This window comes from Enterobacter sp. 01-M-03-SI-ECC, assembly GCF_047530215.1.
Taxonomy (GTDB): domain Bacteria; phylum Pseudomonadota; class Gammaproteobacteria; order Enterobacterales; family Enterobacteriaceae; genus Enterobacter; species Enterobacter chengduensis.
This window is the reverse complement of sequence record NZ_JBLKDA010000018.1, coordinates 1-56660: the sequence shown is the minus strand read 5'-3', so window position 1 is coordinate 56660 and position 56660 is coordinate 1. Positions and strand designations below refer to the sequence as shown.

At 57.2% G+C, this 56660-nt stretch carries 55 protein-coding genes, 2 rRNA genes and 1 pseudogene (1 of these 58 running past the window's edge); 16 read left to right on the top strand and 42 right to left on the bottom strand.

Going from position 1 to position 56660, the window contains the following annotated elements; translation table 11 throughout:
- A protein-coding gene (locus ACMWKK_RS16620; RefSeq protein ID WP_045326051.1) for a MurR/RpiR family transcriptional regulator crosses the window boundary here: on the top strand, positions 1-620 show its 3' portion. It extends 151 nt beyond the left edge of the window; 620 of the gene's 771 nt are visible here — the last part of the coding sequence; its start codon lies off the left edge, out of view; it ends in the stop codon at positions 618-620.
- Positions 621-637: 17 nt separating this feature from the next.
- On the opposite strand, the gene sseB is transcribed toward ACMWKK_RS16620, so the two are convergent.
- The 11 genes from sseB to trmJ all read right to left on the bottom strand — a co-directional run bounded on the left by sseB (position 638) and on the right by trmJ (position 9385).
- Positions 638-1414 carry an enhanced serine sensitivity protein SseB gene (gene sseB, locus ACMWKK_RS16615; protein ID WP_045326053.1) on the bottom strand — a complete coding sequence of 259 codons (777 nt, stop codon included), beginning with the start codon at positions 1412-1414 and terminating at the stop codon, positions 638-640.
- A 95-nt stretch (positions 1415-1509) separates the two neighbouring features.
- Positions 1510-2796: an aminopeptidase PepB gene (gene pepB, locus ACMWKK_RS16610; RefSeq protein ID WP_045326056.1), complete on the bottom strand. Its 1287-nt coding sequence runs from the start codon at positions 2794-2796 to the stop codon at positions 1510-1512.
- 60 nt (positions 2797-2856) lie between these two features.
- Positions 2857-3057, bottom strand: coding sequence for a Fe-S cluster assembly protein IscX (iscX, locus tag ACMWKK_RS16605; protein ID WP_003860650.1), 201 nt, complete (start codon positions 3055-3057; stop codon positions 2857-2859).
- A gap of 1 nt (position 3058) precedes the next feature.
- The gene (fdx, locus tag ACMWKK_RS16600) at positions 3059-3394 is read right to left on the bottom strand and encodes an ISC system 2Fe-2S type ferredoxin (RefSeq protein WP_003860652.1); all 336 of its coding nucleotides are present in this window, start codon (positions 3392-3394) and stop codon (positions 3059-3061) included.
- A gap of 1 nt (position 3395) precedes the next feature.
- Positions 3396-5246 carry a Fe-S protein assembly chaperone HscA gene (gene hscA, locus ACMWKK_RS16595; protein ID WP_112779912.1) on the bottom strand — a complete coding sequence of 617 codons (1851 nt, stop codon included), beginning with the start codon at positions 5244-5246 and terminating at the stop codon, positions 3396-3398.
- 14 nt (positions 5247-5260) lie between these two features.
- Positions 5261-5776: a co-chaperone HscB gene (hscB, locus tag ACMWKK_RS16590; RefSeq protein WP_406542868.1), complete on the bottom strand. Its 516-nt coding sequence runs from the start codon at positions 5774-5776 to the stop codon at positions 5261-5263.
- 79 nt (positions 5777-5855) lie between these two features.
- On the bottom strand, positions 5856-6179 hold the full coding sequence (gene iscA, locus ACMWKK_RS16585) for an iron-sulfur cluster assembly protein IscA (protein WP_003860659.1): 324 nt from the start codon (positions 6177-6179) through the stop codon (positions 5856-5858).
- A gap of 13 nt (positions 6180-6192) precedes the next feature.
- On the bottom strand, positions 6193-6579 hold the full coding sequence (gene iscU / locus ACMWKK_RS16580; RefSeq protein WP_003860661.1) for a Fe-S cluster assembly scaffold IscU: 387 nt from the start codon (positions 6577-6579) through the stop codon (positions 6193-6195).
- A 24-nt stretch (positions 6580-6603) separates the two neighbouring features.
- Positions 6604-7818 carry a cysteine desulfurase gene (iscS, locus tag ACMWKK_RS16575; RefSeq protein ID WP_008502157.1) on the bottom strand — a complete coding sequence of 405 codons (1215 nt, stop codon included), beginning with the start codon at positions 7816-7818 and terminating at the stop codon, positions 6604-6606.
- Between the two features lie 117 nt (positions 7819-7935).
- Positions 7936-8427, bottom strand: coding sequence for a Fe-S cluster assembly transcriptional regulator IscR (gene iscR, locus ACMWKK_RS16570; protein WP_008502158.1), 492 nt, complete (start codon positions 8425-8427; stop codon positions 7936-7938).
- A 232-nt stretch (positions 8428-8659) separates the two neighbouring features.
- Entirely contained in the window at positions 8660-9385 is a 726-nt protein-coding gene (gene trmJ / locus ACMWKK_RS16565) for a tRNA (cytosine(32)/uridine(32)-2'-O)-methyltransferase TrmJ (protein ID WP_008502159.1), read from the bottom strand.
- Between the two features lie 132 nt (positions 9386-9517).
- Between trmJ and suhB the strand changes: the two genes are divergently transcribed.
- Positions 9518-10321, top strand: coding sequence for an inositol-1-monophosphatase (gene suhB / locus ACMWKK_RS16560; RefSeq protein WP_024908639.1), 804 nt, complete (start codon positions 9518-9520; stop codon positions 10319-10321).
- Positions 10322-10380: 59 nt separating this feature from the next.
- Here suhB and ACMWKK_RS16555 read toward each other — a convergent pair whose 3' ends face one another.
- Complete coding sequence (locus ACMWKK_RS16555) at positions 10381-11361, bottom strand: nickel/cobalt transporter (RefSeq protein WP_112779913.1); 981 nt, start codon at positions 11359-11361, stop codon at positions 10381-10383.
- Positions 11352-11990 (bottom strand): annotated as a pseudogene (locus ACMWKK_RS16550) (DUF1007 family protein). The gene ACMWKK_RS16555 and the pseudogene ACMWKK_RS16550 overlap by 10 nt, the downstream one beginning before the upstream one ends.
- A gap of 125 nt (positions 11991-12115) precedes the next feature.
- Here ACMWKK_RS16550 and csiE point away from each other — a divergent pair.
- Positions 12116-13393 (top strand): stationary phase inducible protein CsiE, encoded by a 1278-nt coding sequence (csiE, locus tag ACMWKK_RS16545; RefSeq protein WP_112779914.1) that lies wholly within the window; start codon positions 12116-12118, stop codon positions 13391-13393.
- Here csiE and ACMWKK_RS16540 read toward each other — a convergent pair.
- The gene (locus tag ACMWKK_RS16540; protein WP_112779915.1) at positions 13388-14533 is read right to left on the bottom strand and encodes a 3-phenylpropionate MFS transporter; all 1146 of its coding nucleotides are present in this window, start codon (positions 14531-14533) and stop codon (positions 13388-13390) included. The two genes, csiE and ACMWKK_RS16540, sit on opposite strands and share 6 nt — an antisense overlap.
- Positions 14534-14706: 173 nt before the next feature.
- On the opposite strand from ACMWKK_RS16540, the gene ACMWKK_RS16535 reads away from it, so the two are divergent.
- The gene (locus tag ACMWKK_RS16535; protein ID WP_045326074.1) at positions 14707-15129 is read left to right on the top strand and encodes a DoxX family protein; all 423 of its coding nucleotides are present in this window, start codon (positions 14707-14709) and stop codon (positions 15127-15129) included.
- 53 nt (positions 15130-15182) lie between these two features.
- Here ACMWKK_RS16535 and glyA read toward each other — a convergent pair whose 3' ends face one another.
- Positions 15183-16436 (bottom strand): serine hydroxymethyltransferase, encoded by a 1254-nt coding sequence (glyA, locus tag ACMWKK_RS16530; protein WP_006811549.1) that lies wholly within the window; start codon positions 16434-16436, stop codon positions 15183-15185.
- 304 nt (positions 16437-16740) lie between these two features.
- Between glyA and hmpA the strand changes: the two genes are divergently transcribed.
- The gene (gene hmpA / locus ACMWKK_RS16525; protein ID WP_112779916.1) at positions 16741-17931 is read left to right on the top strand and encodes an NO-inducible flavohemoprotein; all 1191 of its coding nucleotides are present in this window, start codon (positions 16741-16743) and stop codon (positions 17929-17931) included.
- Positions 17932-18012: 81 nt separating this feature from the next.
- Here the strand turns inward: hmpA and glnB are convergent, their stop codons facing one another.
- From glnB to purL, 5 genes are all read right to left on the bottom strand, one after another.
- Positions 18013-18351: a nitrogen regulatory protein P-II gene (gene glnB, locus ACMWKK_RS16520; protein ID WP_003860685.1), complete on the bottom strand. Its 339-nt coding sequence runs from the start codon at positions 18349-18351 to the stop codon at positions 18013-18015.
- A 65-nt stretch (positions 18352-18416) separates the two neighbouring features.
- Entirely contained in the window at positions 18417-19754 is a 1338-nt protein-coding gene (gene glrR / locus ACMWKK_RS16515) for a two-component system response regulator GlrR (RefSeq protein ID WP_112779917.1), read from the bottom strand.
- Positions 19741-20478 (bottom strand): two-component system QseEF-associated lipoprotein QseG, encoded by a 738-nt coding sequence (gene qseG / locus ACMWKK_RS16510; RefSeq protein ID WP_045326082.1) that lies wholly within the window; start codon positions 20476-20478, stop codon positions 19741-19743. Before qseG ends, glrR begins: the two co-directional genes overlap by 14 nt.
- 1 nt (position 20479) lies before the next feature.
- On the bottom strand, positions 20480-21907 hold the full coding sequence (gene qseE, locus ACMWKK_RS16505; protein WP_112779918.1) for a two component system sensor histidine kinase QseE/GlrK: 1428 nt from the start codon (positions 21905-21907) through the stop codon (positions 20480-20482).
- A gap of 535 nt (positions 21908-22442) precedes the next feature.
- Positions 22443-26330 (bottom strand): phosphoribosylformylglycinamidine synthase, encoded by a 3888-nt coding sequence (gene purL, locus ACMWKK_RS16500; protein WP_112779919.1) that lies wholly within the window; start codon positions 26328-26330, stop codon positions 22443-22445.
- A 267-nt stretch (positions 26331-26597) separates the two neighbouring features.
- On the opposite strand from purL, the gene mltF reads away from it, so the two are divergent.
- On the top strand, positions 26598-28148 hold the full coding sequence (gene mltF, locus ACMWKK_RS16495) for a membrane-bound lytic murein transglycosylase MltF (protein ID WP_045326088.1): 1551 nt from the start codon (positions 26598-26600) through the stop codon (positions 28146-28148).
- Here the strand turns inward: mltF and tadA are convergent.
- The 4 genes from tadA to murQ are packed head-to-tail and all read right to left on the bottom strand — an operon-like array spanning position 28036 to position 31505.
- Positions 28036-28542, bottom strand: a complete 507-nt coding sequence (gene tadA / locus ACMWKK_RS16490) for a tRNA adenosine(34) deaminase TadA (RefSeq protein ID WP_045326090.1) — start codon at positions 28540-28542, stop codon at positions 28036-28038. The genes mltF and tadA overlap by 113 nt on opposite strands.
- A 57-nt stretch (positions 28543-28599) precedes the next feature.
- Positions 28600-29235 carry a phosphatidylglycerophosphatase C gene (gene yfhb / locus ACMWKK_RS16485; protein ID WP_045326093.1) on the bottom strand — a complete coding sequence of 212 codons (636 nt, stop codon included), beginning with the start codon at positions 29233-29235 and terminating at the stop codon, positions 28600-28602.
- A 3-nt stretch (positions 29236-29238) separates the two neighbouring features.
- Entirely contained in the window at positions 29239-30600 is a 1362-nt protein-coding gene (locus tag ACMWKK_RS16480; protein WP_112779922.1) for a PTS transporter subunit EIIC, read from the bottom strand.
- Between the two features lie 11 nt (positions 30601-30611).
- Complete coding sequence (gene murQ, locus ACMWKK_RS16475; protein ID WP_112779923.1) at positions 30612-31505, bottom strand: N-acetylmuramic acid 6-phosphate etherase; 894 nt, start codon at positions 31503-31505, stop codon at positions 30612-30614.
- Between the two features lie 117 nt (positions 31506-31622).
- Between murQ and ACMWKK_RS16470 the strand changes: the two genes are divergently transcribed.
- Positions 31623-32471, top strand: a complete 849-nt coding sequence (locus ACMWKK_RS16470; RefSeq protein WP_045326101.1) for a MurR/RpiR family transcriptional regulator — start codon at positions 31623-31625, stop codon at positions 32469-32471.
- Between the two features lie 46 nt (positions 32472-32517).
- Positions 32518-32778, top strand: a complete 261-nt coding sequence (locus ACMWKK_RS16465; RefSeq protein ID WP_008502177.1) for a YfhL family 4Fe-4S dicluster ferredoxin — start codon at positions 32518-32520, stop codon at positions 32776-32778.
- Here the strand turns inward: ACMWKK_RS16465 and acpS are convergent.
- The 12 genes from acpS to rseD all read right to left on the bottom strand — a co-directional run bounded on the left by acpS (position 32775) and on the right by rseD (position 42188).
- Positions 32775-33155 carry a holo-ACP synthase gene (gene acpS / locus ACMWKK_RS16460; protein WP_028014094.1) on the bottom strand — a complete coding sequence of 127 codons (381 nt, stop codon included), beginning with the start codon at positions 33153-33155 and terminating at the stop codon, positions 32775-32777. The two genes, ACMWKK_RS16465 and acpS, sit on opposite strands and share 4 nt — an antisense overlap.
- A complete protein-coding gene (pdxJ, locus tag ACMWKK_RS16455) occupies positions 33155-33886 on the bottom strand; it encodes a pyridoxine 5'-phosphate synthase (protein WP_112779924.1) in 732 nt (243 codons plus the stop codon). Before pdxJ ends, acpS begins: the two co-directional genes overlap by 1 nt.
- A 33-nt stretch (positions 33887-33919) precedes the next feature.
- Positions 33920-34627 carry a DNA repair protein RecO gene (gene recO / locus ACMWKK_RS16450; protein WP_112779925.1) on the bottom strand — a complete coding sequence of 236 codons (708 nt, stop codon included), beginning with the start codon at positions 34625-34627 and terminating at the stop codon, positions 33920-33922.
- A 17-nt stretch (positions 34628-34644) separates the two neighbouring features.
- A complete protein-coding gene (gene era / locus ACMWKK_RS16445) occupies positions 34645-35550 on the bottom strand; it encodes a GTPase Era (protein ID WP_047652703.1) in 906 nt (301 codons plus the stop codon).
- Positions 35547-36227 carry a ribonuclease III gene (gene rnc, locus ACMWKK_RS16440; protein ID WP_003860711.1) on the bottom strand — a complete coding sequence of 227 codons (681 nt, stop codon included), beginning with the start codon at positions 36225-36227 and terminating at the stop codon, positions 35547-35549. The genes era and rnc overlap by 4 nt, the downstream gene beginning before the upstream one ends.
- A 222-nt stretch (positions 36228-36449) precedes the next feature.
- Positions 36450-37424: a signal peptidase I gene (gene lepB, locus ACMWKK_RS16435; RefSeq protein WP_045326108.1), complete on the bottom strand. Its 975-nt coding sequence runs from the start codon at positions 37422-37424 to the stop codon at positions 36450-36452.
- A 15-nt stretch (positions 37425-37439) separates the two neighbouring features.
- Positions 37440-39239 (bottom strand): translation elongation factor 4, encoded by a 1800-nt coding sequence (lepA, locus tag ACMWKK_RS16430; RefSeq protein WP_023308849.1) that lies wholly within the window; start codon positions 39237-39239, stop codon positions 37440-37442.
- Positions 39240-39424: 185 nt separating this feature from the next.
- Entirely contained in the window at positions 39425-39901 is a 477-nt protein-coding gene (gene rseC, locus ACMWKK_RS16425; protein WP_112779926.1) for a SoxR-reducing system protein RseC, read from the bottom strand.
- The gene (gene rseB, locus ACMWKK_RS16420) at positions 39898-40851 is read right to left on the bottom strand and encodes a sigma-E factor regulatory protein RseB (RefSeq protein WP_023308851.1); all 954 of its coding nucleotides are present in this window, start codon (positions 40849-40851) and stop codon (positions 39898-39900) included. The genes rseC and rseB overlap by 4 nt, the downstream gene beginning before the upstream one ends.
- Positions 40851-41501, bottom strand: coding sequence for an anti-sigma-E factor RseA (gene rseA / locus ACMWKK_RS16415; protein WP_406542867.1), 651 nt, complete (start codon positions 41499-41501; stop codon positions 40851-40853). Before rseA ends, rseB begins: the two co-directional genes overlap by 1 nt.
- 31 nt (positions 41502-41532) lie before the next feature.
- Positions 41533-42108, bottom strand: a complete 576-nt coding sequence (gene rpoE, locus ACMWKK_RS16410; protein ID WP_045326113.1) for an RNA polymerase sigma factor RpoE — start codon at positions 42106-42108, stop codon at positions 41533-41535.
- Positions 42105-42188 carry a rpoE leader peptide RseD gene (rseD, locus tag ACMWKK_RS16405; RefSeq protein WP_223605340.1) on the bottom strand — a complete coding sequence of 28 codons (84 nt, stop codon included), beginning with the start codon at positions 42186-42188 and terminating at the stop codon, positions 42105-42107. Before rseD ends, rpoE begins: the two co-directional genes overlap by 4 nt.
- Positions 42189-42532: 344 nt before the next feature.
- Here rseD and nadB point away from each other — a divergent pair, with 344 nt between their 5' ends.
- Entirely contained in the window at positions 42533-44152 is a 1620-nt protein-coding gene (nadB, locus tag ACMWKK_RS16400; protein WP_112779927.1) for an L-aspartate oxidase, read from the top strand.
- Here the strand turns inward: nadB and trmN are convergent.
- Positions 44137-44874, bottom strand: coding sequence for a tRNA(1)(Val) (adenine(37)-N(6))-methyltransferase TrmN (gene trmN, locus ACMWKK_RS16395; RefSeq protein ID WP_112779928.1), 738 nt, complete (start codon positions 44872-44874; stop codon positions 44137-44139). The genes nadB and trmN overlap by 16 nt on opposite strands.
- 132 nt (positions 44875-45006) lie before the next feature.
- On the opposite strand from trmN, the gene srmB reads away from it, so the two are divergent.
- The gene (gene srmB, locus ACMWKK_RS16390; RefSeq protein ID WP_112779929.1) at positions 45007-46335 is read left to right on the top strand and encodes an ATP-dependent RNA helicase SrmB; all 1329 of its coding nucleotides are present in this window, start codon (positions 45007-45009) and stop codon (positions 46333-46335) included.
- 51 nt (positions 46336-46386) lie between these two features.
- Here the strand turns inward: srmB and grcA are convergent, their stop codons facing one another.
- Entirely contained in the window at positions 46387-46770 is a 384-nt protein-coding gene (grcA, locus tag ACMWKK_RS16385) for an autonomous glycyl radical cofactor GrcA (protein WP_112779930.1), read from the bottom strand.
- 313 nt (positions 46771-47083) lie between these two features.
- On the opposite strand from grcA, the gene ung reads away from it, so the two are divergent.
- Positions 47084-47773: a uracil-DNA glycosylase gene (gene ung, locus ACMWKK_RS16380; protein ID WP_045326118.1), complete on the top strand. Its 690-nt coding sequence runs from the start codon at positions 47084-47086 to the stop codon at positions 47771-47773.
- Positions 47774-47812: 39 nt separating this feature from the next.
- Here the strand turns inward: ung and ACMWKK_RS16375 are convergent, their stop codons facing one another.
- The gene (locus tag ACMWKK_RS16375; RefSeq protein WP_014884855.1) at positions 47813-48943 is read right to left on the bottom strand and encodes a tRNA/rRNA methyltransferase; all 1131 of its coding nucleotides are present in this window, start codon (positions 48941-48943) and stop codon (positions 47813-47815) included.
- A gap of 204 nt (positions 48944-49147) precedes the next feature.
- Between ACMWKK_RS16375 and trxC the strand changes: the two genes are divergently transcribed.
- The 5 genes from trxC to ACMWKK_RS16350 all read left to right on the top strand — a co-directional run bounded on the left by trxC (position 49148) and on the right by ACMWKK_RS16350 (position 54869).
- Positions 49148-49567: a thioredoxin TrxC gene (gene trxC, locus ACMWKK_RS16370; RefSeq protein WP_045326121.1), complete on the top strand. Its 420-nt coding sequence runs from the start codon at positions 49148-49150 to the stop codon at positions 49565-49567.
- Positions 49568-49636: 69 nt separating this feature from the next.
- On the top strand, positions 49637-50335 hold the full coding sequence (gene tapT, locus ACMWKK_RS16365; protein WP_045326122.1) for a tRNA-uridine aminocarboxypropyltransferase: 699 nt from the start codon (positions 49637-49639) through the stop codon (positions 50333-50335).
- Between the two features lie 35 nt (positions 50336-50370).
- Complete coding sequence (locus ACMWKK_RS16360) at positions 50371-53034, top strand: bifunctional acetate--CoA ligase family protein/GNAT family N-acetyltransferase (protein WP_112779931.1); 2664 nt, start codon at positions 50371-50373, stop codon at positions 53032-53034.
- Positions 53035-53144: 110 nt separating this feature from the next.
- Positions 53145-54500, top strand: a complete 1356-nt coding sequence (gene pssA / locus ACMWKK_RS16355) for a CDP-diacylglycerol--serine O-phosphatidyltransferase (protein WP_112779932.1) — start codon at positions 53145-53147, stop codon at positions 54498-54500.
- A 45-nt stretch (positions 54501-54545) separates the two neighbouring features.
- Positions 54546-54869: a YfiM family lipoprotein gene (locus tag ACMWKK_RS16350; protein WP_112779941.1), complete on the top strand. Its 324-nt coding sequence runs from the start codon at positions 54546-54548 to the stop codon at positions 54867-54869.
- Here ACMWKK_RS16350 and ACMWKK_RS16345 read toward each other — a convergent pair.
- The 3 genes from ACMWKK_RS16345 to ACMWKK_RS16335 all read right to left on the bottom strand — a co-directional run.
- Positions 54866-56161, bottom strand: a complete 1296-nt coding sequence (locus ACMWKK_RS16345; protein ID WP_112779933.1) for an MFS transporter — start codon at positions 56159-56161, stop codon at positions 54866-54868. The two genes, ACMWKK_RS16350 and ACMWKK_RS16345, sit on opposite strands and share 4 nt — an antisense overlap.
- A 209-nt stretch (positions 56162-56370) precedes the next feature.
- Positions 56371-56486 (bottom strand): 5S ribosomal RNA (gene rrf, locus ACMWKK_RS16340).
- A 65-nt stretch (positions 56487-56551) separates the two neighbouring features.
- Positions 56552-56660, bottom strand: a 23S ribosomal RNA gene (locus ACMWKK_RS16335); the annotation flags it as partial.

Sequence of the window (56660 nt, the reverse complement as noted above, 5' to 3'; positions counted from 1 at the left end):
CCATTATGCGGCTGTGTCAGAAGCTGGGGTTCAGCGGCTTTAGCGAACTCATCTGGCACTGCAAGCAGCTGCTCTCGGACACTCCGCACATTTCCGCGCAGCCTGAGCAGCAGGCTGAATTGCCCGCGCTGTTTAATCAGTTTATCGCCAACTATCAGCACACTTTCCAGTGGGTGACGCAGGACAAACGCCAGCAGTTTGCTAACCTGCTGCGCCAGAAAGAGAGTTTCTTTCTCTACGGAGCCGGTTTTTCCTATCTGTTTGCCGAGTACCTGACCAAGAAGCTGCAGGTACTGGGCAAAACGGCGTTTATCTCCGGGCCGGGGGACAGCCGGAACATTTTTCTCAGCAACGCCGCCCGTTACCAGGTGTTTATTGCCGTCTCGCGCAGCGGCGAAACGGAACAGGTGCTGGATAAAGCGCGGATAGCCAAAAACGTTGGTATGACGATCGTCGCGTTTACCCGCGCCTCGGCCAATACGCTGGCGGGAATGGCGGACGTGCACTTTGCGCTCTATGACGAAGCGGTACACTTTGCCGCCGAAGCCGCAGGGGTGACGTCGTTTGAGTCGAATCTGGTGCTGCTGATGGATTTACTGCTGCTGGAAGCAACGGGGTGATATTCACCCCGCCATAATCAGATGATGCGGTTGGTTTTGAGATCGCGCAGGAAGCCGCCCCAGCGACGCTCGTAGAACGGCGTGATGTGCTCGGTAATAAAGTGGCTGATGCCCTTCTCTCCGTTTTTCACCTGGCAGATATCAATCGGCTCATCGCCCGGCAGCGTGTCGGTCGCCACGCTGCCCGCGGCCTGGATGATGTCGTCGATATCGCCGTCGGCTTCAATACCGATCAGCAGCACGGGCTGTTCATCCGCCTGCTCTTTAATAGAGCAGAGGAACGCGCGCCTGACGGGCTTGAGCGTTTTGAACAGCGTCGTCAGGGAATCAATCATCTGCGCGGGCGGCTCGGCCACTTCAGACAGCAGCAGCGTTTCGCCCCCTTCCAGCACTTCCTGGGTGCTAAGTGGGTTACCCTCTTCACCAATCAGATGGCTGATTTCACGCGGCGTGAACTCTTTTCCGGTCGGCAACTTCGCGTTGAGGAACAGCGTCTGCCCGAGCGTCATTTCAAACAGGGTGCGCACCGGCATCACCACGAACGCCTGTTCGTCTTCAACCGCTTCCTGCAGCGCTTCCAGCGAGGTGAAGAACGGGATCACCGACGTGCCGTCGTCTTTCTCCCAGTGCAGCAGATCCAGCGCGCTGTCTTCTACAACCTGCTCACCTTCTGCCGCGGTGCCCGGCACCCAGACGGTGGATTCCAGCAGGGTGCGGAAAAAGGCCGGACGGTGAGCGGGCTCGGTCGCCGCCTGCTCCAGCAGGGTTTCTAATTCGTTTTTGGTATCTGACATAGTTTGGCTACTTAAAAAAAAGCCGGGTGGCGCTTCGCTTACCCGGCCTACAAAACCGTAGGCCCGTGCAAGCGCAGCGCCGCCGGGCAATGTGGTTACTCAGCCGTCAGCAGGTTCGCCACGGTACGCACGCCCAGACCGGTCGCGCCCGCGGACCACTGCTCAACCGCCGCTTTACGGTAGGTTGCGGAGCAGTCGATGTGCAGCCAGCCTTCGTGATAGTTCTCAACGAAGTGAGACAGGAAGCCCGCTGCGGTGCTTGCGCCCGCCGGGTAAGCCGCGCTGGCGGTGTTGTTCAGCTCGGCAAAGTTGGACGGCAGCTGGCTGCGGTGGAACTCGGCCAGAGGCAGACGCCAGAACGGCTCGTTTTCCGCCGCGGCGCTGGCCAGCAGGCGAGCGGCCAGCTTGTCGTCGAAGCTGAACAGCGCGTGGTAGTCGTTGCCCAGGGCGGTTTTCGCCGCGCCGGTCAGGGTCGCCATGTCGATGATCAGCTCCGGCTTCTGGGCAGAGGCGTCGATCAGGCCATCGGCCAGCACCAGACGGCCTTCGGCGTCGGTGTTCATCACTTCGACGTTTTTACCGTTGCGGTAGCGAATGATGTCGCCCAGCTTGAAGGCGTTACCGCTCACCATGTTGTCCGCACAGCACAGGTACAGCTTCACGCGCTTGTTCAGACCGCGGGTGATGGCAAATGCCAGCGCGCCGGTGATGGTGGCCGCGCCGCCCATGTCGGACTTCATGGAGTCCATGAACGCGCTCTGCTTCAGGCTATAGCCACCGGTGTCGAAGGTGATGCCTTTACCCACCAGGCAGGCAAAGACCGGGGCTGCTTTATCGCCGGTTGGGTTATAGTCCAGCGCCAGCAGCACCGGTGGACGCTCAGAGCCGCGGCCCACGGTGTGGATGCCCATGTAATTCTGCTCGCGCAGGTCTTCACCCTTGGTGATGCGGTAGGACATTTTGTCGCCCGCCACGCCGCACAGCAGGTCAACGGCGCGCTGCGCCAGCTGCTCAGGGCCTAACTCTTCCGCCGGGGCGTTGATGGTGTCGCGCACCCAGTCGATGATTTGCAGGCGGCTTTCCAGCTCTTTCTGACCGGCTGCATCAAGGTTAGCCCACTCAATTTTGCGGGTGCCTTTCGGCCCCTTGTAGCCCGCCCAGAACGCCCAGCTGCGGTCGGTGTCCCACCCTTCGCCAGCCAGAGAGACATGCTTAATGCCCAGACCGTCAATTTTACGCGCGGCGCGCTGGATCAGGCCCAAATCATCGTTGCCCGTCAGGTGCAGGGTAATACCGTCGTTGTTGATGCTGTAGCTGGCTTTCTCGCCCCAGCGCGCGTCGGCGGGCTGCGTAGAGAGCGTAATCTTCATCGCTTCGGTCATTTTATTTTTCCTTATTAGCAACTAGCAAACGGGCCGCCTGAAGGCAGCCCGTTTTGTTATTTATTCTGCTTCATCTAACCAGACTAACAGAATCGCCTCCAGAATTTTTTCATTGGATGCGTTTGGATCGTCGTCGAAATCCTCTAAATCGCAGATCCACTGATGCATGTCGGTGAATCGTACGGTTTTCGGATCGAGATCCGGGTTCGCGTCGTAGAGCGCTTCGCCGATTTCACGGCTGTCTGTCCACTTCAGTCCCATATTAATGCTCGCGTGCGTGGTTGATGGTGTAGCGTGGGAATTCCACGACCAGATCTTCATCGGTCACCGCGGCCTGGCAGCTCAGGCGGCTGTCCGGCTCCAGACCCCATGCTTTATCCAGCATGTCGTCTTCGTCTTCGGTGCTCTCGGCGAGAGAGTCGAAACCTTCACGCACGATGCAGTGGCAGGTGGTGCAGGCACAGGATTTTTCACAGGCGTGTTCCACTTCGATACCTGCGCGCAGGGCAACATCGAGAATGGTTTCACCGGTCTTCGCTTCCAGAACAGCGCCATCCGGACAGAGGTCCGCATGAGGCAAAATAACAATCTTTGGCATATTAAACCTCGTCCACGGACTGGCCCTTCAGCGCCACGCGGACAGATTTGTCCATGCGGCGAGCGGCGAAGTCCTGGGTTTGTTTATCAACGTTTTTAATGGCTTCTTCTATTGCGTCAGCATCATTGCCCATGGCGACGACGCTTAGGTGCGCGGCGGCCTCGTCAATCACCTGACGCTCAGCGGCGCTTAACAGCGCGGCATCGGCATTGAGCGCGCCGGTCAGGCTTTCCAGCACGCGCGCGGCTTCCACTTTCTGTTCCGCCAGCATACGCGCCTTCACATCCTGCTCGGCGTAGCTCATTGAGTCCTGAATCATGGAGGCAATTTCGCCATCGGTCAGGCCGTAGGACGGCTTCACCTGGATGGACGATTCCACGCCGGTGGATTTTTCCATCGCCGTGACGCTCAGCAGGCCGTCGGCATCCACCTGGAAGGTGACGCGAATATGCGCCCCGCCCGCTGGCAGCGCCGGAATACCGCGCAGCGCAAAACGCGCCAGAGAGCGGCAGTCCTGCACCAGCTCGCGCTCGCCCTGCATCACGTGGATGGACATCGCGGTCTGGCCGTCTTTAAAGGTGGTGAACTCCTGGGCACGCGCCACCGGAATGGTGGTGTTGCGCGGGATCACTTTCTCCACCAGGCCGCCCATGGTTTCTAACCCCAGCGACAGCGGAATGACGTCCAGCAGCAGCATTTCGCTGTCCGGCTTGTTGCCGACCAGAATATCGGCCTGGATAGCGGCGCCTACGGCCACCACCTTGTCCGGGTCGATGGAGGTCAGCGGCGTACGGCCAAAGAATTCGCCCACGCGCTCGCGCACCAGCGGCACGCGGGTCGAACCGCCCACCATCACCACTTCCAGCACCTCGTTCGCCTCAACGCCCGCATCCTTCAATGCGCGACGGCAGGCCAGCAGGGTGCGTTTCACCAGCGGTGCAATCAGGTCGTTAAACTGGTCGCGGGTAATCTCACCCTGCCAGCCCGCAACGTTGACGGTAACCGTCTGCGCGTCGCTCAGGGCGATTTTGGCGTCGATGGCCGCGTCCAGCAGCTCGCGCTGCACGCGGTTGTCGCTGCGATCGGCAACGCCCGCCTGCTCGCGAATGTAGTCCGCCAGCAGGTGGTCGAAGTCATCGCCGCCCAGCGCGGAATCCCCGCCGGTCGCCAGCACTTCAAACACCCCGCGGCTTAAGCGCAGAATCGAGATATCAAACGTCCCGCCGCCGAGGTCGTATACCGCGATCACCCCTTCCTGACCGGAGTCGAGGCCGTAGGCAATCGCCGCCGCCGTCGGTTCGTTCAGCAGACGCAGCACGTGCAGGCCCGCCAGACGCGCGGCGTCTTTGGTGCCCTGACGCTGTGCATCGTCAAAATAGGCCGGAACGGTAATGACTACGCCGTCCAGATCGCCGCCGAGCGTCGCCGTCGCGCGCGCCGCCAGCGCTTTGAGGATGTCGGAGGAAACACGAATCGGGTTCAGCAGACCGGCCGCGGTCGCGATCATCGGCAGGCCGTTTTCACTGGCCTGAAGCTGATACGGCAGATGCGGGTAGCGGGTCTGAATATCGGCCAGCGATCGGCCCATCATGCGCTTGACGGAGCTGATGGTGTTGGCCGGATCGCGCGCGGCGTTGGCGCGCGCGTCATAGCCGACCGCGTGACCCTGCTGCTGGTAGTGGACCACGGAAGGCAGCAGATGGCGGCCCTGCTCGTCAGCCAGCGTTTCCGCCTGGCCGCTGCGCACGGTCGCCACGAGGGAATTGGTGGTGCCCAGATCAATACCCACCGCCAGACGACGCTGGTGCGGTGCGGCACTTAAGCCAGGCTCACTAATTTGTAATAAGGCCATAATTGCTTCCGAAATTAAAAATCGAGCAGCTTTTCTTCGAGTTGTTCAGCACTGCTTCGCAGTTTATCGAGAAAACGGAGTTTGCGCACAGTATCTGCCGCCACGTCCCAGGTCTCGTTGTTCAGTTGCTCCACCACCTGCTGATGGCGGGTATCGAACATGCCCTTCACGCGCGTGATGAAGCTTTCCAGACGCGCTTCGTCTTTGGCCTGTTCAATCTCGTCGAGCTCTTCGCGCAGCTCCAGCTGTTCCATCAGAAACGCCGTGTCGCGCACGGTGTGCTGTTCGCTCGCCAGATCGAAACCGTGAAGCGAGAGCAGATACTCAGCGCGCGTCAGCGGATGGCGCAGCGTCTGCCAGGCCTGGTTGATGGTCGCAGAGTGCGATACCGCAGCCAGCTGTTCTGCCTGCGTCCCGCTCGCGAATTTGTCCGGATGGTACTGACGCTGCAGATCCTGAAAACGGACCGTCAGCGCCTGGAGGTCAATCGGGTATTGAGCGGGTAGTCCGAAGAGAGTGAAGTAATCCATAACAATCTCAGGGGTAGCCTGTTAGAACAAACCCCACGCGTAGCGCTAGAGCCACGGTGGGGTTTCGGATGACGCGCGGTTAAACGTGGAAGCTTTCGCCGCAACCACACTCGTCTTTGACGTTCGGGTTCGTGAATTTGAACCCTTCGTTCAGACCTTCTTTAACGAAGTCCAGCTGAGTGCCGTTGAGGAATTGCAGGCTTTTGCCATCGACCACCACCTTCACGCCCTTGTCTTCAAACACGGTGTCGTCAGACGCCGGCTCGTCAACAAACTCCAGTACGTAAGCCATACCAGAACAGCCGGAGGTACGTACGCCCAGTCGCAGGCCAAAGCCTTTACCACGGTTCGCCAGAAAAGAGCTTACTCGCGCGGCAGCGCTGTCGCTAAGGGTAATCGACATACTCAAACCTCAATTATTTTGCTTCACGTTTGCTTTTGTAATCCGCAATGGCGGCTTTGATCGCGTCTTCTGCCAGAATTGAGCAGTGAATTTTCACCGGTGGCAGTTCGAGTTCTTCAGCAATATCCGTATTCTTGATTGCCTGTGCTTCGTCCAGAGACTTGCCCTTCACCCATTCGGTGACCAGGGAGCTGGACGCGATAGCAGAACCGCAGCCGTAGGTCTTGAAGCGCGCGTCTTCAATGATACCTTCATTGTTGACTTTAATCTGCAACTTCATCACGTCGCCACACGCCGGCGCACCGACCATGCCGCTCCCAACAGATTCATCGCTGTTGTCAAAAGAGCCAACGTTGCGTGGGTTTTCGTAATGATCGATGACTTTTTCGCTGTATGCCATGATTGAATTCTCCTTATGTACCGATTAGTGATGTGACCATTCAATGCTGTTCAGATCCACGCCCTGCTTGAACATTTCCCACAGTGGAGAAAGGTCGCGCAGACGGCCAATGGAGTTGCGAACCAGCTTGATGGTGTAGTCAATCTCTTCTTCGGTAGTGAAACGACCTAAAGAGAAACGGATAGAGCTGTGTGCCAGCTCGTCAGTCATACCCAGCGCGCGCAGCACGTAGGATGGCTCAAGGCTTGCAGACGTACAGGCAGAACCGGAAGAAACCGCCAGGTCTTTCAGCGCCATGATCAACGACTCGCCTTCAACATAGTTGAAGCTGACGTTGAGGATGTTCGGTGCGCCCTGCTCGAGATCGCCGTTCAGATACACTTCTTCCATATCCTTCACGCCGTCCCATAGACGGTTACGCAGCGTGCGCAGGCGCGCCATCTCGGTTTCCATCTCTTCTTTTGCAATGCGGTAAGCTTCACCCATGCCCACGATCTGGTGAACAGGCAGCGTACCGGAACGCATGCCGCGCTCGTGACCGCCGCCGTGCATCTGTGCTTCAATGCGGATACGTGGCTTACGACGAACGTACAGCGCGCCAATCCCTTTCGGGCCATAGATTTTGTGGCCGGAGAAGGACATCAGGTCCACTTTCAGCTGGCTCAGGTCGATAGGCAGTTTGCCCACGCTCTGGGTCGCGTCCACGTGGTAGATGATACCGCGCGCGCGGCACATTTCGCCGATGGTTGCGATGTCCTGAACGACGCCAATTTCGTTGTTAACGTGCATGATGGAGACCAGAATGGTGTCATCACGCATGGCCGCTTCGAGCTCTTTCAGGTCAATAATACCGTTGCTCTGAGGCGCCAGATAGGTGACTTCGTAGCCTTCACGCTCCAGCTGGCGGCAGGTGTCCAGCACGGCTTTGTGTTCGGTTTTGCTGGTGATGATGTGCTTGCCTTTTTTCTGATAAAAGTTGGCTGCACCTTTGATCGCCAGGTTGTCGGATTCGGTCGCACCGGAGGTGAAAACGATCTCACGCGGGTCGGCACCCACCAGGTCAGCAATCTGATTACGGGCGATATCGACCGCCTCTTCAGCATGCCAGCCAAAACGGTGTGAACGGGAAGCTGGGTTACCAAAGTTTCCGTCCAGGGTCAGACACTGCATCATTTTCTCGGCAACACGCGGGTCCACCGGCGTGGTTGCGGAGTAATCGAGATAAATCGGTAATTTCATTGCTCTTTAAACTCCGTACATCGCTTCAATGCAAGGAATCAGGCAACCGGCTGGATGTACGACCGAGTACGCGGGGCGTGACCGCCCCGGCCTGATTCTGAAATCTTTATCGTTTTATTACGCGCGCAGTTTGACGTCGATAGCGTCCTGTGCGCGGGTGCTGCGTTGGGAATCATGGCTGTGCTGACGTCCCGACACGTCCAGAACTTCCTGGTTATTAACCAGTTCACCGAGGGTGATGTTGTTCAGGAAGCCGGTCAGACGGTCGCTCAGATCGCGCCACAGCGCGTGGGTCAGGCACTTGTCGCCGCCCTGGCAGCCGCCTTTACCCTGGCAACGGGTCGCGTCTACGGATTCGTCAACGGCGCTGATCACTTCGCCAACTGCAATACTGCCCGCGTCTTTACCCAGCAGATAACCGCCGCCCGGGCCACGAACGCTGGAAACCAGTCCATTTTTACGCAGTCTGGAGAACAGCTGTTCCAGATAAGAGAGGGAGATCCCCTGTCGTTCAGAAATATCAGCCAACGGAACCGGGCCCGCTTCGGAGTTGAGCGCAACGTCCAGCATCGCGGTCACGGCATAACGCCCTTTAGATGTCAGTCTCATGTCTTACTTAACCTCAAACTCGCCCCTGCCCGGGGTTTTTTATAGTAAAATGGGGTATTGCATAGCAGGGCCAAGTCTGACATTCCTGACTAAAATGGTCAACTATTTACTTGACTGTTTTAGTCAGGTATTTAACCTTCCGTGCCGTTTTTTTGTCGGGTGGCGCTTCGCTTACCCGGCCTACGGTTTTGTAGGCCGGGTAAGCGAAGCGCCACCCGGCGAACAGACGACACTATTCTTTATTCTTCTGCTCAATCGACGCCAGGATCCCGCGCAGGATGTTCAGCTCCTGGCTTTCCGGACGCGCGCGCGTAAACAGACGGCGCAGCTTGTTCATCACCTGACCCGGGTGGCCTTCACGGATAAAGCCGGTTGAGAGCAGCGTCTGCTCCAGGTGGCCGTAGAAGCGCTCAAGGTCGTCCACCAGCGGGTAGGCCGTCTCTTCTTTAGGCTCTACCTCTTTCTCCTGCGTCGCCAGCCACGCCATACGCACTTCATAGGCGATCACCTGCACCGCCATCGCCAGGTTCAGCGAGCTGTACTCCGGGTTCGCGGCAATGGCAACGTGATAGTGGCACTTCTGCAGCTCGTCGTTGGTCAGGCCAACGCGCTCGCGACCAAACACCAGCGCAACCGGTGCCTGTTCTGCTTCCGAGACGCTTTTCAGGCCGCATTCACGCGGGTCCAGCATCGGCCACGGCAGCGTGCGCGAGCGCGCGCTGGTCCCGACAACGAGGCTGCAGCCAGCCAGCGCTTCGTCGAGGGTATCGACGATCTGGGCATTGCCGATCACGTCGCTGGCACCGGCCGCCAGGGCGATGGCCTGCGAGTCGGGCTTAACCAGCGGGTTAACCAGCCACAGGTTCGTTAAGCCCATGGTTTTCATAGCGCGGGCAACGGAGCCCATGTTGCCGGTGTGCGATGTTTCGACCAGCACGATTCGAATGTTTTGCAGCATAATTTTTAGATGTCTGGATTCAGTGACTGAAGAATATTCCGGCATATTATCATAAACGAGAGACATAATCCGATCCCGCTGCTATACTCTGCGCCGATTTTCCTGTTCTTTAACATCCAGTGAGAGAGACCGATGCATCCGATGCTGACCATCGCCGTGCGCGCAGCGCGCAAGGCGGGTAATGTAATTGCCAAACACTACGAAACGCCAGACTCCGTAGAAACCAGCCAGAAAGGCAGCAATGATTTCGTGACCAACGTCGATAAAGCCGCAGAAGCGATTATTATCGAAACAATCCGCAAATCTTACCCGCAGCACACCATCATCACCGAAGAAAGCGGTGAACATGAAGGTACCGATCAGGATGTTCAATGGGTTATCGATCCACTGGATGGCACCACCAACTTCGTCAAACGTCTGCCACACTTCTCCGTGTCTATCGCAGTACGCATTAAAGGCCGTACTGAAGTCGCCGTTGTGTACGATCCAATGCGTAACGAACTGTTCACCGCAACCCGCGGTCAGGGCGCACAGCTGAACGGCTACCGTCTGCGCTGCAGCAACGCACGCGATCTGGACGGCACCATCCTGGCGACCGGTTTCCCATTCAAGGCGAAACAGCACGCGACCACCTATATGAATATCCTGGGCAAACTGTTCACCGAATGCGCGGACTTCCGCCGCACCGGTTCTGCTGCGCTGGATCTGGCCTACGTGGCAACTGGCCGCGTTGACGGTTACTTCGAACTGTCGCTGAAGCCATGGGATTTTGCGGCGGGCGAGCTGATCGCGCGTGAAGCAGGCGCCATCGTGTGTGATTTCACCGGCGGCCATAACTATCTGTCTACCGGCAACATCGTTGCGGGTAACCCACGCGTTGTTAAAGCCATGCTGGCAAACATGCGTGATGAGCTGAGCGATGCGCTGAAGCGTTAAGCCAGCCTGTTAAGCCCGGTGGCGCTACGCTTACCGGGCCTACAAAATCCCTCTGTACGCTAGAAAGGCCGTAATCCCCTTCCCACCGGTACCGCACTCATCCACATAGTCACCGCAGCCACCAGCAGAATCACCCCGCCCGCCAGCGCGAGCGTGGTCCAGCCGACCTGTCGCCACAGCACCGGCGTTTTATTGCCGCTGAGTTTGACCGCCAGCTGACGGAAGCTGTGCACCAGCAGCGCTAAAGACGAAATGGTGAGAGACGTTCCTGCCGCCATGGCCATCGCCGACAGCATTCCCCAGCCAAACACGCCGATCACCTTACTGAACAGCAGCACCATGATGGCTCCCGAACACGGGCGCATGCCCATCGAAAGCACAATCATCAGCCGCGCGCGCCAGTCGTCGCCGTTCTGTAGTTGTTCCTGCGTGGGCAAATGCTGATGTCCGCAGCCGCAGTGTTCATCATGAACGTGGTGCGGCGTAAAGGTTTTGAATGTCGGTTTTTGCAGCAGCGCGCGCAGTTTTTTCAGCGCCCGCCAGCACAGTATCAGCCCCAGCACGCCCACCAGCGCATAGCTCCCTTTCTCCAGCCAGAAGCTGCTCAGGTGCAGCTGTCGGGCGGGAAGCTGCAGCAGTGAGAGCACCACGACCACCAGCGCAATCGCCACGCCGCCCTGCAGCAGAGAGGAGGCCAGCGTCAGGCCGATGCTCGATTTCAGCTTTGACGGATGGGTGGCGAGCCAGGTCGTAATGACGATCTTGCCGTGCCCCGGCCCCAGCGCGTGCAGCACGCCGTAGATAAAGCTGAACGCCAGCAGGGAGCCGCCCGCTTTGGTCGGGTTCTCCGCCACCGCCTTCAGCAGGCCGCTCATCTGCTGGTTGACCTCACGCTGCCAGATAATGCTTTTCATCATCACCTGCGGCCACGCCTGCCAGAGCCAGAGCGAACCGCAAACGGCGAGCAGGAGAAAGAGCGCCAGCGGCCAGAGGTGTAGCCAGCGGCGCGGCTTGCGGGCCGGAGTGGAGATCACTGACATTGTAGCGTTACCTCCTGCGCGAACTGTTTACCCAGCTCCATGTCTTCGGGCGGGGCATCTTCCTTGTCGAGCGAGACCGCAAAGTTCAGCGTCTCTTCGCTGGGTTTCGGGGTATGCACGCCAATTTTGCAGCTTTTTTGCAGCGCGTCCGGCAGCCGTACGTCGCTGTCTTTGTCGTAGCGCATGTCGACATAGTAGGTGGGATCAAAGGTGGAAAAGCGGTACGTTTGCCCGGCCAGCGGCTGAGGCTGCGCCAGAGGAAGCACGAACGTCAGCACCGCCTAATGCCCGTCGCGCGTCATCCCGTATTCCGTTGGCCGGTTCAGAAATTTGACCTTTTGCCCGTTGTGCCAGAACTCGGTGAAGTAGTGCTGGCCGAGCACGTTGGCCATCACTTCCGCCGCCAGCTTTTTCCAGATTTCGTCGCCCGGCTTTGCATTTCCCGCATCATAGAGCAGATCCGCCGAGGTGATTTCATCCATCGTCCAGCGCATTTTCAGACCGCTCAGCTGCGTGCCGTCGGTGACCAGCTCGGTTTTAAGATCAATAAAGCTGTGAGGATGTGCGCTGGCAGTTAAGCTGATAATCGCCAAAAATAACGCCATCGCGCATTGTTTACCTGTTTGCATCAATTCCTCACGTCAAAAATTCTGTGATGTTCCCCAGCAATCCTGAATGAAAGGCCTGCCGGCGCGCTTTTCAGCGCTCATCCTTTAGCTATTCTTATCAAACATTCTCACTGGATACCCGACAGATGATGACGACGCTTGAAATTCCATCTGTGCTTTCCAGTTCGCAGCGCCGCTGCCAGGTGCTTTTGATGCTTTACCTGCCCGATGCTGCCGTCACCGCACAGAGCATAATTGCTGCCAACGGGGTTGACGACGCGCTGGCACGGCAAGATATAGCCGAGACGCGCGATGAAATCCAGCGCTATCATCGGCTGGATATCGTCACGCACCACGACGGCAGCTACCGGATTGAAGGTACAGCCCTGAATCAGCGTTTATGCCTGCTGCACTGGCTGCGTCGGGCGCTGCGGCTTTGCCCGCAGTTCGTCTCGCACCAGTTTACCCCCGCATTAAAAACCGCACTTAAACAGCACGGCATCGCGCGGCCGCTTTATGACGATGCAAACCTGCGGGCGCTGATCGGCTTCTGCTCCCGCAAGCTCCAGCGCCAGTTTGAATGCCGCGACGTCCAGTTCTTACAGCTCTATCTGCAATACTGTCTTATTCAGCACCAGCTCGGGAATACGCCGCAGTTCTCCCACGTTCAGCGCAGCTGGACCCAGTCGAGAGGAGAGTATTTTACGGCCCAGGAGATTGTGCGCCACTGGAGACGGCGCGTCCCGCAGGGTGCCCACGGAGATGAACAGCTGTTTCTTGCCCTGCTGTTTATGATGCTCCGCACGCCCGATCCGGCGCTTGATAAACACCAGCAGGATCGGCGCTTGCGCCGCGCCATCGTGCGCATGGTGGCCCGTTTTCGTTCGCAAACCGGAATGAACTTCAGCGACGAGCAGGGGCTGACCGATCAGCTCTATATTCATCTTGCTCAGGCGCTGGACCGCTCGCTGTTTGAGATCGGCATCGACAATAGCCTGCCGGAGGAGATCCACCGCCTCTATCCCCGTCTGTTACGCACCACGAAGGAAGCGCTGTTTGAGCTGGAAGCGGAATTTGGGCTGCGTTTTTCCGATGAAGAAATGGCGCTGGTGGCGGTCATTTTTGGCGCCTGGCTGATGCAGGAGACCGATCTTCATGAAAAACAGGTGGTGTTGTTAACCGGAGAGGATAAAGCCTGTGAAGAGGTGATTGAGCAGCAGCTGCGCGAATTAACCCTTCTGCCGCTCAACATTCGCTACCTGACGCTGCAGGCTTTCCAGAAAGAGGGGGCACCGCGCGAGGCCGCGCTGGTTATCACCCCCTACCCTACCGCCCTGCCGCTGTTCTCGCCGCCGTTGATCCATGCCGTTGAGACATTGAACGCGCAGCAGCAAGAACATATTCGCGCCATGCTGGAATCATAGCGACGCGCGCGCGGCCACTTTTGGACGAATAACGATGGCGGGTAAGGCAACCAGCGCCATGACCCAGAAGACGCCATGCCCCAGATGCTGGTAGAGGAACCCCGCGAAGACCGTCATGATCGCGATACTGCCTCCCATCGCCACCGCCGAATAAACAGCCTGCAGACGAATGACGTCTCCGCCCTCGCGCGCGGCGATATAGCGCATCGCCGCCAGATGGCAGACGGTAAAGGTGCCACAGTGAAGAATTTGCGCCACTATCAGCCACGGCAGATCCGTCGTCCAGCCCATAATCCCCCAGCGCGCCACGCCGCAAATCGCGGAAAGCAGCAGCAGATCGCGCGCGCCAAAGCGGCGGAACAGCTTTTTGCTTAGGGCGAAAATAATGACTTCGGCCACCACGCCCAGCGACCACAGATAGCCCACGGCGGAAGCAGAATATCCCGCCCCCTGCCAGTAGATGGCGCTGAAGCCATAGTACGCCGCGTGCGCCCCCTGAAGCAGACAGACACACGCCAGAAAACGCCAGCTCTGTGCGACCAGACTCCGCCAGGCGGGCCAGCCTGCGCTCTCCTGGTGGCGGCTTTGCCCTTGCGGCATCACCGACGGACGCAGCAGCATGCCCAGCAGCATCGAAGCAATACCGATACTCAGCAGGGCAAGAATGGCGCGGTAATCGTAAAGGCTAACCAGTTTGCCCACCAGCGCGGAGCCGATGACAAAGGCAATTGAGCCCCACAGGCGCACGCGACCGTAGTCCATGGTGATCTGCTTTTGCCAGGTGTTCGCCAGGGCATCCGTCAGAGGCACCAGCGGTGAGAAGAACAGGTTAAAGCCGACCATCACCACCATCAGCCAGGCAAACTGGTGGCTGATCCAGAAGCAGGCGACAAAGACCAGCGTCAGCAGCGCGAGAATACGCACGGCCTTGATCAGTAAGGAGGGATCGCTGACGCGCGGGGCAATCAGCAGGCTGCCGAGGAAACGCGCCACCAGCCCTGCGCCCAGCAGCACGCCGATGGTTTCCGGAGTAAGGCCGATACCCTTAAGCCAGACGCTCCAGAAGGGCAGAAAAATACCGTAGCTAAAGAAATAGGTGAAATAGCTGAGCGCCAGCCAGCGCGTGGAATGCAAGACCATGAATCCCTCCCGAAATCGAGGCCATAGTCTGGCGAGAATATAAAAATTAAGCAAGTCGATAGCCTGCTATAAATTAACGAAAATTTAACACCCCGTGCAGTCGCCTGGCTTATGGCAGGGAATGGAAATATGTATTACGTTTAAATTACTCCACTTGCAGAGGTTTTTCTGCCATGAACTCACTACGTTATCTCGATTTCGGCCAGTCACGTCACCTGCTGCTGCTCATTGGCCGCATCGCGCTTGTCGTGCTGTTTATTATCTTTGGCTATCCTAAACTGACGGGGTTTAGCGGCACCGTTCAATACATGACCTCGCTGGGAACGCCGATGCCCATGCTGGCGGCCATTATTGCGGTGGTGATGGAGGTGCCCGCCGCCATCCTGATCGTGCTGGGCTTCTTCACCCGCCCCATCGCGGTGCTGTTTGTGTTCTACACGCTGGGTACGGCGGTGATTGGGCATCACTACTGGAATATGACCGGTGACGCGGTCGTACCGAATATGATTAACTTCTACAAGAATATCAGCATTGCCGGCGCGTTTATTTTGCTGGCAATAGTTGGCCCCGGGGCGATTTCCCTCGACCGACGTTAAGCCATAAAAAAAGGCCGCAAGCGCGGCCTTTTTATTTCTGCAAAGCAGAAGGATTATGCGTATACCGGGAAGCGTGCGCAGATATCCAGAACTTTACCTTTGACGCGCTCGATAACCGCTTCGTCATTGATGTTGTCCAGAACGTCACACATCCAGCCAGCCAGCTCTTTCACTTCCGCTTCTTTGAAGCCGCGGCGAGTCACGGCTGGAGAACCGATACGGATACCGGAGGTCACGAACGGGCTCTTCGGATCGTTTGGCACGCTGTTTTTGTTCACGGTGATGTTGGCGCGGCCCAGGGCAGCGTCAGCTTCTTTACCGGTCAGGTTCTTATCAACCAGATCCAGCAGGAACAGGTGGTTTTCAGTCCCGCCGGATACCACTTTGTAGCCGCGGTTCAGGAACACTTCCACCATCGCTTTGGCGTTCTTAGCCACCTGCTGCTGGTAAACCTTGAACTCTGGCTCCATCGCTTCTTTCAGCGCCACCGCTTTTGCCGCGATAACGTGCATCAGCGGGCCACCCTGCGCGCTTGGGAACACGGCAGAGTTCAGTTTTTTGTACAGCTCTTCGTCACCGCCTTTCGCCAGGATCAGGCCACCGCGTGGACCCGCCAGGGTTTTGTGGGTGGTGGTGGTCACAACGTGCGCGTGTGGAACCGGGTTCGGGTAAACGCCTGCGGCAATCAGGCCCGCCACGTGCGCCATGTCAACGAACAGGTAAGCACCGATGCTGTCTGCGATTTCACGCATTTTTGCCCAGTCAACGATACCGGAGTAAGCAGAGAAGCCACCGATGATCATCTTCGGTTTATGCTCTTTCGCCTGCTTCGCCATGTCGTCGTAGTCAATTTTGCCGGACTCATCAATACCGTAAGGGATGATGTTGTACAGTTTGCCGGAGAAGTTAACCGGGGAGCCGTGAGTCAGGTGGCCGCCCTGCGCCAGGTTCATACCCAGCACGGTGTCGCCCGGCTGCAGCAGCGCGGTGTAGACCGCAAAGTTAGCCTGTGAGCCAGAGTGCGGCTGGACGTTTGCGTAGTCAGCGCCAAAGAGTTCTTTCGCACGGTCGATCGCCAGCTGTTCAACGATATCCACGTACTCGCAACCGCCGTAGTAGCGCTTGCCCGGGTAGCCTTCAGCGTATTTGTTGGTCAGCTGAGAACCCTGCGCCTGCATCACGCGCGGGCTGGTGTAGTTTTCGGAGGCGATCAGTTCGATGTGCTCTTCCTGACGTACTTTTTCCTGCTCCATAGCCTGCCACAGTTCGGCATCATAATCGGCAATGTTCATTTCACGCTTTAACATCCGCATCTCCTGACTCAGCTAACAAGTAAATTTTGGCCTGAAAAGGCAGTCCTGTTGGACGACGGGCAACAGTATAACTGAATAGTTCTGTGATAACAGGTCTTGACAAACGATTTTACGCAAACGTTTCCCTACCCGCCACGCAAGGGTTTGAGGAATAAAGCACTCGCTTATTTCAACGGATTTCTTTTCAGGTTTGTGATGCATATTTTTCATCTCGCAAAGAACCCTTTACACCGCAGGGCTATTTTTTATAAGATGCATTTAAAATACATCATTAAAATCACATCGGAAGGACGCTGCCATGCTCGACGCTCAAACCATCGCTACCGTTAAGGCCACCATTCCCCTGCTGGTAGAGACGGGCCCTAAACTCACCGCCTATTTCTACGATCGCATGTTCACGCACAACCCGGAGCTCAAAGAGATTTTCAACATGAGCAACCAGCGTAACGGCGATCAGCGTGAAGCGTTGTTTAACGCCATCGCCGCCTACGCCAGCAATATTGAAAACCTGGCCGCCCTGCTGCCCGCGGTGGAAAAAATCGCGCAGAAACACACCAGCTTCCAGATCCAGCCCGAGCAGTACAACATTGTCGGCGGCCACCTGCTGGCAACGCTGGACGAGATGTTCAGCCCGGGCCAGGAAGTGCTGGACGCGTGGGGTAAAGCCTACGGCGTGCTGGCAAACGTATTTATTAACCGTGAAGCGCAAATCTACCGCGAAAACGCCAGCAAGAACGGCGGCTGGGAAGGGACGCGCGCCTTCCGCATCGTTGAGAAAACCCCGCGCAGCGCGTTAATCACCAGCTTCGAATTTGAACCGGTGGACGGTCAACCGGTGGCCGATTACCAGCCTGGCCAGTATCTGGGCGTGTGGCTGAAGCCTGAAGGCTTCCCGCATCAGGAGATCCGCCAGTATTCCCTCACCCGCAGACCAAACGGCAAAGGCTACCGCATTGCGGTGAAGCGTGAGGACGGCGGTCAGGTATCCAGCTGGCTGCATAACGAAGCCAACGTGGGCGACGTGGTCCATCTGGCCGCGCCGGCGGGCGATTTCTTTATGGCCGTTGAAGCGACGACCCCGGTTACGCTGATCTCTGCGGGCGTCGGCCAAACGCCAATGCTGGCGATGCTCGATACGCTGGCAACATCTGGCCACGGCGCGCAGGTTAACTGGTTCCACGCTGCGGAAAACGGCGAGGTGCACGCCTTTGCGGATGAGGTGAACACGCTCGGGGCGTCCCTGCCGCGCTTCACCGCGCACACGTGGTATCGCCTGCCGACGGAGGCGGATCGCGCATCTGCCCGCTTTGACAGCGAAGGTTTGATGAATTTAAGCCAGCATGAAGGGGCGTTTAGCGCACCGGAGATGCAGTTCTACGTCTGTGGGCCGGTGGCGTTTATGCAGTATGCCGCGAAGCAGCTGGTAGCGCTGGGGGTGAATAAAGACAACATTCATTACGAATGTTTCGGGCCGCATAAGGTGCTGTAATGCAAAAAGCCCCTCGTTCGAGGGGCTTTTTTCGCCGGGTGGCGGCTACGCCTTACCCGGCCTACAAAACCGTTGGCAATGTTAAATCGCGGCGTCGTCTTCTTCGCCGGTGCGGATACGGATCACGCGCGCCACGTCAAAGACGAAGATTTTACCGTCGCCGATTTTACCCGTCTGCGCGGTGCGGATAATGGTATCCACGCAGGTATCGACGATATCGTCGCTGACCACGATTTCAATTTTTACTTTCGGCAGAAAGTCGACCATGTACTCTGCGCCACGGTAAAGCTCGGTGTGGCCCTTCTGACGACCAAAACCTTTCACTTCCGTCACGGTCATCCCGGTGATGCCGACTTCCGCCAGCGCTTCACGCACATCATCCAGTTTGAAAGGTTTAATAATCGCATCAATCTTTTTCATGGTGGGTCCTTAAACGCTTGCCTGTAAGCTGCCTCGTAATCGATTGCTCACAGTACCATACGGCATTACTCTTTAAAATCGTTTGCTTCCAGCTCGTGGCGCGAGAGGAGCTTGTAAAATTCGGTGCGGTTGCGTCCGGCCATTCGCGCCGCGTGGGTCACGTTGCCTTTGGTGATCTGCAGCAGCTTGCGCAGATAGTTGAGCTCGAACTGGTTACGCGCCTCCGCAAACGTCGGCAGGGCCGTGTTTTCCCCTTCCAGCGCCTGCTCAACCAGCGCGTCGCTGATCACCGGTGAGGAGGTCAGCGCCACGCACTGCTCAATCACGTTGACCAGCTGACGCACGTTACCCGGCCAGCCTGCGGCCATCAGCCGCTTCATCGCATCGGTAGAGAAGGCGCGCACGAACGGTTTATGACGATCGGCCGCCTGGCGCAAAAGATGGTTCGCCAGCAGCGGAATGTCTTCCGCACGCTCCGCCAGCGCCGGGATCTTCAGGTTGACCACGTTCAGACGGTAGTAGAGATCTTCACGGAACTCGTTGCGGGCCATCACTTTTGGCAGATCGCGGTGGGTCGCCGAAATAATACGCACGTTAATATCAATGTCGCGGTTGCTGCCCAGCGGGCGCACTTTGCGCTCCTGCAATACGCGCAGCAGTTTGACCTGCAGCGGCGCGGGCATGTCGCCAATTTCGTCCAGGAACAGCGTGCCGCCTTCTGCGGCCTGGAATAGCCCTTCACGGCTGCTCACCGCGCCGGTGAAAGCGCCGCGGGCGTGACCAAACAGTTCAGATTCGAGCAGCTGTTCCGGTAGCGCGCCGCAGTTAATGGCGATAAAGGCATTTTTACTGCGCGGGCTGGCGTTATGGATCGCCTGGGCCAGGATCTCTTTCCCGGTACCGCTCTGGCCGTTGATCAGCACGCTGACGTCGGACTGCGCCACCATCCGGGCCTGCTCAAGCAGACGCAGCATGATGGGGCTGCGGGTGACGATGGTCTCCCGCCACGCTTCATCTCCCGCCGGGGCGGCATGTTCCAGCGCGCTGTCGATTGCCTTATACAGCGCGTCTTTGTCCACCGGCTTGGTCAGGAAGCTGAATACTCCCTGCTGCGTCGCGGCAACCGCGTCCGGGATGGATCCGTGCGCCGTCAGGATAATCACCGGCATACCCGGCTGCTGCTTCTGGATCTCCGCGAACAGCTGCAGGCCGTCCATTTCATCCATCCGCAGGTCGCTTATCACCAGATCGATTTTCTCGCGGCTGAGAATTTTCAGCCCCTCAAGCCCGCTTTCCGCGGTCATGACGCTGTAGCCTTCACTCACCAGACGCATCCCCAGCAGCTTTAACAGCCCGGGATCGTCATCCACCAGTAAGAGATGGGCTGGTTTACGGCTCGTCATGCTTCACATCCTCTTGTTTCGGCGTATCGCTGTCCGGCGCGGCGGATGAGCTCCCCGGCTGATATTTACGCGATGAGAGCTGCCTTTCGATATCGGTCAGATTCTCCAGCTTGCGCGTCGTGGTGTCCAGCTGCGTTCGCAGGTGCTGCTGCTGTTGGCGCAGCGTATCCAGCTCGCTGTCGGTTGACTGCTGTAGCCTGCTGTAGCGGGAGCGCTCTTCAGACAGCTGAAGCTGTAATGTCTGCCCTTCCCGCCAGAGCTGGTAGACAGGGCGTACCTGTACGGGAAGCGTGACCACCAGCGTGTCCAGGCGGGTCACGTTGGCCCGGCGTTCAACGGGGGTGATTTTCGCATCAGCCAGTAAAATTCCACGCTTGAACGCGTCCTGCCAGGTATCGTCATCCAGCATCGCCGCCTTCGAGCGCGCGTCGACCGGCGCCAGACGCTGGGCGCAGTCTATGCCACGCAGCCAGAACAGCGGGTTACTTTCGACGTCATGGCCCGACAGGTTCCAGATGTCGTCGCAGCGGGTCGAAAGGAAATCGGCCACCTGGTTGTCGGGCCATTTATCTTCTTGTTTGTCGCTAATGGCGCTTTGTGGCGCATGGGAAACGCATCCTGCCAGAAATAAACAGGGCAGGCTCAGGCGAAGCGCGTTGCGGGAAAACACCGCGCGTACGGCGCGGAAAAAGACGTGTGACATACTCACCAGACATAGATTCATTTTATTGGTTTTTCCGGCTCAGGGGCAGTTCAATACGGAAGCAAACATCCGAACGTTCGTCCGTGGCAATGTTTAGCTCACCCTGCATGCGTCGTATGCAGTCCCGGGCGATGCTTAAGCCCAGACCACTGCCTTTCACCGCACCTTTCCGCTGATGACTCCCCTGGAAAAAGGGCTCGAAAATCATGGTTTGTTCGTCATCAGGGATCGGGGTGCCGGTGTTAGCGACGTCGATAAACACCCGGGAACCTTTCGTATAGCTTCGGATATAAATGTTACCGGATTCAGTACCATAGTGCACCGCATTGGAATAAAGATTATCCAGCACGCTCATTAACAGCATGGGTTCAGCGAGACAGGTCGGCGCATTGAGCTCTACACCGGTATGCATCATTTTAGCTCTTGCCGGCAAGCTATGGGCGGAGATCACCATATCCACCAGCGGTTCAATCTCAACGTTTTCCAGTACGACCGCCCCGTCAGCCAGCTTGCGGTTGTAGTCCAGCAGTTGCTCAATCAGCTTCTGCAGATTGCGGCTGCTGTTATCCAGGATCTCGACAATCTCTTTCTGTTCTGGCGTCAGGGGCCCTGCCACTTCGTCCGCCAGCAGCTCTGTCCCTTCACGCATGCTCGCCAGGGGCGTTTTAAGCTCGTGAGAGATATGGCGCAGGAACTGATGGCGCTGAGACTCGAGCCACGCCAGGCGCTCGGACAGCCAGATGATGCGCTGACCGACGGATCGCAGCTCGCGGGGGCCTTTAAAGGCGACCGTATCCCCCAGCGATTTGCCCTCCCCCAGGCGGTTGATCATCCGCTGAATGCCCTTCACCGGGCCGATGATCATGCGGGTAAAGAGCAGGACCAGCCCAAGGCTTACCAGGAACAGCACCAGCGCCTGCCAGCCGAAGAACTGGCCGCGCTCGGCAATTTCCTGCTGGAGCTGCTGGCCGCGGGAGAAAATGACCGTGCGCGTTGACTGCACCATCTCGGTGTTGGCGCTGGCAAACGCTTCAAGACGCGCGGCGGCGGCGGCATCCGGCCCGCTGTTACTGCACTGGAGCTGCGCGAGATCGTTCAGATCCTGACGTAACGCCTGATAGAGCTTGTCGTCAGGCAAAACCCCCGCGTGGGCGTCCAGCATTTCGCTGTAGCGTTTACGCTGGCTTTGATACACCTTTTCCAGCGTCCGATCGTCAAGCACGCAGTACTGACGATAGCTACGCTCCATCTCCAGCGCGGCGTTGGTCATCGCTTCACTGCGCCGGGCGTCGATGAGCGTCGTGCGGTTGGTCAACGCCGCCTGCGCGCTGAGCGCATTCAGGCTTTGCCACGCCTGCCAGGCAAGGATCAGCAGCGGCAGCAGGATCAGCAGGAAAGCCATCATGACGAGCTGCCGCAGGGAGCGGGGGAAAACGGGCCAGCGTTTCAACGCATTACTCTCTTTACGGGGGTTTACGCAGAGCGTAACTGAGTCTGCCCTTCAGATACAACAAAGCCGGGTAAAAACCCGGCTTTGTCATGGAATGAGGCGGTGCCTAACTCGACGTTTCGCCCTGGCCTGATAAAGCATCGCTATGATCAGTAGTTGGACGGCAGGCACCTTTTTGTGCGTCATTCGAAGTTTATGTAGCGCGTCCCGAAGGGGCTGACATAAGAAGGTGAATGAGCCACTGTTTAATATTATGCAACACTCGTGCCAGAATGCAAAACAAAATATTAACACATTGATATATATGATTTTTACTCATAAAGACTGTTAATGAGCGGTTGAATGATTTCCAGGCTAAGTGTCGCTATTAAGCAACACCTTAACGGGAACCCGTCCTGTTATATATAAATCAACGAGTTAAATGTCTCTTTTTAGAGACAGTCGCATATCCTCTTTGTCGCAGTTTTGCGACACGCATAAAAAAGCCCGGTGGCGCTTACGCTTACCGGGCCTACAAGGGTTAGGGTGCTAAAACTTAACCCAGCTGTTTACGCGCGTTGCGGAAGATACGCATCCACGGGCTGTCCTCGCCCCAGTTTTCCGGGTGCCAGGAGTTGCTCACGGTGCGGAACACGCGCTCCGGGTGCGGCATCATGATGGTCGCACGACCGCTTTCGCTGGTCACCGCCGTAATACCGTTGGCGGAGCCGTTCGGGTTAGCCGGGTAGGTTTCCGTAACCTTGCCGAAGTTATCGACAAAGCGCAGCGCCACCAGGCCTTTGCTCTCCAGCTGAGCCAGATGCGCAGAGTCGCGCACTTCTACCTGACCTTCACCATGGGACACGGCGATTGGCATCCGTGAGCCGACCATTCCCTGCAGCAGCAGAGACGGGCTCTGGGTCACCTCCACCAGGCTGAAGCGCGCTTCGAAGCGGTCGGACTGGTTACGCACAAAGCGCGGCCAGGCTTCGCTGCCCGGGATGAGCTCGCGCAGGTTAGACATCATCTGGCAGCCGTTACACACCCCCAGCGCCAGGGTCTGCGGACGGTGGAAGAAGGTTTCGAACTCGTCGCGCACGCGGCTGTTGAACAGGATGGACTTCGCCCAGCCTTCACCCGCACCCAGCACGTCGCCGTAGGAGAAGCCGCCGCATGCCACCAGCGCCTGGAAATCTTCCAGACCGGTACGTCCGGCCAGCAGGTCGCTCATGTGGACGTCAATCGCGTCAAAGCCCGCGCGGTGGAAGGCAGCCGCCATCTCAACGTGCGAGTTAACGCCCTGCTCGCGCAGAACGGCCACTTTCGGACGCGCGCCGGTAGCAATGTACGGCGCGGCGATGTCGTCGTTGATGTCGAAGGAGAGCTTCACGTTCAGGCCAGGATCCTGGTCATTGGCCTTCGCGTTGTGCTCCTGATCGGCACATTCCGGGTTATCACGCAGGCGCTGCATCTGCCAGGTGGTTTCCGCCCACCACATGCGCAGCGTGGTGCGGCTTTCGCTGAACACGGCGTGACCGTCTGCTTCAATGACGAAGCGGTCGCCCGGAACGGCTTTACCGAGATAGTGCACGCAGTCTGCCAGGCCGTGCTGCGCCAGAATGGCTTCAACCGCGTCGCGATCCGCGGCACGCACCTGAATCACGGCACCCAGCTCTTCGTTGAACAGCGCCGCCAGACGGTCTTCGCCAAGCGTTGCAATGTTCGCTTCCACGCCGCAGTGGCCGGTGAAGGCCATCTCTGCCAGCGTCACCAGCAGGCCGCCGTCGGAACGGTCGTGGTAGGCCAGCAGCTTACGCTGCGCCACCAGCGCCTGGATGGCGTCGTAGAAGCCTTTCAGCTGGGCCACGTCGCGCACGTCGGCTGGCTTATCGCCAAGCTGACGGTAAACCTGCGCCAGCGCGGTCGCCCCCAGCGCGTTGTTGCCCTTGCCCAGGTCAATCAGCAGCAGGGCGTTGTCTTCGGTCGCAAGCTGTGGCGTAACGGTGTGACGCACGTCCTCCACGCGGGCAAACGCGGTGATCACCAGCGACAGCGGAGAGGTCATTTCGCGCTGCTCGCTGCCTTCCTGCCAGCGGGTTTTCATCGACATGGAGTCTTTACCCACCGGAATGGTCAGGCCGAGGGCAGGACAGAGCTCCTCGCCCACCGCCTTCACGGCTTCATACAGGCCAGCATCTTCGCCTGGGTGACCGGCAGCGGCCATCCAGTTTGCGGAGAGCTTGATACGTTTGATATCGCCAATCTGCGTCGCCGCGATGTTGGTCAGCGCTTCACCCACCGCCAGACGGGCTGAGGCCGCGAAGTCCAGCAGCGCCACCGGGGTGCGTTCGCCGAGAGCCATTGCTTCGCCGTAGTAGCTGTCGAGGCTCGCGGTGGTCACGGCGCAGTTAGCGACCGGGATCTGCCACGGGCCGACCATCTGGTCGCGCGATACCATACCGGTCACGGTGCGGTCGCCGATGGTCACCAGGAAGGTTTTTTCTGCCACAGCAGGCAGGTGCAGCACGCGGTTAACCGCTTCTGCCACGGTGATGCCCTGACGGTCCAGCGCTTTGCCCGCCGCTTTACGGGTGGTGACGTCGCGGGTCATCTTCGGCGTTTTACCGAGCAGGACGTCGAGCGGCAGGTCGATCGGCTGGTTGTCGAAATGGGTGTCGCTTAAGGATAGATGCTGCTCTTCGGTTGCTTCACCGATGACGGCATACGGCGCGCGCTCGCGGCGGCACAGCTCGTCAAACAGCGGCAGCTGATCGGCCGCCACCGCCAGCACGTAGCGCTCCTGGGATTCGTTACACCAGATTTCCAGCGGGCTCATGCCCGGCTCATCGCTCAGGATATCGCGCAGGCTGAAACGCCCGCCGCGACCGCCGTCGCTCACCAGCTCCGGCATGGCGTTGGAGAGACCGCCTGCGCCCACGTCGTGGATAAAGAGGATCGGGTTGGCATCGCCCAGCTGCCAGCAGCGGTCGATCACTTCCTGACAGCGACGCTCCATCTCCGGGTTGTCACGCTGCACGGAGGCGAAGTCGAGATCCGCATCAGACTGGCCGGAGGCCATTGAGGAAGCCGCCCCGCCGCCCAGGCCGATGTTCATCGCCGGGCCGCCCAGCACGATCAGCTTCGCGCCGACGACGATCTCGCCCTTCTGCACGTGATCGGCGCGGATGTTGCCGATCCCGCCCGCCAGCATGATCGGTTTGTGGTAGCCGCGCAGCTCTTCGCCGTTGTGGCTGTCCACTTTCTCTTCATAGGTACGGAAGTAACCGTTCAGCGCCGGACGACCAAATTCGTTGTTAAACGCCGCGCCGCCCAGCGGGCCTTCGGTCATGATGTCGAGCGCGGTAACAATGCGCTCCGGCTTGCCGAAATCTTCTTCCCACGGCTGTTCAAAGCCCGGAATACGCAGGTTGGAGACGGAGAAACCGACCAGACCCGCTTTGGGTTTAGCGCCGCGACCGGTCGCTCCTTCGTCGCGGATTTCACCGCCGGAGCCGGTCGCCGCACCCGGCCACGGGGAGATCGCCGTCGGGTGGTTGTGGGTTTCAACCTTCATCAGGATATGCGCGGGCTCCTGGTGGAAGTCATAGCGCCCTGCTTCGCGATCGGCGAAGAAGCGGCCCACCTCGGAACCTTCCATCACTGCGGCATTGTCCTTGTAGGCAGACAATACGTGGTCAGGAGTTTGCTCCATCGTGTTTTTAATCATTTTGAACAGCGACTTCGGCTGCTGTTCGCCGTCGATAATCCAGTCGGCGTTGAAAATCTTGTGGCGGCAGTGCTCGGAGTTGGCCTGCGCGAACATGTAGAGTTCGATGTCGTTCGGGTTACGGTTGAGCTTAACAAACGCATCCTGCAGGTAGTCGATTTCGTCTTCTGCCAGCGCCAGGCCGAGACGCAGGTTGGCGTCAATCAGCGCCTGACGGCCCTGCCCCAGCAGGTCTACGCTCTGTACCGGCGCAGGCTGATGGTGAGAGAACAGTTTCTGCGCGTCATCGAGAGAGGCAAATACGCTCTCCATCATGCGGTCGTGCAGTTCAGCCGCAACCGCCTGCCACTGCGCGTCGCTCAGGGTAGAGGCTTCCACGTAGTACGCCACGCCGCGCTCCAGACGGTTAATCTGGCTCAGGCCGCAGTTGTGGGCGATGTCGGTGGCTTTGGAAGACCAGGGGGAGATGGTGCCCGGACGCGGCGTCGCAAGGATCAGTTTGCCGGTTGGCGTATGGCTGCTGAGGCTTGGGCCATACTTGAGCAGGCGTTCCAGCTGGACGCGCTCCTCTGCATTCAGGGGGGCATTCAGGTCAGCAAAATGGACATACTCAGCGTAAATATTGCTTACCGGAAGGTCGGCCGCCTGAAAACGTGCCAGCAGTTTGGTAATACGGAAGGCAGACAGTGCAGGCGAACCACGCAGAATTTCCATCATAAGTCTCTCGTCTTCGAAGCGCCGGGGCGCTTTCAGTGTGCGCAAGGGGGGAAAACGGGCGTCATTATAGAGAATCCTGAGCGTCGACGAAACCGTTTGCGTCGAAATAAAATTGCCGCAGAGATTTAACAATAGATGTGACCAGCTTCTCTAATAGGTTGCCAAGTGGCGCAAGTTTACGCAAAATGCCGCTCATTCAATGGCAAACCTGATTATTAACATGGCTACAGCAGACTGAGGCAACCGGCGTCGCAGAGAATTAACTAATTGAAAAAATTAAAGATTAATTATCTGCTCATCGGCATTGTAACGTTGCTGCTGGCAGTGGCCCTCTGGCCTTCTATTCCCTGGTTCGGCAAAGCCGAAAACCGTATCGCCGCCATTCAGGAGCGGGGGGAATTGCGCGTCAGTACCCTCAACTCTCCGCTGATTTACAGCGACATCAACGGCAAAATCATTGGCCTGGATTATGAACTGGCGCAGCAGTTTGCCGATTACCTTGGCGTGAAGCTAAAAATCACCGTCCGCCAGAATATTAACCAGCTGTTTGATGACCTCGATAACGACGATGCCGATATGCTCGCCGCCGGGCTGGTCTATAACAGCGAGCGCAGCAAGAACTACCAGCCGGGCCCGACCTACTACTCCGTTTCGCAGCAGCTGGTTTACCGCGTCGGCAGCCTGCGCCCGCGCTCGCTGGCCTCGATTAACGATACGCAGCTGACGATTGCGCCCGGTCACGTGGTAATTGAGGATCTGCGGGAGCTCAAGGAGAAGAAATTTCCCGACCTGAGCTGGACGGTGGATCCGAAACTCGGCACGACGGAGCTGCTGGAGCAGGTAAAAGACCAGAAAGTCCCCTACACCATCGCCGATTCGGTCGCGATCAGCCTGTTCCAGCGCGTTCATCCTGAAATCGCCGTGGCGCTGGACGTCACCGACGAGCAGCCCGTCACCTGGTTTAGCCAGCTTGATGACGATCAGACCCTTTCTGCCGCGATGCTCGATTTCTTCAACACCATCAATGAAGACGGTACCCTGGCGCGGCTTGAGGAGAAGTACCTCGGCCACGGTGATGACTTTGACTACGTTGATACCCGCAGCTTCCTGCGCGCGGTAGACAGCGTCCTGCCGGACCTGCAGCCGCTGTTCGAAAAATATGCCCAGGAGATTGACTGGAAGCTGCTGGCGGCCATTTCGTATCAGGAATCCCACTGGGATACTCAGGCCACGTCCCCGACTGGCGTACGTGGTTTGATGATGTTAACCAAAAACACCGCGCTGAGCCTGGGCGTGAATGACCGCACCGATGCGGAACAGAGCATCAGCGGCGGCGCTCGCTATCTGCAGGATATGATGGCCAAAGTCCCGGAAACGGTGCCGGAAGAGGAGCGGATCTGGTTCGCGCTGGCGGCTTACAATATGGGCTACGCGCACATGCTTGATGCGCGAGCGCTGACGGCCAAAACAAAAGGCAACCCGGACAGCTGGTCAGACGTTAAGCAGCGGCTGCCGCTGCTCAGCCAGAAGCCATGGTACAACAAGCTGACATACGGCTACGCGCGCGGGCATGAAGCCTACGCCTACGTGGAAAATATCCGTAAATATCAGATAAGCCTGGTCGGGTATCTGCTGGAGAAAGAGAAAGAGGCGACGGAGGCCAACCAGCTGGCGCAAAGCTACCCGGTCGTGGCGCCGGACGAGCTTAATCGCCCGACAGCTTCAATTCTGCCTTTTGCTGCTTTTTCTGCTGACGGCGCATTCGAAAGAAATCGCTTAATAGTCCCGAACACTCTGGTGCAAGCACCCCGCCGATAGTTTTCACCTGGTGGTTCATTCCCGGGTGACCCAGCACGTCCATCAGGGAGCCGGCCGCACCGGTTTTTTCATCCCGCGCACCGAAGACCAGGGTACCGATCCGGCTGTGCACCATCGCGCCGGAACACATCACGCACGGCTCCAGCGTCACGTACAGCGTGGTGTCAAGCAGGCGATAGTTTTGCAGCACCAGCCCTCCCTGACGAAGCGCCATGATTTCGGCGTGCGCGGTAGGATCGTGGCGACCAATGGGACGGTTCCACCCTTCACCAATCACCTGGTTATTGTGGACCAGCACGGCGCCCACGGGCACTTCGCCCTCGTCCCAGGCACGCTGAGCCAGCTTAAGCGCATGGCGCATCCAGTATTCATGGTCGAGTTCAGGGTTGGACAACGGTTGATACTCCAGTCGAAAAGCGGGGCGCATTATACACGCCGATTATGGATAAGACTATTCGAGTTGCTGGAGTTCACCTGATGGCGTAACGCGCCAGCGATGCTGGCAAAAATAGAGCAGCGGGTTGTCCTGTTTGCTGTCGCTGTAGCCGCTGTACAGGCGCAGCGGCGTACCGATGCGTTTCTCCAGCTGGACCACTTTTTCATGCCCCAGGCAGCGCAGGGTCAGCACCCAGCCGCCGTAGCCGCGGGCAATTTGCGTGGCAATCAGATTCACGCGCGGAAGCCAGGGCGTATCAAAGTAGACCTGTTCTACCAGCGTCTGCGGGGAGCCGGTAATTAGCCAGATGTCGGCATCGTTCGCGTCGAGATAGGCAGTGAGGCGCGCCTGCACCACCGGAAAGGCGGCAACGTGGCCGCGAAACCAGTGCGCAAAATCCTTTTCGAGCCGTTTGAGCCGCGCCTCGCTGTGCCCAAAGGTACATCCCCACAGCAGCAGGCTCATCGGCCATCGCGCCGCGCGGCCTTTCGCCAGCAGCGCGATCCCGATAACCGGTAAGAGCGGCAGCACGAGCAGCGCATTCAGGGGCTGACGCCGCAGCAGGTAGCGCATAAACGTACCAAACATATCCTGCTGATGCAGCGTGCCATCGAGGTCGAAAAAGACAATGCGACGCGCGTGATTTGCCAAACCTTACTCCTCTGGGTCGTTGAATCCTAATAGCCAGGTAAACAGGAACCCGGCGAACACCGCTACTAAATAGCCTAACAGATAGAGCATCACTTTTCCGGTCACGATGGTTAATGCCAGCGGTAAACCCGAAATGCCAAAGGTAATCACGGTGGCGACCTTCCAGTAGCTGATCAGCGCCCCGCCTACCGCGCCGCCCAGACAGGCGGCGAGGAAAGGTTTACCCAGCGGCAGCGTGACGCCAAAAATCAGCGGCTCGCCGATGCCGAGCAGGCCGACCGGGAGCGCGCCTTTAATCACCTTTTTCAGACGCGCGTTGCGGGTTTTCATCAGTACGGCTATCGCCGCGCCGACCTGCCCCACGCCCGCCATCGACAGAATAGGCAGAAGCGCGTTATAGCCGTGCGCCTGCACCAGCTCGACGTGGATCGGCACCAGACCCTGATGCAGACCGGTCAGCACCAGCGGCAGGAAGGTGCCCGACAGCACCGCGCCCACTAATAACCCACCACGGTCAATTGCCAGAGACGCGCCGTGGGCAATGGCTTCCGAGATCCACCCGCCTAACGGCTGGAGGGCAACAATCGCTACGCTACCGGTAATGAGCGTAGTTAGCAGCGGGTTGAGAATCAGCTCAATCGAGCCAGGCAGAACCGCGCGCAGCCTTTTCTCGATCCAGCACATCAGGATAACCACCAGCAGTACCGCAATTACCCCGCCGCGGCCGGGCTGGAGCGCCTCGCCAAACAGCGTGATCTGCGCCAGCTGCGGGCTGGACAAGATGCCCGCCATCACGCCGCCCATCGCCAGCGATCCGCCAAACACCTTCGCGGTATTCACCCCCACCAGAATGTTCATGATGGCGAACACCGCGCTGCCGAAGATCCCGAGAATGCCCAGCAGGTTCGGATACTGCGTGGCGAAATCCCCGACAATATCAGGCCGCTTAAGGATGTTGATGATCCCGGTGATCAGGCCTGAGGCGATAAACGCCGGGATTAGCGGAATAAAGACGTTTGCCAGCTGTCGCAGCGCGTCGCTCATCGGGGCTTTGTATTTGGCCTTTGCCTGCGCTTTGGTGCGTTCCGCATCGTCGATCGACACGCTTGCCCCGCCGCCCATCAGCGCGCGCATGGCATCAACCACCTGCGCCGCCTTGCCGGGCCCGACGATCAGCTGATGCTGCTGGCCCTGTTTCACATAGCCGCTGACGCCGGAAAGCTGCTTCAGGCGCGGCACGTCAAGCTGGTCGTCGTTATGCACCTCGACGCGCACGCGCGTCATGCAGTTTTCGAGACGCTGAATATTTTTTTCCCCACCAATCCCCTGCAGGATATCGCTGGCAAGCGCTGCTGTTTTGTCCATAGACGCCTCTGTTAGTTTTCTAATGCCGCCCGTAAGAAGCCGTTATGCGCAGCGAGTCTGGCTCTTGCGCTCGCCGCATCCAGCCCGCTTAAGATCATCAGAATGGCCGGTTTCACATCGTGATCGGTCTGTTTGAGCACCGCTTCAGCCTCTTCGCGGCCTGCGCCCGTCGCTTCCATTACCATGCGGCAGGCTCTGTCCACCAGCTTGACGTTGGTGGCCTGCATATCCACCATCAGGTTCTGATACACCTTGCCGAACTTCACCATCGCGCCGGTGGAGATCATATTGAGCACCAGCTTTTGCGCGGTCCCGGACTTCAGGCGCGTAGAGCCGGTGAGCGCTTCCGGCCCGACCACCGGAGAGATGGCGATAGCGGCCACCTGCGCAATCGGCGAGCCCGGGTTACAGGAGATGGCGACCGTGGTGCAGCCGGTCTGCCTGGCGTACTCCAGCCCGCCAATGACGTACGGCGTGCGCCCGGATGCCGCCAGCCCGACCACCAGATCCTTCGCCGTCAGATTAAGATCCTTGAGGTCATCCTCACCCAGCTGTTTGTTATCTTCCGCCCCTTCCACGGCCTTCAGCAGCGCGCCGGGTCCCCCGGCAATCAGCCCTACCACCAGACCATGCGGCACCCCAAAGGTTGGCGGACATTCTGAGGCATCCAGCACCCCAAGACGCCCGCTGGTGCCTGCCCCCATGTAGATAATGCGCCCCCCGGCCTTGAGGGCCGCCGCCGCCGCATCGACCGCCTTCGCCACCTCAGGTAATGTCTCTTTCACTGCCTGCGCGACCAGCGTATCCTGTTGATTAAAGCGGTTAACCAGCTCCAGGGTGGAGAGCGCGTCCAGATCCATGGTTTGCGGGTTACGTGTTTCAGAAACAAGTGAGCCAAGATTCATTTTTGTACCTCAAGAATTTTTAATTCATAATAATCACACTATAATGGAATATAAAATTCATTCAGGCGAGCAAAATTCGTATTTGCGCAGATAATCACATTTTCGCCAGGAGACCGTATGAACTGTTTAATTCGCATTCGCCAGCGCTATGCCGGCTTTGCCCAAAGCGACAAGAAGCTGGCGGATTTTCTGCTTTCTCAACCCGATCGCGCGCGCCATCTCAGCTCGCAGCAGCTGGCGAGTGAAGCCGGGGTGAGCCAGTCCAGCGTGGTGAAATTTGCCCAGAAGATTGGCTTTAAGGGATTCCCGGCTCTCAAGCTGGCGATCAGTGAAGCGCTGGTGAGCAACCCCAACCCGCAGTCAATGCCGGTGCATAATCAGATCCGTGGTGATGACCCGATGCGGCTGGTCGGCGAAAAGCTGATCAAAGAGAACGTGGCGGCCATGCATGCGACGCTCGATGTGAACACGGAAGAGAAGCTGCTGGAGAGCGTGGCGATGCTGCGCGGCGCGCGGCGGATTATTTTGACCGGCATCGGCGCGTCCGGCCTTGTGGCGCGCAATTTTGGCTGGAAGCTGACAAAAATTGGCCTTAACGCCATCGTCGAGCAGGATATGCACGCCCTGCTGGCGACCGTGCAGGCAATGGATCCTGACGATCTGCTGCTGGCGATCTCCTACTCCGGCGAGCGCCGTGAAATCAACATGGCCACCGATGAAGCGCTGCGCGTCGGCGGTAAAATTCTGGCGATCACCGGCTTTACGCCGAATGCCCTGCAGCAGCGGGCGACGCGCTGTTTATATACCATTGCCGAAGAGCAGGCCACGCGCAGCGCGGCGATCTCGTCCACCAGTGCGCAAATGATGCTGACGGATCTGCTGTTTATGGCGCTGGTGCAGCAGGATCTGGAGCACGCGCCAGAGCGCATTCGCCACAGCGAAGAACTGGTAAAGAAACTGGTTTGACGCGTATAATGCCCGCCCAGTTTGTGTTGTTTCTGAGAATTTCCTGATGGCGCTGTTAATTACCAAAAAATGCATCAATTGCGATATGTGCGAGCCCGAATGCCCAAACCAGGCGATTTCGATGGGCGACAGCATTTATGAGATTAACAGCGACCGCTGCACGGAATGCATCGGCCACTATGAGACGCCGACCTGCCAGAAGGTGTGCCCGATCCCGAATACCATCCTGAAGGATCCGGCACACGTCGAGAGCGAAGAGCAGCTGTGGGATAAGTTTGTCCTGATGCACCACGCGGACAAGCTTTAACTTTCGATAATCACCGTTGCGCTGGCGTAGTGGCGTTCATCCGCGATCGTCACGTGCATATGATTCACGCCCAGCTTCTCCGCCAGCTTTTGCGCCTCGCCCCATAAACGCAGGCGTGGCTTACCCAGCTCATCGTTAAACACTTCAAACTGGTTAAACGCCAGGCCGTTACGAATGCCGGTCCCGAAGGCTTTGGCCGCCGCCTCTTTTACCGCAAAGCGCTTCGCCAGAAAACGCACCGGCTGCTGATGCGCTTCCCAGATGGCCCACTCGTTATCGCTCAGCACCCGTCTTGCCAGGCGATCGCCGCTGCGGGCGATCACCGCTTCAATGCGGGCTATTTCTACAATATCGGTGCCTAAGCCCAGAATGGCCATTACTGACGCGCTTCCAGCATCAGGCGTTTCATTTCTGAGACCGCCTCTTTCAGGCCGCTCATCACCGCACGGCCAATAATGGCGTGGCCGATATTCAGCTCGTGCATTTCCGGAATGGCGGCAATGGCCTTCACGTTATGGTAGGTCAGGCCGTGACCGGCGTTAACCTTCAGCCCCAGGCTCGCCGCGTAGGTGGCCGCTTTGGCGATGCGCGCCAGCTCTTCCGCCTGCTCTTCATCGTTTTTGGCATCGGCATAGCAGCCGGTGTGAATTTCGATATACGGCGCGCCCACGTCGGCTGCCGCTTTAATCTGGGTAAAATCGGCGTCAATAAACAGAGAAACCAGGATACCGGCATCCGCCAGGCGCTTGCAGGCATCGCGCATTTTCTCGAGCTGACCCGCCACATCCAGACCCCCTTCGGTGGTCACTTCCTGACGTTTTTCCGGCACCAGGCAGCAGAAGTGCGGCTGCGTCTCGCAGGCAATCGCCAGCATCTCTTCCGTGACCGCCATCTCCAGATTCATACGGGTGTCCAGCGTCTGGCGCAGAATGCGCACGTCGCGATCGGTGATGTGGCGACGGTCTTCACGCAGGTGAACGGTAATGCCGTCGGCGCCAGCCTGTTCGGCGATAAACGCCGCCTGAACCGGATCGGGATACGCCGTACCGCGCGCATTACGCAGCGTGGCGATGTGATCGATGTTGACGCCTAACAGTAATTCAGCCATGACAATCCTCGGTTTTCTTTTCGATTCTGTGGTCTAACGTTTCGGCACAAACTGCCTGAATAATTCGCGGCTCTTTAAGGGCTTGCCGCCAAGATACGGCTTGAGGGCAATCCGGGTAAAGCGTTTTGCTGCGCGCAGGGTGTCCCGATCGGGAAACTCGCGCTCATACAGCGCCCGGAGCTGGCGCCCGGTAAAGGTGCTGTTGTCGATCACGATGCTGGCAATAAAGCCCTTTTCTTCGCGGTAGCGGTAGGTCATGGTGTCTTCAACTTCGTCACCGCTGCCCGCACAGTGCAGAAAATCGACCCCGTACCCAAGATGGCCCAGCAGCGCCAGTTCAAAACGCCGCAAGGCGGGTTCGGGCGTGTCGGTTGCGCCAGCCAGCGCCTGGATACAGTGCAGATAATCGAAGAAAAGTTCAGAGAAGCGGGTCTCATGTTCAAGAACCCGTGAGATGAGTTCGTTGACGTACAGACCGCTGTAGAGCGTGATGCCGGAGAGAGGAAGCGCCAGGGAGACGGCTTCGGCGCTGCGCAGGGTTTTCACTTCCCCTCGCCCACTGAAGCGCACCAGCAGCGGCGTGAAGGGCTGTAAGGCACCTTTCAGATTAGAACGTTTGGAACGTGCGCCTTTCGCAACAAGGCGCACGCGGCCAGACTCTTCCGTGAAGACGTCCAGCATCAGGCTGGTTTCGCTCCAGGGACGACTATGCAGGACGAAGGCGCGCTGCCATCCTTCCATATGCGCGTCGTCTTGGTTTACTGGTCTTCGCCGTAACCGAGGCTGCGCAGCGCACGCTCATCATCGGCCCAGCCAGATTTCACTTTCACCCACAGTTCGAGGTGAACCGGCGCTTCGAACATCTCCATCATGTCCTTACGGGCTTCAATACCGATGGTTTTGATCTTGGCGCCTTTGTTGCCGATCACCATCTTCTTCTGACCTTCGCGCTCAACGAGGATCAGGCCGTTGATGTCGTAGCCGCCGCGCTCGTTGCTCTGGAAACGCTCGATCTCCACCGTTACGGAGTATGGCAGTTCGGCGCCCAGGAAACGCATCAGCTTTTCACGGATGATTTCAGACGCCATAAAGCGCTGAGAACGATCGGTAATGTAGTCTTCCGGGAAGTGGTGAATCGCTTCCGGCAGATGCTTACGTACGATGCCCGCGATGGTGTCCACGTTCAGGCCGGTCTCAGCAGACAGCGGCACGATGTCGAGGAAGTTCATCTGGCTACCGAGCCACTGCAGATGCGGCAGCAGGTCGGCCTTTTCCTGCACGTTGTCAACTTTGTTGACCGCGAGGATGACCGGCGTTTTGCCGTCACGCAGCTTGTTCAGCACCATCTCGTCGTCCGGCGTCCAGCGGGTGCCTTCAACAACGAAAATCACCAGCTCCACGTCGCCAATCGAGCTGCTCGCCGCCTTGTTCATCAGACGGTTGATGGCGCGCTTCTCTTCCATGTGCAGGCCCGGGGTATCGACGTAGATCGCCTGATACGCGCCTTCAGTATGGATGCCGACGATGCGGTGACGCGTGGTCTGCGCCTTACGCGAGGTGATTGAAATCTTCTGCCCAAGCAGATTATTCAACAGGGTGGATTTGCCAACGTTCGGACGTCCGACGATGGCAATAAATCCGCAATAGGTTTTGTCTTCGCTCATTCCAGCTCCAGCATTTTTAACGCCTGTTCGGCGGCAGCCTGTTCAGCCTTACGACGGCTTGAACCCGTGCCCACCACCGGTTCACTCAGGCCACTGACCTGGCAATGGATGGTAAATTCCTGATCGTGCGCTTCGCCACGGACCTGCACCACCAGATAAGATGGCAGCGGCAGATGGCGACCCTGCAAATATTCCTGCAGACGCGTTTTCGGATCTTTTTGTTTATCGCCCGGGCTAATTTCGTCCAGACGGGTCTGATACCAGTTGAGGATCAGCTTTTCGACGGTCTGGATATCGCTGTCCAGGAACACACCACCAATTAATGCTTCGACCGTATCGGCAAGAATAGATTCACGACGGAAGCCGCCGCTTTTCAGTTCACCCGGCCCAAGACGCAGACATTCGCCCAGCTCAAATTCGCGCGCGATTTCCGCAAGGGTATTACCCCGAACCAGCGTGGCACGCATGCGGCTCATATCACCTTCATCCACGCGCGGGAAGCGATGATAAAGCGCATTCGCAATCACGAAACTTAAAATAGAGTCGCCTAAAAACTCGAGGCGCTCATTATGTTTGCTGCTGGCACTGCGGTGGGTTAATGCCTGTTGCAACAACTCCTGATGATGAAAAGTGTAGCCCAGCTTCCGTTGAAGCCGATTAATTACGATGGGGTTCATGCGATACCAATAAATGAATGCGTCAAAAATGCAGCACACGAAACCGACCTGAGAAAACCAACGCGGTTTCGTGTGCCGTGGCACCCTTGCAGGGCCAACCTTAAACTTCGGGGGAATATTCTATACACAACGACAGGGGATGTCGTTAGTTCAAAGAGATTTATCGGTGAAATAATTCGTGTAGCCGCGTTAATTAGCGGCTACACGTTCAATTAACGAGAATTAATGGATTCCGCCAATACGATTCAGGCGTACGCCGGTCGGCCATTCGCCTTCCTGCTTCTCAAAACTCATCCAGATTGCGGTGGCTTTACCCACCAGATTCGCTTCCGGCACAAAGCCCCAGTAACGGCTGTCCGCACTATTATCGCGGTTGTCACCCATCATGAAGTAATGGCCTGGCGGTACAATCCAGCTCGCCAGCTGCTGGCCCGGCTGGCGATAGTACATCCCCACCTGATCCTGCGCGATGGGCACGGTGAGGATACGGTGCGTCACGTCGCCCAGCGTCTCTTTGCGCTCAACCAGACGGATGCCGTTCTCTTTGGTTTCGCCTTTCGGTACCTGGAAGAATCCGCTGGTCGCTTCGCCGCCGTTACGACGTGCAAAGGTCTGCACAAAATCACTTGGCTCAACGTTTGAGTAGGTGATTGGCAGCGCGTTTTCACATGCGGTACCGGAGCTGCAGCCCGGCTGAACGGTGACTTCTTTTGCAACCGGATCGTAGGTGACTTTGTCACCAGGCAGACCTACCGCGCGCTTGATGTAGTCCAGGCGCGGATCTTCCGGATATTTGAACACCACGATGTCGCCACGTTTCGGATGACCGGTTTCGATCAGCGTTTTCTGGTAGATAGGATCTTTGATGCCGTAGGCAAACTTCTCCACCAGAATAAAATCACCAATCAGCAGCGTTGGCATCATTGAACCGGACGGGATCTGGAAGGGCTCGTAAATAAACGAACGCACCACCAGCACAATCGCCAGCACCGGGAATACCGACGCGCCCGTTTCCAGCCAGCCCGGTTTCGGGCCGACTTTCTTCAGGGTTTTCGCGTCCAGCTGGTCACCGGTGGCTGCCTGTGCGGCAGCCTGACGTTCACGACGTTTTGGGGCGAAGATAAACTTATCCAGACACCACAGCAGACCTGTCACCAGGGTAGCAATGACCAGGATCAGGGCAAACATGTTCGCCATGCCAACTCCTTAGGGTTATTTGCCGTCTTTACCAACATGAAGAATGGCAAGGAATGCTTCCTGCGGCAGCTCGACGTTACCGACCTGCTTCATACGCTTCTTACCTTCTTTCTGCTTCTGCAGCAGCTTTTTCTTACGGCTGACGTCACCGCCATAGCACTTCGCCAGAACGTTTTTACGCAGCTGTTTCACGGTGGAGCGCGCGATAATGTGGTTGCCAATAGCCGCCTGAATCGCGATATCGAACTGCTGACGCGGGATCAGATCTTTCATCTTCTCAACCAGCTCGCGGCCACGGTACGGCGCATTATCGTTGTGGGTGATCAGCGCCAGCGCATCCACACGCTCGCCGTTGATCAGCACGTCCACGCGCACCATGTTAGAAGCCTGGAAGCGCTTGAAGTTGTAGTCCAGTGACGCATAGCCACGGGAGGTGGACTTCAGACGGTCGAAGAAATCGAGGACCACTTCCGCCATCGGGATTTCGTAGGTCAGCGCCACCTGGTTACCGTGGTAAACCATGTTGGTCTGCACGCCGCGCTTCTCAATACACAGCGTAATGACGTTACCCAGGAACTCCTGCGGCAGCAGCATGTGACACTCGGCAATCGGCTCACGCAGCTCGTGAATGTTGTTCAGCGGCGGCAGCTTGGACGGGCTATCGACGTAGATCACTTCTTTCGAGGTGGTTTCAACTTCATACACTACCGTCGGTGCCGTGGTGATCAGGTCCAGATCGTATTCACGCTCCAGACGCTCCTGAATGATCTCCATGTGCAGCAGACCGAGGAAGCCACAGCGGAAGCCGAAGCCCAGCGCCGTTGAGCTTTCTGGCTCGTAGAACAGGGAGGCATCGTTCAGGCTCAGCTTACCGAGCGCATCACGGAAGTTTTCATAGTCGTCAGAGCTGACCGGGAACAGGCCCGCGTAAACCTGCGGCTTCACCTTTTTGAAGCCTGGCAGCGCTTTATCTGCCGGGTTACGCGCACCAGTCAGGGTATCGCCCACCGGCGCGCCGAGGATGTCTTTAATAGCACAAACCAGCCAGCCTACCTCGCCGCACGTCAACTCGGTACGGTCAACCTGTTTTGGCGTGAAGATACCCAGACGGTCAGCGTTGTAGACCTGCCCGGTACTCATCACCTTAATTTTGTCGCCTTTACGCATGGTGCCGTTTTTAATACGCACCAGCGAGACAACGCCCAGGTAGTTATCGAACCAGGAGTCGATAATCAGCGCCTGCAGCGGGGCATCCGGATCGCCTTCCGGGGCCGGAATATCACGCACCAGGCGTTCCAGCACGTCGGTCACGCCGACGCCGGTTTTTGCGGAGCAGCGCACCGCATCGGTCGCGTCAATGCCGACGATATCTTCAATCTCTTCCGCCACGCGCTCAGGATCGGCGGCAGGCAGGTCGATCTTGTTCAGAACCGGCACAACTTCGAGATCCATTTCCATCGCGGTGTAGCAGTTTGCCAGGGTCTGGGCTTCTACGCCCTGCCCGGCATCCACCACCAGCAGCGCGCCTTCACAGGCCGCAAGCGAGCGTGAAACCTCATAGGAGAAGTCAACGTGGCCTGGGGTGTCGATAAAGTTCAGCTGATAGGTTTCGCCATCAGCCGCTTTGTAATCCAGCGTGACGCTCTGCGCCTTGATGGTGATACCACGTTCGCGTTCCAGGTCCATGGAGTCCAGAACCTGGGCTTCCATTTCACGATCAGACAGGCCACCGCAAATCTGGATAATACGGTCAGACAGCGTCGACTTACCGTGGTCAATGTGAGCAATGATCGAAAAGTTACGTATGTTCTTCATATAGTTAAATAATTATGCCTTACGAATTCCTGGAGGCCGCTGTTCTTAGCCTGACGTTTTTCAGTGCGAAAACGCAGCATTCTACACTACATCCTCGCTACCTGGAAATGCACTTAGAGACAGGTATAGCGTGAAGAAAGGACGTTTTCTGTTTTAGGGTGTAAAAAATGATAAAGCCCGATGGATCACCGGGCCTCAGAAGAGAGCGTTTCAACACGAAGCTGATCGGGTGCCAGCCCTACGCTAAGAATGACTGGCTGCCACTCGTCGCGCGCGGCAAGCGTCGGAGAGAGGCCTTTGGCCAGCCAGAACCCTCCTACGCCGCCCAAAGCGGCCCCGCACATGGCGGCCACATCGGTACCGAACAGCATCTGGAAAATGCCGCCCACGATAAACAGCCCGACCAGCGGAGAGAGATACACCAGCATGGCGGAACTGAGCAGGCTGCCTTCCGCAATACCCAGCTCAACCTTCTGCCCCGCCATCAGCGGCTGTTCGCTTGGCACAGAAATGGTGTGCGAGGTTTGCGGCCCGAGCTTATTCAGCACGCGGCTACCGCAGCCGGCGCGGGATGCGCAGCTATTACATGAGGCTTTGACATCGCAGCTCACCAGCGCAATGCCGTTCTGCCACGAGACGACCGTCGCCCACTCTTTGATCATTGTGCAGCCCTGAATTTAATACTGTCGGAAATGCGCTTCGCCGTTTGCGGAGGGAGTTCACCCACAATGGTAATCTCGGCGTTGTCGCGTACCGTGGTACTCACCGTACGGCGCCCGGTACGCAGCATCTGCTCAGCGCTGTTTGCCGTTGCGCGATTGATGTTTACGGAGAAGCTGAACAGGCCGTCGGAATAAAGGCGCGATTCCACCGGCGTTTCAATGGTTGGCAGCTGACGACGGCTGCTGGACACCTCGCTAAACCCCTGTGGGATCCAGGCAGGTACCCAGTTGAAATTAACGGAATCTCCGGCAGGAACAGAAAGCAGCGGCGGCAGGCTGGCCTTCGCCAGGTTCTGCATGCTGTTGCCAACCTGATTGTTCACGCTGAAGGAGATCACGCGGAACTGCTCCAGCGTTTCACCGTCGCGGTCGAGGAGGTCAACACGCATGGGGAGTTTGGTTTCGGCGTCAATCCAGACGATATAGCTGTAGCGCGTACCATCGCGGGCGACAACGCGAATCACCTCGCACAGCCTGTCCGCGATGCGCGTACGCCCTACCGAGATAAAATCGTAGTAAGGGGCAAGCCGTTTGAAATCGGTGTAAATGAGCGACGGCAGAGAATCAACGATATAGTCGCCATTCAGCGTAAAGGGCTCCAGGCCGGGCTCGAAATAGCTGATTTCGTTACCACGCTGGACAACTTCACGACGCGGGCCATCCATCTGTAAAAGCTGGGCGAGCGGCTGGTTATCAAGACGGGCATGACGATAGCGTAACGACTCGACGCCCTGCTTATTGATGCTGATAAATGCCAACTCGTAGTTGAGTGACTGGCTGGCCAGATTCATTTGCTGCAACAACGCCCCGGATGAAACATCAGCCGAGGCGTTGGCAGAGAAGAACAGGCTACCCGCCATCAGAGACATGGCGAACCAAAGTTGCTTCATTACTGCGATTGCGTTCCTAAAGTTTGGTTTCCGGGCACCTGCACAGCGGCTTGCTGTGTCTGCGCCTGCTCAAACTGAAGCTGTTCAGAGTGCAGACGACGCTGCAGCTCGTAATCCTGCAACATCGCATTAATGCGACGGCGCTGCTCCTGAACCTGCTGTTGCTGACCGCCGCTGGCGGAAGCATCGGCCGGAACACCCAGGCTTACCGGGCTGGCTTTGCCCATCATCGGCAGTGTGTTAAACACTGGCGCTTCTTGCTGCTGATTAGTTTCAGACTGAGTATTATAGTGCTGGACGCCAACGATAACTGCAAGCGATACGCATGCAGCCACACCCATTTGGGTAAGCTGGCTGGCCCACGGGCGCACCTTTTGCCAGAACGGCATTTTCTGCCACTGGTGAGGCGCGGGTTGAGCTTCAGGAATCAGCGGGGTGGTCTGATGAACAGGCTCATTCTCAATTGCCGCCATGACGCGGGCTGAGATATCGAAATGGAGAACCTCGCCGGTATCACCGCGAAGGGTGTCACGGATGAGATGGTAACTCTCCCAGGTCTCTTGCATTTCGGGTGAATGAGACAGCTCGTTGAGCAGTTCACTATCCACCGTTTCACCATCCATTAAAGCGGAAAGTTTTTCTTTCTGCATGCCTAATACCTTTTCCAGTATCCCGCTATCGTCAACGCCTGATAAGCGGTTGAACTTTATTATCAATAGCTTCTCGCGCACGGAAAATTCGTGAACGTACCGTGCCGACCGGACAATCCATGATAGCGGCTATCTCTTCATAGCTCAGACCATCCAGCTCCCGTAACGTAATTGCCATGCGTAAATCTTCCGGGAGCGACTCGATCGTGCGAAAAACGATTTGTCTCAGTTCTTCTGACAACATTAAGTTCTCAGGGTTCGAAATTTCTTTCAATGCGCCGCCACTTTCATAATTTTCGGCGTCGATTGCGTCCACATCACTTGAAGGCGGACGACGGCCCTGAGCGACCAGATAATTCTTTGCCGTATTGACCGCAATACGGTACAGCCAGGTATAAAAAGCACTATCTCCCCGGAAAGAATCCAGCGCGCGATAGGCCTTAATGAAAGACTCTTGCACCACATCAGGCACATCGCCTGACGGTACATAGCGGGAAACCAGGCTCGCCACCTTATGCTGGTAGCGCACCACCAGTAGGTTAAAGGCTTTCTGATCTCCCTTCTGGACCCGTTCAACCAGGACCTGGTCCGTTAACTGCTCGCTCATCCGAGGTAATGTCTCCCCAAACCTAAATTCCACGCGTTATCGAAACGCCACTCTAAAAATACCGCACTTTGAGCAAGCACCGATTTAGAGTGTCCGATCGTCAATAAGTTCCGTAACGCCTTTGTTTTTGTTCATCGCGCCGCAGACTGTTCATTTTCTCTCATTATAAGTCTGTTCACGATACGCACCACTTTCTGACAAGAAACATCTTTTTTCCCGCCAGAAGAGTAACGCAACACAGGCATTATTTCACCACAAAATCTGACGCTAACGATCTGCTTCGCAAAATAATTTCACTCATTTAGCCTCCGTTTACCTCTTCCTGCGAGTTTAGTCATTGCAACAGCCTTTAAAAAAAACGTGCGATAAATCGCACTCAGGTGCTATTCTGACCCAACACTGTTTAGTAAATTAAACAACCATCATGAACACAACACCTGAACTGCATTGTGATGTCCTGATCATCGGCAGCGGGGCTGCCGGTCTTTCTCTGGCGCTGCGCCTCGCGGAGCATCAAAACGTTATCGTTCTGAGTAAAGGACCGATAAGTGAAGGCTCTACATTTTATGCCCAGGGCGGGATTGCCGCCGTGTTTGACGAGACGGACAGCATTGCGTCCCACGTAGAAGATACGCTGATTGCCGGTGCCGGGATCGTGGATCCTCACGCCGCAGAGTTTGTCGCCAGCAATGCCCGTCACTGCGTTCAGTGGCTCATCGACCAGGGCGTCTTATTCGATACGCAGGTTCACCCCAACGGTGAAGAGAGCTACCACCTGACGCGCGAAGGCGGTCATAGCCACCGCCGCATCCTGCACGCCGCAGATGCCACCGGTAAAGCAGTGGAGACCACGCTGGTTGGCAAGGCGCTGAGTCATCCAAATATACGGGTGCTTGAACGAAGCAATGCCGTTGACCTGATTATCTCCGACAAAATTGGCCTGCCGGGCACGCGTCGCGTAGTGGGGGCGTGGGTCTGGAACCGCAATAAAGAGAAGGTGGAAACCTGCCGGGCGAAGGCGGTGGTGCTGGCGACGGGCGGTGCCTCAAAAGTGTATCAGTACACCACGAATCCGGACATTGCCTCCGGCGACGGCATCGCGATGGCCTGGCGCGCCGGCTGTCGGGTGGCGAACCTTGAGTTCAATCAGTTTCACCCAACCGCCCTGTTCCACCCTCAGGCGCGCAACTTCCTGCTGACGGAGGCCCTGCGCGGTGAAGGCGCCTATCTGAAACGCCCTGACGGCACCCGCTTTATGCCCGACTTTGACGCCCGGGGTGAACTGGCGCCGCGCGACATCGTGGCCCGCGCCATCGACCATGAAATGAAGCGTCTTGGGGTGGACTGTATGTATCTCGATATCAGCCATAAGCCAGCCGAGTTCATTCGCCAGCATTTCCCGATGATTTACGAAAAGCTGCTCACGCTTGGCATTGATTTAACGCGCGATCCGGTGCCCATTGTGCCAGCCGCCCACTATACCTGCGGTGGCGTCATGGTTGACGATCATGGACATACTGATGTGGATGGCCTGTATGCTATCGGTGAGGTCAGCTATACCGGGCTGCACGGCGCGAACCGTATGGCCTCGAACTCACTGCTTGAGTGTCTGGTCTACGGCTGGTCTGCCGCTGAAGACATCATCAGGCGCATGCCCTACGCTCGCGAGACAGAGCGCCTGCCCGCCTGGGATGAAAGCCGCGTTGAGAATCCGGACGAGCTGGTCGTGATCCAGCACAACTGGCATGAGCTGCGGCTGTTTATGTGGGACTACGTGGGGATCGTGCGCACCACGAAACGTCTGGAACGCGCGTTGCGCCGCATTACCATGCTGCAGCAGGAGATTGATGAGTATTATGCCAATTTCCGCGTATCCAATAATCTGCTGGAGCTGCGCAATCTGGTACAGGTTGCCGAGCTGATCGTTCGCTGCGCGATGATGCGTAAGGAGAGCCGCGGATTGCACTATACCCTCGACTACCCGAATCAGCTTGCTGAGTCCGGCCCGTCAATCCTCGCTCCGCAGCTTTACATAAACAGATAAAACGCCTGGGTCAGGGCAGTGTAATCTTCGGAATAACGCTGGTCTGGCCCACGGATCACCATCCGGTCATTAAAGCATTCACCCTCTTTTGGCGAGAGCGCCAGCAGCACGCGGTGCGGCAGTCGGCCTTCCGTATCGGAAATATCGGTACGCAGACGCAGCGTCCAGCCGATCTCCTGCGCGATACCGATGAACGTGTTGCCGGTGCTCTCTGGCAGGACCACGCAGAAAAAGCCGTCCTCGGAGATGAGTTCTGCCGCACTGGTGAGCAGCGCCTTATGATCGAGAGAGCCGGTATAACGCGCCTGTTCACGCTCAGGGGAACCGCACTCAACGCCGGGCGCGTAGTAAGGCGGGTTGCTGACGATCAGATCGTAACGTGACGTTTGCTCCGGTGCCCAGGCAAGCACATCTGCGCATTCCACTCTCATTCGGGCCGCCCAGGGAGATTCGGCCATATTGTCACTCGCCTGCTCTGCGGCCTGTACATCCAGCTCGACGGCATCAATGGTGACATGTTCTTCCGTACGCTGCGCCAGCATCAACGCCACCAGCCCGCTGCCGGTACCGATATCAAGAATACGCTTAACGCCTGCGACAGGTGCCCACGCGCCCAGTAAAATACCGTCGGTACCGACCTTCATGGCACAGCGATCGTGAGCGACAAAAAATTGTTTAAACGTAAAACCATCGCGGCGCAGCTGCGCTTTGAGTTGAGACATGTCAGAGCAACCTTCTAAGTGAAACTGGAGTAGCATAGGGGAAAGCGAAGTGGCCGAAAAGCGATATCCATACAAACAGATGAAGATTACAGCCGTAACGTCTATAATCAGCGCCCCACACAGAGGTAGAACATGACTGTAACGACTTTTTCCGAACTTGAACTCGATGAAAGCCTGCTCAATGCACTTGAGAGCAAAGGCTTTACACGCCCGACCGCCATTCAGGCAGCGGCCATCCCGCCTGCGCTTGAGGGCCGCGATGTGCTCGGTTCTGCGCCAACCGGCACGGGGAAGACAGCAGCCTATTTGCTGCCTGTGTTGCAGCATCTGCTCGACTTTCCGCGTAAAAAATCTGGCCCGCCGCGTATTTTAATCCTGACGCCTACGCGCGAGCTGGCCATGCAGGTTGCCGATCACGCGCGTGAACTCGCGGCAAATACCCATCTGGATATCGCCACCATCACCGGCGGCGTTGCGTACATGAACCACGCCGAAGTGTTCAGCGAAAACCAGGATATCGTCGTGGCAACGACGGGCCGCCTGCTGCAGTACATTAAAGAAGAGAACTTCGACTGCCGTGCGGTTGAAACGCTAATCCTCGACGAAGCCGACCGCATGCTGGACATGGGCTTCGCACAGGATATCGAGCATATTGCGGGTGAAACGCGCTGGCGTAACCAGACGATGCTGTTCTCTGCCACCCTCGAAGGGGAAGCGATTAAAGACTTCGCAGAGCGTCTGCTGGAAGATCCGGTGGAAGTATCGGCTACGCCGTCCACCCGCGAGCGTAAGAAGATCCACCAGTGGTACTACCGCGCGGATAACCTTGAGCACAAGGTTGAATTGCTGAAGCACCTGCTTAAGCAGGAAGATGCCCTGCGCACCATCGTGTTTGTACGTAAGCGCGAGCGCGTGCACGAGCTGGCTGAGATGCTGCGTAACGCCGGGATCAACAACTGCTATCTTGAAGGCGAGATGGCGCAGATCAAGCGTACCGAAGGCATTAAGCGTCTGACCGACGGTCGCGTTAACGTGCTGGTTGCGACAGACGTAGCCGCACGCGGGATCGACATCCCTGACGTCAGCCACGTCATTAACTTCGATATGCCGCGCAGCGGCGATACCTACCTGCACCGTATTGGCCGCACCGGCCGCGCGGGCCGCAAAGGGATTGCGATTTCACTGGTTGAAGCGCATGACTACCTGCTGCTGCAGAAAATTGGCCGCTACGTTGATGAGCCGCTGAAAGCGCGCGTTATTGATGGCCTGCGTCCAACCACGCGTGCACCGAGTGAAAAAATGACGGGCAAACCGTCCAAGAAAGCGCTCGCGAAACGTGCTGAGAGAAAAGAGAAAGAAAAAGAGAAGCCGCGCGTGAAGCAGCGCCACCGCGATACCAAGAATATTGGTAAGCGCCGGAAGCCAAGCTCTGCCGTACCAGAGACAAAAAGCGAAGAGTAAGAAAAAGCCGGGGATTTCCCCGGCTTTTTTATTCCCCCCGTAGCTGAAGCCTTACAGGCTTTCAGTAAAGGTACGGGCAATAACGTCGCGCTGCTGTTCTGGGGTCAGAGAGTTGAAGCGAACCGCATAGCCGGACACGCGAATGGTCAGCTGTGGGTATTTTTCTGGATGCTCAACCGCGTCCATCAGCGTTTCGCGACGCAGAACGTTTACGTTCAGGTGCTGACCCCCTTCCACGCGCACTTCCGGCTGCACTTCCATAGGAACTTCACGGTACTCGATTTCGCCCAGCTTGCTCACCGGCACGATTTCATCTTCGGCAAAACCCGCTTTTGCGACGACGCAGCGCGCTTCGTTCTTCTCGCTGTCCAGCAGCCAGAAAGAGTTGAGCAGATCGTCATTTGCAGCTTTAGTAATCTGGATACCTGTAATCATGTGTTGCCTCCCTAGGCTACCTTAACTGATGTCGGCCTCTCGCGGCCAATTGGTAAAACCATTGTTTCTTGTGTGTATATATATCATTCACACCCCGGTGATTTATTGATTTAAATCAACAAAAATACCAACCACATAAAGAGTGTGGTTTGAATTTATTGTTTTAGATCAATTTAACCACCTTACCAATTCAACTTACCTCGTATCTTTTCAAAATAAATTTAGCCACTTAGCGCGCATTTCAGCGCGTAATTTTGCTCACCGGGGTTAAACAGGTAAGCTAGGCACAGATTGAGATTCGCAGGAGAGCGAGATGACGACACCTTTAACCTGGCATGACGTGCTGGCAGAAGAAAAGCAGCAGCCCTATTTTATCAATACGCTCAGCACCGTTGCGGCTGAGCGTCAGTCCGGACAGACGATTTACCCGCCGCAGAAAGACGTGTTCAACGCCTTTCGCTACACCGAACTGAGCGATGTTAAAGTGGTCATTCTGGGTCAGGATCCCTACCACGGCCCGGGGCAGGCGCATGGTCTGGCGTTTTCCGTTCGTCCCGGCGTGGCAATCCCCCCTTCTCTGCTTAACATGTATAAAGAGCTTGAGGGAACCGTGCCCGGGTTTACCCGGCCAAATCACGGCTACCTGGAAAGCTGGGCGCGCCAGGGCGTGCTGTTACTGAATACGGTGCTTACCGTACGGGCGGGCCAGGCGCACTCGCACGCCAGCCTGGGCTGGGAGACGTTCACCGATAAAGTCATCAGCCTCATCAACGCCCATCGGGAAGGGGTGGTGTTTTTACTCTGGGGATCGCACGCGCAGAAGAAAGGGGCGATTATCGACCGCCAGCGTCATCACGTGCTGAAAGCGCCGCACCCGTCACCGCTGTCTGCACACCGCGGTTTCTTTGGCAGTAATCATTTTGTTCTGGCGAATGAGTGGCTGGAAAAACGGGGCGAAACGCCGATTGACTGGATGCCTGTGCTACCGGCAGAGAGCGAGTAGGATTTGAATGTGCCGGGTCAGGCCCGGCACATAAGAGACTTAGGCCTTATTCTGACGCCACCATTCGGCCAGCAGTACGCCGGTTGCAACGGATACGTTCAGACTTTCCACATTGCCCGTCCCATCGATTGAGACGCTCAGATCCGCACTCGAGAGCGCCGCATCAGACAGACCATCGCGTTCCTGGCCCAGTACCAGCACCATCTTGCGTGGCAGCGTCGCCTTAAACAGCGGGGTACCGGCATGGCTCGAGGTGGTCACGATGGAATAGCCCGCTTTACGGAACTGCTCAAGGGCGTCCAGCACGCTGTCGCCGGTGATCGGCTGTACGTGCTCGGCTCCGCCTTCCGCAGTACGGATCGCAGCACCGGATTCCAGCAGCGCGGCATCCTGCAACAGCACGCCTTTCACGCCAAAGTGCGCGCAGCTGCGCATCATCGCGCCCAGGTTGTGCGGGTTGCCCACATCTTCCAGCGCCAGCACGCAGTCATCGGCATCCGCCTGGCTGACCCACTGCTGTACGGTCGTGCCGTTACGTTTTTTGATCAGGAAGCAGACGCCGCCGTGGTGTTCAGTGCCGGAGGCTTTGGTCAGCTCGGCATCATCCACAACGTGATAGGCTTTGCGGTTCGCGGCCATCCAGCGCAGCGCTTCTTTGAAGCGCGGGGTCACGCTCTGGATAAACCAGGCGCGGACGATACACTCAGGACGGCTCTGGAACAGCGCCTGGCAGGCGTTTTCACCGTACACGCGGGTCTCTTCCGCACGCTGGCGGCGCAGCACTTCCGGATCGATAAAGCTTTTACCGCTGATACCGCCGTGATCGGCTTTTTCCGGCGTCTCATCGCCAGGGGCGCGAGAAACGGTGCGCCACGGGGAAGCGTTATCACGTGAGAAGTCATCACGGGGGCGATCGTCACGTGGACGGTCACTGCGTGGGCGGTCGGAGCGAGGACGGTCATCGCGTTTGCGATCGTCACGTTTGCGGTCATCACCGCGGGTATTTCTGTCATCGCGGGCGGGGCGACGGCCACCGTCTGCACGAGAAGACGCCGGACGCCCGCCACCTTTTCCAGTACGCGGATTTTGGGTGCGTTTATCAGAGTCATCATCACTGCGGACATACATCACTTTGACCTTGCCGCTTTTGTTTTTCATTTCGTCGTTCATGCTTTTCTCCACCAGCGCTGCGCGAAGCGCGCAGATTACCCGATGTGCCAGCGCATAGCCATAATTTCGTACAAAAGCCTGCGACTATTGTTCTCATTGAATAAAACGCATTGTTGTTTCAAACAGGCTCATTGATAATATGTAACATATTAGAAACATTATTGGCGTTTTGCCGCCGTCCCGCGGCTCTATCAGAGGTTAGTTATGAATACCGTATGTGCCAACTGTCAGGCTCTTAACCGCATTCCGGACGATCGGATGGAAGATGGTGCGAAATGCGGACGTTGCGGCCATGAATTGTTTGATGGCGATGTCATTAACGCGACGGGTGCTACGCTGGACAAACTCCTCAAGGACGATCTGCCCGTCGTGGTCGACTTCTGGGCGCCATGGTGCGGCCCATGCCGAAGCTTCGCGCCGATCTTTGAAGACGTGGCCGAAGAGCGCAGCGGAAAGATACGTTTCGTTAAGGTCAACACGGAAGCCGAGCCCGAACTGAGCGCCCGTTTTCGCATTCGCAGCATTCCAACCATTATGATTTTCAAAAATGGTGAGGTGATCGATATGCTCAACGGCGCGGTGCCTAAAGCGCCTTTTGAGAGCTGGTTAAACGAGTCGCTGTAACATTCACGGGGCACATCTTGTGCCCCGCTCCCGCCTCTGCGAAAATAGGGTTTTTCCTGCATTTCGCCCATGACTGATAACGCCGTTCTTCAATTACGCGCCGAACGCCTTGCGCGCGCCACCCGACCGTTCCTCGCCCGGGGTAACCGTATTCGCCGCTGTCAACGCTGCCTGCTGCCGCTGAAGGTTTGCCTGTGCGAGACGCTGGCCCCAAGTACGGCGGAGAGTCGTTTTTGTCTGGTCATGTTCGATACCGAGCCGATGAAGCCCAGCAATACGGGGCGTCTTATCGCCGATATTCTGCCGGATACCGCGGCGTTCCAATGGTCCCGTACGGAGCCGCCTCAGGCCCTGCTCGACCTGGTGACCAACCCGGACTATCAGCCGATGGTCGTTTTCCCCGCGTCATATGCAGGTGACGATCGCCAGGTGCTTTCGGCCCCGCCATCCGGTAAGCCGCCGCTATTTATTATGCTGGACGGCACCTGGACTGAAGCGCGAAAAATGTTTCGCAAAAGCCCGTATCTCGACGCGCTGCCGGTGATTTCCGTCGATCTTTCCCGCGTTTCCGCCTACCGCCTGCGTGAAGCGCATGCTGACGGGCAATACTGCACCGCCGAAGTGGCCATTGCCCTTCTGGATTTAGCGGGAGATACCGCTGCGGCTGGCGCCCTGGGCAACCATTTCTCATGCTTCCGGGAGCGCTATCTGGCGGGAAAAACCGTTCATAAGGGCAGCGTCACAGCACTCGAGCCAGAAAGCGTTTAAAATCATCAGGTCGCTTGCATTCACAGGAGGCCTGCATGAGCCAGCGAGGGTTAGAAGCGCTACTTCGTCCTAAATCCATTGCCGTTATCGGCGCATCAATGAAACCGGATCGCGCTGGCTATCTGATGATGCGCAACCTGCTGGCCGGCGGTTTTAATGGCCCCGTCATGCCCGTCACGCCGGCGTATAAGGCGGTTCAGGGGGTGCTGGCATGGCCTGATGTAGCGAGCCTGCCCTTCGTACCGGACCTTGCTGTCCTCTGTACAAACGCAAAGCGTAACCTGGAACTGCTGGAATCACTCGGCAAGAAGGGGTGTAAAACCTGCATTATTCTCTCGTCTCCGCCTGAACAGAAAGCCGAGCTTCTGGCCTGCGCCAGCCGCTATCAAATGCGCATCCTTGGGCCAAACAGTCTGGGGCTGCTCGCCCCCTGGCAGGGGCTGAACGCCAGTTTCTCGCCGGTGCCGATCCGCAAAGGCAAACTCGCGTTTATCTCGCAGTCGGCTGCGGTATCGAACACCATTCTCGACTGGGCGCAGCAGCGTGAAATGGGATTCTCCTACTTCATTGCCCTCGGCGACAGCCTGGATATCGACGTTGACGAGCTGCTGGATTTTCTGGCGCGCGACGGCAAAACCAGCGCGATCCTGCTTTATCTTGAGCACCTCAGCGACGCCCGACGATTTGTCTCGGCTTCGCGAAGCGCATCGCGCAATAAGCCGATCCTGGTGATCAAAAGCGGGCGCAGCCCTGCGGCGCAGCGTCTGCTGCATTCGCATTCCGGTATGGATCCCGCCTGGGATGCCGCCATTCAGCGCGCCGGTTTGCTGCGGGTACAGGACACGCACGAGCTTTTTTCCGCCGTTGAAACGCTCAGCCACATGCGTCCGTTGCGCGGCGAGAAGTTAATGATTGTCAGTAACGGTGCTGCCCCTGCCGCGCTCGCCCTTGATGAGCTGTGGCGACGCTTCGGCAAGCTGGCAACGCTGAGTGAAGAGACGCTGCAGCGCCTGAAAGACGCGCTTCCGGGCAGCGTGTCGCCCGGCAATCCGCTTGATTTGCGCGACGATGCCAGCAGCGATCGCTATATCAAGGCGATTTCCATTTTGCTGGATAGCCAGGATTTCGACGCGCTGATGATCATCCACTCCCCCAGCGCGGTCGCGCCGGGCAGCGAAAGCGCGCGTGCGCTCATTGAGGCCGTGCGCAATCATCCGCGAGGCAAATATGTCACCCTGTTGACCAACTGGTGCGGCGAGTTTTCTTCGCAGGAGGCGCGACGCCTGTTCAGCGAGGCCGGACTGCCAACCTACCGCACGCCGGAAGGTACCATCACCGCGTTTATGCATATGGTGGAATATCGCCGCAACCAGAAGCAGCTCCGCGAGACGCCCGCTTTGCCCGGCAACCTGACGGCAAACACCGTCGACGTTCACCGGCTGTTGCAGCAGGCTATTGAAGAGGGCGCAACGTCGCTGGATACGCATGAAGTCCAGCCGATTCTGGGCAGCTACGGGATGCAGACCCTGCCAACCTGGATCGCCAGCGACAGCGCTGAGGCCGTGCATATTGCCGAGCAGATTGGCTATCCGGTGGCCCTGAAGCTGCGATCTCCGGATATCCCACACAAGTCTGACGTTCAGGGGGTGATGCTCTACCTGCGGACGGCGGCAGAGGTCCAACAGGCAGCAGATGCCATTTTCGACCGGGTCAAAATGGCCTGGCCGCAGGCAAGGATCCACGGATTGCTGGTGCAAAGCATGGCAAACCGCGCTGGGGCGCAGGAATTAAGGGTGGTCGTTGAACACGATCCGGTCTTCGGCCCGCTCATTATGCTGGGGGAAGGCGGCATGGAGTGGCGTCCGGAGGAGCAGGCGGTCGTGGCGCTACCGCCGCTGAACATGAACCTGGCGCGGTATCTGATCATCCAGGCGATAAAAAGCAAAAAAATCCGTGGCCGGAGCGCGCTGCGTCCGCTTGATATTACCGGGTTAAGCCAGTTCTTGGTGCAGGTGTCTAACCTTATCGTGGATTGTGCCGAAATCCAGCGGCTGGACATTCATCCCCTGCTTGCCTCCGGCAATGAGTTTACGGCGCTGGACGTGACCCTGGATATCGCGCCATTCGAAGGTGACAGGGAGAGCCGCCTGGCGATCCGCCCCTATCCTCTCCAGCTGGAGGAGTGGGTCGAGATGAAAAATGGGGAGCGCGCCCTGTTCCGCCCTATTCTGCCGGAAGATGAGCCCCAGCTGCGGGCGTTTATCTCTCAGGTCACGAAAGAAGATCTTTATTATCGCTATTTTAGCGAAATCAACGAATTTACCCACGATGATTTAGCCAATATGACCCAGATCGACTACGATCGAGAAATGGCGTTTGTTGCCGTTCGTCGCAACGACGAGGGGGATGAGATCCTCGGCGTCACGCGTGCGATTTCTGACCCGGATAACGTCGATGCGGAGTTTGCCGTGCTGGTACGGTCCGATCTTAAAGGCCTGGGTCTGGGAAGACGACTGCTGGAAAAACTCATCAGTTATACGCGGGATCACGGATTATTACGCCTTAATGGCATTACTATGCCTAACAATCGCGGTATGGTGACCCTGGCGCGAAAACTTGGGTTTGACGTTGATATTCAGCTGGACGAAGGTATTGTGGCCTTGTCTCTCAGTCTGACATCAGCGGACAAACGCGAGTAAGCTACTGGAAATGTTACCCACTTTGGACGGGACTGGTGGTATCATTGTCCGCTTATGTTGTTTGCATGGTACAGACAACCCTTCAATGAACAGAGAAGAAACGCACTGTGATGTTGTCAAAATTTAAGCGTAATAAACATCAACAACACCTTGCTCAACTACCGAAGATTTCTCAGTCAGTTGATGATGTAGAGTTCTTTTACGCTCCCGCTCATTTTCGGGAGACGCTTCTGGAAAAGATTGCCAGCGCCACGCGACGCATTTGCATTGTGGCTCTGTATCTTGAACAGGATGAAGGCGGGCGCGCGATCCTGAACGCGCTCTATGAAGCCAAACGTCAGCGCCCGGAACTTGATGTTCGCGTGCTGGTAGACTGGCATCGCGCTCAGCGTGGACGCATTGGCGCTGCCGCGTCAAACACTAATGCTGACTGGTATTGCCGCACGGCGCAGGAAAACCCTGGCATTGACGTGCCTGTTTATGGCGTGCCGGTGAATACCCGTGAGGCGCTCGGCGTTCTTCACTTCAAGGGGTTTATCATTGATGACAGCGTGCTATACAGCGGGGCAAGTCTCAATGATGTTTACCTTCATCAGCTCGATAAATATCGCTACGACCGTTACCACCTGATCCGTAATCCGCAGATGGCCGATATCATGTTCAACTGGGTTGATAAAAATCTGGTTCATGGCCGTGGCGTTAATCGCCTTGACGATCCCGAGCGTCCTAAAAGCCCGGAAATCAAAAATGATGTTCGCGCCTTCCGCCAGGAGCTGCGTGATGCGGTCTATCATTTCCAGGGCGATGCGAACAACGAAGAGTTATCCGTTACTCCGCTGGTCGGGCTCGGCAAATCCAGCCTGCTGAACAAAACGATCTTCCATCTGATGCCGTGTGCGGAGCAGAAGCTCACCATCTGCACGCCGTACTTCAACCTTCCTGCCGTGCTGGTGCGCAATATCATTCAGCTGCTGCGCGAGGGTAAAAAAGTGGAAATCATCGTGGGTGATAAAACGGCAAACGACTTCTTCATTCCTGAAGATCAGCCGTTCAAAATCATCGGTGCGCTGCCTTACCTTTATGAGATTAACCTGCGCCGTTTCCTGAGCCGTTTACAGTATTACGTTAACACGGACCAGCTGGTTGTGCGCCTCTGGAAAGATGAAGACAACAGCTACCATCTGAAAGGAATGTGGGTCGACGATGAGTGGATGCTGCTGACCGGTAACAACCTTAACCCACGCGCGTGGCGACTGGATCTGGAAAACGCTATTCTGATCCATGACCCTCAGCATGAGTTAGCCGCACAACGTGAGCGCGAGCTGGAGCTGATTCGCACCCATACGACCGTGGTGAATCATTACCGCGAACTGCAGAGCATTGCCGATTATCCGGTGAAAGTGCGCAAGCTTATCCGCCGCTTACGTCGTATCCGTATCGACCGACTGATCAGCCGTATTCTGTAATGTCCAGGCCCTGTTACCCGCAGGGCTTTTTTATGGGGCCCGATGATGCGTATTCCTCTGTTACTGAGCTTCCTCTTCCTCAGCGGCTGTAGTCATATGGCTAACGATAGCTGGTCAGGACAGGATAAAGCCCAGCATTTCCTCGCTTCCGCGATGTTGTCCGCCGCTGGTAATGAATATGCGCAGCATCAGGGCTACAGCCGGGACCGCAGCGCGGCGATAGGGCTGATGTTCTCCGTAAGTCTTGGGGCATCAAAAGAGCTGTGGGATAGCCGCCCCGCAGGGAGCGGCTGGAGCTGGAAAGATTTCGCCTGGGATGTCGCCGGCGCAACGACCGGCTATGCCGTATGGCAGATGGCGCGCTATTAAAGTCTAATGCCTTTCCCTTTGCGATGCAGCATCAGGGAGACCACAAACGCCAGTGCGCCCATTATCGTTACGTACCAGAAGAATGTCGTTTCACTTCCCCATGATTTAAGCGACAACGCAACGTACTCCGCCGATCCGCCAAACAACGCATTAGCCACCGCATAAGAGAGCCCTACCCCTAACGCGCGAACCTGCGCCGGGAACATCTCGGCTTTCAGTATCCCACTGATAGAAGTATAGAAACTGACAATCACCATCGCCAGCATCACCAGCGCAAAGGCAGCATACGGGGAAGAGACATGCTGAAGCGCGGTCAAAATGGGGACGGTGCACAGCGCAGACAGCCCGCCAAATATCAGCATCGACGTACGTCGACCTATTTTATCCGAGAGCACACCGATAATGGGCTGTATGAGCATAAAGACAAACAGCGCCACGGTCATGACCACGCTGGCGACGTTTGCGTGCATGCCGGTGGTATTCACCAGATACTTTTGCATATAGGTGGTGAACGTGTAGAAACTCAGAGAACCACCCGCGGTAAAGCCGAGTACCATAAGGAAAGCCTTGCGGTTACGCCATAACCCTTTGAATGTTCCCGCCTCCTTCAGCGTTCTGACTTCCTTCTGAGAGGTCTCATCTAACTGACGGCGTAGCCAAAGTGCGACAACGGCCAGTACAGCCCCCATCGCGAAAGGAATTCTCCATCCCCAGGCATGGAGTTGTTCGTCCGTCAGGATCTGCTGCAGGATCACCACCACAAGAATGGCCAGCAGTTGACCACCAATCAGCGTGACGTACTGGAATGAGGCGTAAAAACCTTTACGCCCTTCCAGCGCAATCTCACTCATATAGGTCGCACTGGTACCGTATTCACCGCCTACCGATAACCCCTGGAATAAGCGGGCCAGTAAAAGTAGCGCCGGCGCCCAGGTACCAATCGATTCATATCCCGGTAAGCAGGCGATCACCAGAGAGCCAAAGCACATCATACACACCGAGATCAGCATCGAGGCCTTACGCCCGCGACGATCCGCAATGCGGCCAAACAGCCAGCCCCCGATGGGTCGCATCAAGAATCCTGCGGCAAATACCCCTGCCGTTTGAAGCAGCTGCGTTGTGGTGTTGCCGGAGGGGAAGAAGATATGTGCGAAGTAGAGTGAACAGAATGAGTAGACGTAAAAGTCGAACCATTCAACCAGATTCCCTGAAGAGGCGCTGACGATTGCCCATACCCTTCTTCGGGTATCACTGTTAGCCAGCGTCCCGTTTGATGTCATGCTTTCTGTCATTGTAATTATGCTCCTGCCATTAACAGCGGCGTATTGAGCCTAAGACTCAATTACCTCGTAAATGAAATGTTATAATTTTGTTATAAACAACATTGAGACAGCGATCACACATTCCATTAGCAGGATAAGGGATTCAGAGAAAGGTCAGAGAGAGAAAGCGCAAAGCAAAAAACCCCGCACCTTTCGGTACGGGGTTCTTCTTAATTGATGCCTGGCAGTTCCCTACTCTCACATGGGGAGACCCCACACTACCATCGGCGCTACGGCGTTTCACTTCTGAGTTCGGCATGGGGTCAGGTGGGACCACCGCGCTAAAGCCGCCAGGCAAATTCTGTTAATCTGTATCAGGCTGAAAATCGTGTCTCTTCGCCAAAACATCTTCGGCGTTGTAAGGTTAAGCCTCACGGTTCATTAGTATCGGTTAGCTCAACGCATCGCTGCGCTTACACACCCGACCTATCAACGTCGTCGTCTTCAACGTTCCTTCAGGAGACTTAAA

Coding starts and splice junctions, on each gene's coding strand:
- murQ (WP_112779923.1), bottom strand. CDS start 31,505: ATGAATCTTGGCTCACTTGTTTCTGAAACACGTAACCCGCAAACCATG.
- rseC (WP_112779926.1), bottom strand. CDS start 39,901: ATGATCAAAGAGTGGGCGACGGTCGTCTCGTGGCAGAACGGCATTGCG.
- ACMWKK_RS16350 (WP_112779941.1), top strand. CDS start 54,546: ATGCGTATTCCTCTGTTACTGAGCTTCCTCTTCCTCAGCGGCTGTAGT.
- rnc (WP_003860711.1), bottom strand. CDS start 36,227: ATGAACCCCATCGTAATTAATCGGCTTCAACGGAAGCTGGGCTACACT.
- ACMWKK_RS16345 (WP_112779933.1), bottom strand. CDS start 56,161: ATGACAGAAAGCATGACATCAAACGGGACGCTGGCTAACAGTGATACC.
- tapT (WP_045326122.1), top strand. CDS start 49,637: ATGACTGATAACGCCGTTCTTCAATTACGCGCCGAACGCCTTGCGCGC.
- sseB (WP_045326053.1), bottom strand. CDS start 1,414: ATGTCAGATACCAAAAACGAATTAGAAACCCTGCTGGAGCAGGCGGCG.
- purL (WP_112779919.1), bottom strand. CDS start 26,330: ATGATGGAAATTCTGCGTGGTTCGCCTGCACTGTCTGCCTTCCGTATT.
- grcA (WP_112779930.1), bottom strand. CDS start 46,770: ATGATTACAGGTATCCAGATTACTAAAGCTGCAAATGACGATCTGCTC.
- qseG (WP_045326082.1), bottom strand. CDS start 20,478: ATGAATCTATGTCTGGTGAGTATGTCACACGTCTTTTTCCGCGCCGTA.
- ACMWKK_RS16360 (WP_112779931.1), top strand. CDS start 50,371: ATGAGCCAGCGAGGGTTAGAAGCGCTACTTCGTCCTAAATCCATTGCC.
- ACMWKK_RS16535 (WP_045326074.1), top strand. CDS start 14,707: ATGAACTCACTACGTTATCTCGATTTCGGCCAGTCACGTCACCTGCTG.
- rpoE (WP_045326113.1), bottom strand. CDS start 42,108: ATGAGCGAGCAGTTAACGGACCAGGTCCTGGTTGAACGGGTCCAGAAG.
- era (WP_047652703.1), bottom strand. CDS start 35,550: ATGAGCGAAGACAAAACCTATTGCGGATTTATTGCCATCGTCGGACGT.
- hscB (WP_406542868.1), bottom strand. CDS start 5,776: ATGGATTACTTCACTCTCTTCGGACTACCCGCTCAATACCCGATTGAC.
- hmpA (WP_112779916.1), top strand. CDS start 16,741: ATGCTCGACGCTCAAACCATCGCTACCGTTAAGGCCACCATTCCCCTG.
- acpS (WP_028014094.1), bottom strand. CDS start 33,155: ATGGCCATTCTGGGCTTAGGCACCGATATTGTAGAAATAGCCCGCATT.
- iscU (WP_003860661.1), bottom strand. CDS start 6,579: ATGGCATACAGCGAAAAAGTCATCGATCATTACGAAAACCCACGCAAC.
- nadB (WP_112779927.1), top strand. CDS start 42,533: ATGAACACAACACCTGAACTGCATTGTGATGTCCTGATCATCGGCAGC.
- trmJ (WP_008502159.1), bottom strand. CDS start 9,385: ATGCTGCAAAACATTCGAATCGTGCTGGTCGAAACATCGCACACCGGC.
- hscA (WP_112779912.1), bottom strand. CDS start 5,246: ATGGCCTTATTACAAATTAGTGAGCCTGGCTTAAGTGCCGCACCGCAC.
- csiE (WP_112779914.1), top strand. CDS start 12,116: ATGATGACGACGCTTGAAATTCCATCTGTGCTTTCCAGTTCGCAGCGC.
- srmB (WP_112779929.1), top strand. CDS start 45,007: ATGACTGTAACGACTTTTTCCGAACTTGAACTCGATGAAAGCCTGCTC.
- lepA (WP_023308849.1), bottom strand. CDS start 39,239: ATGAAGAACATACGTAACTTTTCGATCATTGCTCACATTGACCACGGT.
- ACMWKK_RS16555 (WP_112779913.1), bottom strand. CDS start 11,361: ATGTCAGTGATCTCCACTCCGGCCCGCAAGCCGCGCCGCTGGCTACAC.
- iscA (WP_003860659.1), bottom strand. CDS start 6,179: ATGTCGATTACCCTTAGCGACAGCGCTGCCGCGCGAGTAAGCTCTTTT.
- ACMWKK_RS16470 (WP_045326101.1), top strand. CDS start 31,623: ATGAACTGTTTAATTCGCATTCGCCAGCGCTATGCCGGCTTTGCCCAA.
- rseA (WP_406542867.1), bottom strand. CDS start 41,501: ATGCAGAAAGAAAAACTTTCCGCTTTAATGGATGGTGAAACGGTGGAT.
- trmN (WP_112779928.1), bottom strand. CDS start 44,874: ATGTCTCAACTCAAAGCGCAGCTGCGCCGCGATGGTTTTACGTTTAAA.
- trxC (WP_045326121.1), top strand. CDS start 49,148: ATGAATACCGTATGTGCCAACTGTCAGGCTCTTAACCGCATTCCGGAC.
- pssA (WP_112779932.1), top strand. CDS start 53,145: ATGTTGTCAAAATTTAAGCGTAATAAACATCAACAACACCTTGCTCAA.
- ACMWKK_RS16465 (WP_008502177.1), top strand. CDS start 32,518: ATGGCGCTGTTAATTACCAAAAAATGCATCAATTGCGATATGTGCGAG.
- pepB (WP_045326056.1), bottom strand. CDS start 2,796: ATGACCGAAGCGATGAAGATTACGCTCTCTACGCAGCCCGCCGACGCG.
- rseB (WP_023308851.1), bottom strand. CDS start 40,851: ATGAAGCAACTTTGGTTCGCCATGTCTCTGATGGCGGGTAGCCTGTTC.
- ACMWKK_RS16375 (WP_014884855.1), bottom strand. CDS start 48,943: ATGAACGACGAAATGAAAAACAAAAGCGGCAAGGTCAAAGTGATGTAT.
- ACMWKK_RS16540 (WP_112779915.1), bottom strand. CDS start 14,533: ATGGTCTTGCATTCCACGCGCTGGCTGGCGCTCAGCTATTTCACCTAT.
- pdxJ (WP_112779924.1), bottom strand. CDS start 33,886: ATGGCTGAATTACTGTTAGGCGTCAACATCGATCACATCGCCACGCTG.
- iscS (WP_008502157.1), bottom strand. CDS start 7,818: ATGAAATTACCGATTTATCTCGATTACTCCGCAACCACGCCGGTGGAC.
- iscX (WP_003860650.1), bottom strand. CDS start 3,057: ATGGGACTGAAGTGGACAGACAGCCGTGAAATCGGCGAAGCGCTCTAC.
- lepB (WP_045326108.1), bottom strand. CDS start 37,424: ATGGCGAACATGTTTGCCCTGATCCTGGTCATTGCTACCCTGGTGACA.
- fdx (WP_003860652.1), bottom strand. CDS start 3,394: ATGCCAAAGATTGTTATTTTGCCTCATGCGGACCTCTGTCCGGATGGC.
- glyA (WP_006811549.1), bottom strand. CDS start 16,436: ATGTTAAAGCGTGAAATGAACATTGCCGATTATGATGCCGAACTGTGG.
- iscR (WP_008502158.1), bottom strand. CDS start 8,427: ATGAGACTGACATCTAAAGGGCGTTATGCCGTGACCGCGATGCTGGAC.
- glrR (WP_112779917.1), bottom strand. CDS start 19,754: ATGACGAGCCGTAAACCAGCCCATCTCTTACTGGTGGATGACGATCCC.
- ACMWKK_RS16480 (WP_112779922.1), bottom strand. CDS start 30,600: ATGGACAAAACAGCAGCGCTTGCCAGCGATATCCTGCAGGGGATTGGT.
- recO (WP_112779925.1), bottom strand. CDS start 34,627: ATGGAAGGATGGCAGCGCGCCTTCGTCCTGCATAGTCGTCCCTGGAGC.
- suhB (WP_024908639.1), top strand. CDS start 9,518: ATGCATCCGATGCTGACCATCGCCGTGCGCGCAGCGCGCAAGGCGGGT.
- glnB (WP_003860685.1), bottom strand. CDS start 18,351: ATGAAAAAGATTGATGCGATTATTAAACCTTTCAAACTGGATGATGTG.
- ung (WP_045326118.1), top strand. CDS start 47,084: ATGACGACACCTTTAACCTGGCATGACGTGCTGGCAGAAGAAAAGCAG.